We start from the raw sequence: 57,671 nt of genomic DNA on the forward strand, positions 1-57,671 counted from the left end.
GCTTCAGGCATTCGACGTTGCGTTGCAGCAGGTCGTAGCCTACAAGATTGAAATCTGTCAGCTGCTTTTTCTGCAGGTATTCGCCGATGATGTAGGCCTTCGAGTTGAAAGTGATGCCGTTTTTTAGCGTAGGATGTGCGGCAAAGAAGTCGTCCAGCATCTGCGTGTCTTCACTGTCGCGTTTGGCGTGAAGGTTGAGTTCCCAGATGTGGCAGGCCGGGTGGTTCTGCTTCATGTATTCCCGGAAACCTATTTCGCGTCTTTCCTGCTGGTTGGAGCCTACGATGCCTTCGTTTATCTTGCGGAAGATGGCAATTTCCTGTGCGTCTTTTCCGGCCAGAAGCATCAGCATGCGGGCGGCAAAGTGTCCGCTTTGGTGTGAGTTCTGCCCGAAGAAAGAAAGGGCCGGCTGCTCCTTGATGTTTGAGTCTATATATATATAAGGTATATTCAGGTGGTTCAGTGCGTCAGTAAACGGTTGGGTGTACTGGGGAACAGTGGGGGCAAAGAGTACCCCGTCGGGCTGCATGTCTACGATTTGTTGGGACGCCTGCTCGAAGGAGTGGTAGTCGTACGGATCGTAGTGGGACAGGTGTGCCTGGATGTTGAAGTCCGAGTAAGTGGCGGTTGCTTCCCGGATGCCGGCCTCCACAGCTGTCCAGTATTCACTGGCTTCGTGTTGGGGCAGCAGGCAGGCGTAAGTGTAGTTTTTGTTGGTGGCCAGTGCGCTGGCATACATGTTGGGCTGATAGTCCAGTTGTTTCAGTATTTCCTCCACGCGCTTGCGGCTGGACTCGGATACACCGCTGCGGCCATGCAGGACGCGGTCTACCGTGCCCACCGAAACGTCGGCCATCTGTGCTATGTCTTTGATTCTGATTCTGCTCATCTGTTCAGTTACCTTTTACCGTGATATACCTGTCTGACGGACCTTGTTTGTCGTCTTTGTGTACGTACACAATAATAATCTTAATATTTTCGACACAAATATATAATAATTTTTTGTATTCCAAAAATTGTTGTATCTTTGTGCCCGCACACGAAAGATGTGAGATATGGCCGGTTTTAGACCTTACTTGCATATTTTCAAGCAATTATATGTATTTGTAACGCGAAAGTTATAAATTGAAAGAAAACTATTATTCATTACTTATTAAAAGATAGAAAGATTATGGGAAAGAAAGTCGTAACCCTTGGTGAGATCATGTTGAGATTGTCTACTCCGGGCAATACTCGTTTTGTACAGTCTGACTCTTTTGATGTTGTATACGGTGGTGGCGAAGCCAACGTAGCTGTAAGTTGCGCCAACTATGGACACGATGCCTATTTTGTAACTAAATTGCCGAAACACGAAATCGGTCAGTCGGCTGTCAACGCACTGCGCAAGTATGGTGTGAAGACAGACTTCATTGCCCGTGGCGGCGACCGTGTAGGTATCTACTATCTGGAGACCGGTGCATCCATGCGCCCCAGCAAGGTGATTTACGACCGTGCCCATTCTGCTATAGCCGAAGCTGATCCTTCCGATTTCGATTTCGATGCTATCATGGAAGGTGCTGACTGGTTCCACTGGTCGGGCATCACGCCGGCCATTTCTGATAAGGCTGCCGAGCTGACTCGTCTGGCTTGCGAAGCTGCCAAGCGTCACGGTGTGACTGTTTCTGTCGACCTGAACTTCCGCAAGAAACTTTGGACAAAGGAAAAAGCTCAGTCTATCATGAAGCCGCTGATGAAGTATGTAGACGTATGTATCGGTAACGAAGAAGACGCCGAACTCTGTCTGGGCTTCAAACCCGATGCTGACGTTGAGGGTGGAAAGACCGACGCCGAAGGCTACAAGGGCATCTTCAAGGCCATGGCCCAGGAATTCGGTTTCAAGTATGTTATCTCTACGCTGCGCGAATCCTTCTCGGCTACACACAACGGCTGGAAGGCTATGATTTACAACGGTGAGGAATTCTATGAGTCTAAGCGCTATGACATCAACCCGATCATCGACCGTGTTGGTGGTGGCGACTCCTTCTCTGGCGGTATCATCCACGGCTTGCTGACGAAGCCCAATCAGGGTGCTGCCCTCGAATTTGCTGTAGCTGCTTCTGCTTTGAAGCACACTATCAACGGCGACTTCAACCTTGTTTCTGCAGAAGAAGTAGAAGCTTTGGCAGGTGGCGATGCCAGCGGACGTGTACAGAGATAAACATTCATCAATCATTTATCGTAAATTAAATCAAGAAGATCATGGCAAAATTCGATAAGATAGCCGTATTGAACAAGATTGGTTCGACCGGCATGGTACCTGTGTTCTATCACAAGGATGCAGAAGTAGCAAAGAAAGTGGTAAAGGCATGTTATGACGGCGGTGTCCGCGCTTTCGAGTTTACAAACCGTGGCGACTTCGCTCACGAAGTATTCGCCGAGGTTGTGAAGTTCGCAGCCAAGGAATGTCCTGAAATGGCTATGGGTGTAGGCTCCATCGTTGATCCTGCTACGGTAGCTCTTTACCTTCAGCTGGGGGCCAATTTCATCGTAGGTCCGCTGTTCAACCCCGAAATAGCAAAGATCTGTAACCGTCGTCTGGTAGCTTATACTCCGGGTTGCGGTAGCGTATCTGAAGTAGGTTTCGCACAGGAAGTAGGCTGCGACCTCTGCAAAGTATTCCCGGGCGATGTACTTGGTCCGAAACTCGTGAAAGGTCTGCTGGCTCCGATGCCCTGGTCCAAACTGATGGTGACTGGTGGTGTAGAGCCTACTCAGGAAAACCTGACTTCTTGGATCAAGGCCGGCGTATTCTGCGTAGGTATGGGATCCAAGCTCTTCCCGAAGGACAAGGTAGCTGCTGAGGACTGGGCCTATGTCACTGAGAAGTGCAAGGAAGCTTTGGGCTACATTGCCGAAGCAAGAAAGTAATTTTTTGACGTATCAGTCCCGTGTAGGTTAGCAGTGGGTTTCGGAAATCTGTTGCAAAGCCGAAAGGGAAAATGCGATATTCATTTTGTTTAAAGGTGTTTAAGGGGACAACCATCGGAGCACTCTCTCGAGCGCTTCGGTGGTTTGTTTTTTGATGAATATTGTAAACAATCCTGTCGAACTTGAAAAAGATGTTATAGATTGGCGGTTTTTGAGCCTGCCGTATTGCTGATTACAGAAGAATTCATACCTTTGCATCGTGGTTGTGAAACCGCAGTTTTCATAGGTAAATTAGTTAAGTACTAAAGAGAATTTTTTTCATAGGCTATTTAGTTAGAGTTTTCATAGCGTATTAGATTTTTTTTTGATGTAAAATTTTTAAGATTGATTTTTGGATAACAAGATGATGTAAAACAAAAGAAAAGCCTTAGGGCTTTTCTTACGCCGAGGCGAGTAGTTCGTGAGAACTGACTCGTTTTTTTTATGTCTGTTTCTGTAGGCTATAACTACCTACTTTAGCTCCGTAACTACCCACTTTAGCGTCGTAACTATCCACTTTAGCATCGCCATTGCCTACTTTGGAATCCCCATCTTTAATTGGGAGGAATGGCCATATATAGATTATAAAACAGGAATAAGTTGCCTGGAATTTTGGCTAATCCGAAAAAGAAAACTATATTTGAAAACTGAAAAACCGGGCATAAATCCCGTTTGGAACCTTTCTGAAGGGGAGTGTTGCCCATTTATTTCTCTGGTTGCCGACGGTAATTTACAAATCCTAATAAAGGCAAAAAAAATTAAGAAAACATGTTATAGGACATACTTTTTTATTTGGCTTGTCAAACGAAAAGGGCCTATATTTGCACCGTTATCCTGAAAACAATCTTTTTACCTTAAAAAAAAACTAATACCTATTGAAAACTGAAAACGGGACTTTGTGAAAAGCTCCGTTTTTTTTTGCTCTATTTTAGGGAGCAAAAAAAGAAATACCCTCCTTATCAAATGTTCAAGACAGGTTTGATAAGGAGGGTATATTTTAAAGGATGTATTCAATCCGCTTTTTTCGGATTATAATTCAATTTCAGCAATCTGCGGATTGTGATCCGACAGGAACGTAACTCCGGTGCCTCTGGTCGGTTCTTCAGGAATAAGCACGCTGTTCACTTTGATTTGTGGAGTAACGAATATGAAATCGATCATTTCACGTTGGCTTTTTTCTCTTCTTCCAAAGCTATGGTATGTATAGTCTACACCAGATTTCTTGTCTGCTATTTGGAATGCGTCTTTAAGTACAAATGTATTTTTAGTAAGGGTATTGTATGCGTCCGACTTGTTGTTGACATTAAAATCTCCAGTCAGTACTGCAGGTTCATTTCCAGCCAGTTCTTTGATTCGATCGATGATAAGCAGAGCACCTTTGTTCCTCGCTTCTCCTCCTACATGGTCGAAGTGTGTGTTTATCGCCATGAATACTTTTCCCGTTTTCTTGTATTTAAGTTTTACCCATGTGGCGATACGTGGACATGCACCGTCCCATCCGATGAATCCTGCGCTGTCCGGGTATTGGGACAACCAGAAGGTATTGCTGTCGAGTACTTCAAATTTGTCTTTTTTGAAGAATATCGGAGTATATTCACCTTTGGTGGCTCCGTCCTCGCGTCCCACTCCCACCTCTGTGTATTCAGGAAGTCTTTCTTTGAGGTCTGTCAGCTGGTTATGAAGTACCTCCTGCATACCTACAATGTCAAGTCCCTGTTCTTTGATAAATTGGGCCACAGTGTCTTTTCTGTATTTCCAGTTGTCCATGCTGTCGGCTGGATTATCCAGTCTGATGTTCATGGTTGCCCATTTAAGGTTTAATGTTTCCTTCTTGTTTGTGCATGCAGACAGGAAACAACTTACTCCCAGTAATAATAATCCAATCTTTTTGATCATAGCGTTTTTAGTTTTTTGTTCTGTTTTTGATAGTTTGTTGTATATCCAAGCAAAGTTACGAATATAAAGTGATAAATAGAAGAATGTAGCAAAGTTATTGGCAGATAGGTGTTTTAGGAAGATGGCTTGAAAAAATGAAAGACAGAAAAAGCAATGAAAAAGCCAAGTTAGGACATCGCAGCGTTACCAATTCGTGACCATGCCCAAAACAGGTTATGACGAGGTTGAAAGAATATAGAAAGCATTAACTTCCAGTGAGTTATTAACAACTCACGCAAGAAAATACGGCATGAACGAGAATTGCAGTATTCCTCAATGATTTGCGTAGCGACGAAGGATTCTTCACGAACTAAATTTGAAACCAAAAAAAATTAGAACGATGAAGAGTACATTTTCAGTTATCTTCTACCTGAAAAAACAGGCAGTGAAGAAAGACGGTACAGTACCGGTTATGGGACGTATCACAGTGGACGGAACGCAGACGCAATTCAGCAGCAAACTTTCGGTCGATCCCAGATTGTGGGACACGAAAGGCGGACGTGTCACGGGAAGAAGTTCTGCCGCACTTGAAACGAACCGCCTGCTTGACAAGATGCGTGTGAGCATCAACAGGCACTATCAGGAAATCATGGAGCGTGACAATTTTGTGACGGCTGAAAAAGTGAAGAATGCCTTTCTCGGACTGGAACACCGCTGCCATACACTGATGCAGGTGTTCCGCCAGCACAACGAGGATTATGCAAAGCAGGTGGAAGCCGGCATGAAAGCCAAAGCCACGCTTTCAAAATATCTGGTCGTTTACAAGCACCTGCAAGAGTTCCTGAATATCCGCTACCATGTGAAGGATATTGCCCTGAAGGAACTTACTCCGGCATTTATCTCCGATTTTGAAATGTTTCTCCGTACGGACAAGCACTGCTGTACCAATACGGTCTGGCTTTATGTGTGTCCGTTACGGACAATGGTGTTCATTGCCATTAACAATGAATGGCTGACACGCGACCCGTTCCGTGAATATGAAATCAAGAAAGAGGAAACGACAAGAGGGTTTCTCACGAAAGAGGAAATCCGTATGCTGATGGACGGCAAACTGAAAAACGCCAAACAGGAGCTTTACCGTGACCTGTATCTGTTCTGTGCGTTCACGGGGTTGTCATTCTCCGATATGCGCAATCTGCGAGAGGAAAATGTCCGTACATACTTCGACAACCATGAGTGGATAAACATCAACCGCCAGAAGACGGGCGTGGAATCGAATATCCGCCTGCTGGACCTGCCCCGAAAAATCATAGAAAAATACCGCGGACTGTGTGGGGACGGAAGGATATTCCCTGTCCCTCATTACATGACCTGCTTGTATGGAATACGTGCCGTAGCCAAACGGTGCGGTATCACGAAACACCTTACATGGCACCAGAGCCGCCACACGGCGGCGACAACGGTATTCCTGTCAAACGGCGTACCTATTGAAACGGTGAGTTCGATGCTCGGACACAAGAGCATCAAGACAACGCAAATCTATGCGAAGATTACAAAAGAAAAGCTCAATCAGGATATGGAAAATCTTGTCGCACGTCTTGGCAGCATAGAAGAGTTCAAAGGATGCAACATCTAAAAAAGAAGAATCATGAAACGAAATATCATTACCATAGAAGGAAAATCGGTAATCGTAACCGGTAACGATGTATGGATGATGGCATGGGAAATCGGAGAACTGTTCAATGTGGCAACAACAGCGGTAAATGCGGCTATCCGGGCAATCCTGAAAACGGACGTGCTGAATGACTTTGAGGTGTGCCGGTATGTCCGGTTGGAAAACGGTCTGAATGCCGATGTCTATTCCCTTGAAATCATTATACCGATAGCGTTCCGCCTGAATACCTATTATACCCATGTGTTCCGTTCGTGGCTTTTACGGAAAGCGTACGCCAAAGAGTAGAGAGATACCTATATGTTGTTTGTGCCGATAGCCAAAGGAGGCCATTGCTGAGAACGGAACAAACGCAAGCAAGAACGGACAACCGGATAACGGCTGTCCGTTCTTGCTTTTGGTCGGAGGCTATCTGAAAGGTTTCCGATAGTTCGCTTCCAGCACCTCACGCATTTCCGATTCGGGATACAGCGCCTTTCCACCTAAAATGGTATAAGGCAGCAGTTCGTTACGGTATTCCTGATTTCTTGTAGTGCTTCCATTTCAAGACAAGAATAGGGTGAAAGCGCAGGATAAGACTATTTCTTTTTGGCCAGCCAAATAGAGTTTTTAGAATCTGTATCAGAGTTTGACTGGCATTTGTTGTTATTAAACCAGATGTACCCTAGGTAGATGGGGGCGTTTCTACCCGTCAAACGAGATAGCTTATGGCGGCATTTTTGTTCTCATTTTATTTGCTTATTAATATAGTTCGTTATGCGGCACAAACTCTGCTATGGGGATATGCTTACCGCGGGTTCTTCAGGCTTCCCGACTCCGGAGAGGAATCCTACCCCCTGTAAGGGCAAGTGCTTTTCAGGGATGCTCAAATCATTTTGAGCCGCTGAAAAGACATCTTGCTGTTGGCTGGAGCCAACAAAAATCCGTCGGGGACGGATTGGAAAGGAAAACTTCAGACCCACGGCTTCACCCGTTGCGGGAAACCCTGCCGTTCGAGGGCAAAGTTACGATGATAAACGGTTGTGGAATAATATATTAAGTAAGCTAATTGCTGCCTATCAGCGCAACATGCTGCCAATTGTCCGGGAAGTGATACAACTTCCATTGTTTCCATGTTTATTTGTATCGTGATTCAAAAAAAACAGTGATTTAAAGATATGAGAAATGACATAGTCCAATACCCGAAAATTCAAACCGGCAAACATTTGCCGAAACGGTTATCCGGTTCAGCGGATAACTGCATATTCAATGATTCGGTGACTTACATATTCAATGATTTCATGAGGTACTGTCGTCAATCATCAACCATTTGGAACATAGTTTCACCAATGCACCTAATATGTGATGAACTGCTTATGCGCAAATTCACTAAAGCGTGAATGGAAATCTTCAATTCTGTATGAAAGCGGCAAATCAATCTTCATTAACTATTTTATTCGACAATATTCTTAATGTGGAACGCATTTCATCTTTGTGAATGCCGCAACCCATATGAGGTAGTTCGTCTTCTTATTTGCCGTGAAGTGAGAAGAAGCATGATAATGGTATGATATCATTCAAACAATAACAAATTGCTGTTTTGTAGGAAAACATTTTTTTCACAAAAGAATTGCAGTTTTTTGAAGATTTCCTCTTGAGTCTACAGTCCTTTTTATATATTTGTGTTCAAATATTGACAATTCAAAAAGAAGACACTAGATAAGAGAAAAGTTTTATGGATAATAAATCCGTTATACTTCCTAAATGGATTGATGATCTAATATTTAAAGTTCTTTCTGCTAAATATAGTAGAAGGAATAAGGATCTTGTTGTATTGGAATGGGAGAAAGATGAGGTCTTAACTTATTTAGGTACTTATTTCCCGAGAAGTTTCGCGGAATCTTACTGCATTTTCTTAAAATATTTTTCAAAGTTTAAACATCAATATGAAACTAAAACATCGATTTCATTGTTTGATTTTGGCTGTGGAACAGGAGGAGAAATAATTGGATTTATTGTTGCTGTTTCAGAAATGCTCCCTAATATAGGAACAATTGAACTTCGTGCATTAGATGGGAATGTACATGAATTAAGATGTCTTGAAGTCATATTAGATGAAGCTGCTTCGGCAACAGGTTTAAAAATTGAAAGTCGATTGATGCCCATCATTATAGATGATTTTTATGATATGGATGTTGTTACAGATGTAATAACTCAAAAATACGACTTTATTATAACTTTTAAAGCTGTCTGTGAGTTTGTAACAAAGAAACAATTTGAAGAAAGAAATCCATATGAACATGTCATAAATACTTTTTTACCAAAACTTTCGGAAAGAGGTATAGTTTGTATTGCTGACATTACAACATACAATGAAGTGTCTAAAGAATGGTTAACAAAAATGCTTGATAGAGCATCAGAAATTTGTGATGTTACAATTATTGATAGGAATCAAGGATATAACGAGGAGTTTTTTGTTAGTCATTCATTAAAGAGATATGATAAAAGTAAAATTGCGTGGAGAATATATAAACCAAATAATATGCATCATGAAAAAAGACTGGATGATTAAAGAGTCAGAACTTGATGACGATCAGATTAAAGTTCTTATGGGAACCCTTGACAAATCCTGTATCGTATCTGGTTGTGCGGGAAGCGGGAAATCTGTTTTGGCATTAATCAAAGCTCAACGAATTCAAAAAGAATTCGGTAATAACTATAAGATTATTGTCTTTACTAAAGCCCTTTGCAATTACATGAACTCTGGGAAACAGGAATTAGGGCTTACTAACGATTTCTATTATCATAAAGAGTGGAAATATCAACGTGAAAGAAGAGGTAGATTTTTGGTATATAGTAGGGATGAAAATGGGAATATGATTCCATATATGCCATCAGCTGATTATATCATAGTTGATGAAATTCAGGATTTTAGCGATGAAGAGATTAAAGATTTCTTGAATGCAACGCACAAAAATTTCTTCTTTTTCGGTGATACAGCACAATCTATTTTTGAAGGTTTTAAAACAACTTTGCCTGTAGATAGGATAAGTTCCATAGTACCTTTGAATATGAAGGTAAAGAATTGGGAATTGTATCGAAACTATCGGCTTCCTTTACCTGTAGCTCGAGTTGTTCAATCCGTTGGTGTTGATCTGCCCCCATTTATAGAGAGTACTTATAAAAGTAAGGAAACAGCTGTTCCGAGATTCTTGAAATATAGTGACGAAGATAGCCAAATAAAGGCTATTCATGATATTATAGCCAAGAACAATATGACAGATGTAGTAATACTCTTGCCAGATAATGATTATGTAAAGAGTGTTTATGATAAGTTAAGGGCAATGGGAGGAAATTATGAACTTCGATACAACGATAAAGAAGATTTCAGAAATAGCCAAGACAATCTGAACTTCACATCCACCAACCCTAAAGTAATGACTTATCATAGTGCAAAAGGATTACAATTTGAAACTGTATTCCTACCATATATTGAGAACTTCTCGGGGAATGAATCAGATAGAAAGGCTTTATATGTGGCAATGACTCGTACTTATCGAGACCTATATGTAATGTACACCTCTGCGTTACCTTCACCGCTAACTGAGATAAATCCTGATCTTTACAAAACAACAGAAATTGACGAAATTGAAGATTTGTAATTATGAAATATTATATACCAACTACTTCTTTAAACTTTAATAATATTCTCTCTACAGAATCATTGTCTCCAAAGGCCTTTTATGATAAAAGGGGGTTTGGATATTCTCGTTGGTTCACGGTTGAAGAGAATTGTATAGAATATGTGACATTGCTATATGACGCACCTCATATGTTTAAACGTCCTATATCTGATATTGAGGATCATCCAATGTTGTTAGAGATTGATACTGATGAAATATTTAATCAACTAGCAGAGGGGATATTCTATACAGATAGAACCATATATCTCAATCCTTGGCAGACTAAATTTATCTTTTTCAGTGAAAAAGACAGAACGACTGCCATATCATTGTCGGATAGTAGTCTAGAAACTAAGCTTGTACGCTTATATAAGCGAAAGATATATGTATATCAGTTTGAAGGAACATATCCCATTGTTCAAACCTCAAGTTCTATATCGGTGGGTGATATAAACAAATATGTGGAAGACGATTATGTAATTAACAAGATGAAAGGTCTTTTATATGGCTATTATATAGGAGCAAACCTTTCATCTACAAAGGAGTATATTCAGAAACTTGACTCTTTACGTGAGATTCAAAACATTTTTTCTTCCGTATTGTCTAGTTATGATAAAGTTCCTTCTAATGTTCAACTTAATAGATTAAATGAATTATTTGACTATCTTGATAGTTTGAACCCAATTTATGCAGATTTAGAAAAAGAGGTCGGTAATAAACAATTGGTTGATAGAATATTTAGTGTTTTTAAACGTTATGGCTATGTTTTCACATCTATCAATAGATCCAAGTTAATTTATGGGCTTCAAGAAGATGGTGAGAATAACCAATCTGTAGCATGGGTTAATCGGGAGATTACTCATGCAAGAGCTTTAATAGAGTCTTCTATAACTAATTTAAATCCTGATGATGGAGAAATAATTGTTTCATCAAAGGATAAAGTTGTTGCACAAAAAGCAATAACTGACAGTCTTTTATCCAAGTTGTTTACTAGTTGGACAAATGATGTATTCTGTTCTAAATCATTCAACGGAAAGGTTAACTCTATCAAAGAAGGACTTTCGGATGAAATAACAAAGTCTGCTAAAAACATAATTGGAATAGAGTGGGATAATAGTCCTATTAGAACATATCTCAATCAACTTCGTCGCCATGTACGCGGTGAAGAATTTAATCAACCATGGGATAATGGGTTATTATCTTCTATTTCTGCTATTTTGATTAAAGGTGATGAGTGGGAACAGCTTCTGAACTTTATGCAGAGTAAAGGTATGTATGATTATCGTATCGCTTTTGCATTTTATGGTGTTCTTAATGGATTCGCAAATCTTACTCGTGATTTTACAGATTTGCTCCTTAACAAGGAATCAAATTATGTATCCAAAGTTTATCGTGAAATGTATGGGCAACTTTTTGATAAGAGCATTCCTGAAACTTCTAACAGTTCATCTACTATAGAACAAAAGAAGCAAGAGAACCACCCTATCGAAAAGAACGTACAAAACATTTCTCTTGAGAATACAGAGAAACAAAATCTTAGAGAGTGGCAAAATGACATTAGAAAATATGCTGTGTCGATAATCAAAAGAGATAAGCAGAAACTTCTTACATCACTTGAAGAAGCTCTTGCCCAAAATGGTGACAATCAAGACCATTACGTTTTTCTAACCATATTGAATAATTTTAAAGGCTGGAAACCAACTAAAAATGGACCTAGTACGGCATGGAAAAGAATGCAAGAACATTATGTTCCAAACTATGATCAATTTATTGGTGAACCTACAAAAAAACAAGGCCCTGAAAAAAAAGAAAGAGGGTTGTTTGATGGTTTTATGGATGGATTACAACAAACCACTCAAACTGTTATGAATGCTTTATCAGGAAATAATCAGACTGAAAATGTTAAAAAAGAGCAGGAATACGATACATCCATTCCTATAAAGGATAAACAGTCTATCTCACGTTTTGAAAAATCCATCCTCGATAATAAATCATGGATTTATGAATGCGCAGCCTTAATTTCAGATTCTCGTGCTAATAGACAATTTATCGAGGATATGGAATGGTTCGTAGATAATCATAATAAAACATACTACGATAATAAAAAAAAGGAGATTGTTCCGGGTCACTATGCAGATCATGACAGATCTAACAGGCGTGTTCTTGAAAGACTAAGGGCATACATGGATAATAGACTCAAGCCACGCAATAAAAAAATGCAATGGCTTGCAGATATTTATGCAAATATCCCTATCAACAAAATCATAGATCATATTTTAAGACTATATGGTATCTGAAAAAATATCTATCCGTACGGACTTTGGGGAGATTGTTGAGGCAACAGCCCCTGTCATTATTTCAGCAAGCCGTTCTACAGATATTCCAGCCTTTTATGCCAAATGGTTTTTCAACCGTTTGACAAAAGGTTATTGTGTATGGTACAATCCGTTCAATCAACAGCCAATGTACATTTCTTTTAAGAATTGTAAGGTTATTGTTTTTTGGACCAAGAATCCCAAACCGATATTGCCATATTTGCACAAACTTGATGAACGTGGAATTCATTATTATTTTCAATTTACTCTCAACGATTATATAAATGAAGGATTTGAGCCAAATGTCCCGTCTATTGAAGAAAGGATTGATACTTTCAAGAAACTATCCAACATGATTGGAAAGGAGAAAGTCATTTGGCGATTTGATCCCCTAATAGTAACCAAGCTGATAACTCCTCGAGAACTGCTAAAAAGGATTTGGCATATAGGCAATCTTCTAAAAGGTTATACGGACAAACTAGTGTTTAGTTTTGTAGATGTCAAAGCTTATCGTAAAGTACAGAATAACCTTATCAAAGAAACTGCTTGCTTTACAAAAGAGGATGTTGAATCCGCTGAAATGACAGAATCTCAACGTCGTGAAGTTGTTGATGGTCTTGTTAAAATTAAAGAGGCGTGGAAATCAGAAGGTTGGAATATAACTATGGCCACTTGTGGTGAGGAGGTTGAACTCGAAGGATATGGCATAGAACATAATCGTTGCATTGATGGAGAACTAATGAAAAGAATTTTTGCAGATGATGAAGAATTGGTTTATTATCTCCATACGTTGAAATGGCCTGAACGTGATATGTTCGGTCAATTGCCACCTTTACCTAATAAGGAAAAGAAAGTAAAGGATTCTGGCCAACGTAAGGTATGCGGATGTATGGTAAGCAAAGATATAGGCATGTATAATACTTGCCGTCATTTTTGTGTATATTGTTATGCCAATACGAGTAAGGAACTAGTTTTGAAAAACAAAGGGAAACATAACGATAATTCAGAGAGTATAATCGGTTAGAAATATGGCACTTGCAATAAATATAGACGATCTTCTGAATAAGCAGAAAATAGAATCCAACCGAATAGAGTTTAAAAAGGGATGGAATCCGGCAAGCATATACCATAGTGTATGTGCATTTGCCAATGATTTTGACGATCTTAGAGGTGGTTATATAGTGGTTGGTGTTGATACAGACGAAGCAACAGGTGTAGCTATTCGTCCTGTAAATGGAATCCCTACAGAAATGATAGATGGAATATTGGATAGCAACCGGAGCCAAAAGTTTTTCTCATATCCATATCAAGCATTGGAAGAGAGTGTAACAAATTCACTATATCATAGAGATTATCGTGAATGGGAACCAGTGGTTATCACCATAGAACCGCAAGGAATTACCATACAGAATGTTGGCGGTCCTGACAGGAGTATATCTGCAGCTGATATTTCAAGATGTGAAGTTTTAGTATCAAAGCGATATCGTAATCGCAGACTCGGAGAATATCTTAAAGAACTCGATTTGACTGAAGGTCGTAGTACTGGTATTCCTACTATTCAGAATGTTTTGATGAATAATGGTTCACCACGAGCTAATGTGGTTACTGATGAAGAACGAACCTTTTTTTAGAATAACAATTCCATGTCATGAAGCAGCTGGAAATATTATTGCTGACATTGCGCATAAAGATGGCTCATTAAAAGTTTCTAAACGTGGTTCATTAAAAACTGCACTACAAAGTGCACCAGAAACTGCACTACAAAGTGCACCAGAAACTGCACTGCAAATCATTAAAGAGATTAGAAATAATCCTAATATTACTCTTTCTGAGATAGCAGAAAAAATTGGAGTATCTCGTCGTTGGATAGCAACTAATATTAAACACCTTCAAGACACTGGAGTTGTGAAGAGAATTGGACCTAATAAAGGCGGTCATTGGGAAATTATAGTATAAATCAATAGCTAAAAAGATATTTAATATGTTGTTAGGACAAAAGATAAAAGAACTAAGACTTGAGAATGGAGTACTGCAAAGACAACTAGCATCTTTTCTTGAGATTGACACCCCTATGTTTTCAAAAATTGAAAGAGGTGATAGACGTGCCAAACGCACCCAAGTTGTTCAAATAGCAAACTATTTTAATGTTGATGAAAAAGAACTTCTCACCCTTTGGGTTGCAGATAAAGTTCTTGATGCTGTTGAGGATGAAGAAGAATTAAAGTGGGATGCTATTAAAGTGGCTCAGTCAAGCATCTCATTGTAACCACAAATTATAAGTATTTTATGGTGTCATTTTATAAACTTTACATGTTACCTCTGACTTCCTTTCTAGATTAAAGGAAACTGATAAAAAACATCAATAGGTAACAGCCGCAAAAACACTGTTTGTGGCATAAGTAAAAAAGAGAGGAACAAGGTCGTCAAATTCGTTGACGATGATGTTCCCGCATCTAAATTCGCTTTTACGAGAATACTTGTCTGCGGAGCTTAAAAAGCTGGATTTTTATTTCAGTATAGCCATTAATATACTACTTTTGCATACGAAGAGTTCTTTGAAGGTTACATAACGCGTAGAAGAATACAACAGCAGATAACTAACTAATCCGTAACCTATTACTACTATGAGTTGGTAATTATAATTCATTTTCAATCACTTAGATATTTTTCGTAATTTCATGCAGCAAAAATACGATATTTTGTATATAATCCCATAATACTATTGATAAATCTTATCGGTAAGTTCGATTTTGCTTCAGAATAGGGGAACAAAGTTGATTGGTAACCGGTCTGTTCGGGTAGCTAGGACTGTTTTCAGCGTAATCGCTTGATTATTAATAATAAAAATAGGCACTTCCTGACGTGGAAGTGCCTAACAAAAACTAAACTAGACTTAACTAAACTATTCTATTGAAGAGTTTCACAACTCCATTGTTCTATTTGTCCGCAAATATACGATTTATTTTCGGAATATCAAGTATGGATAGCTAAAAAGTTGATAGTGTGGGCACTTCAACTTCTGCGGTCGAGGTATTCCTGAAAAGCGGCCTTGTAGCTTTCACTGACAGGAATACTGGTTTTACCGAAGATGATGCGGCCTCGGTCGATGATACGTATTTTGCTCTTTTGTACGATGTAGGAACGGTGGACGCGCATGAAACGGGAGGCCGGTAACAGCTCTTCCATAGCCTTCATGCTCATGAGGGACAGGATGGGGCGTTGGTTGCCTTCTTCGTATATCTTGACGTAGTCTTTGAGGCCTTCTACGTAAAGGATGTTGTCCAGTTCGATCTGTACCAGTTTATAGTCGCTTTTGACGAAGATGGAAGTGATTTCGTCGTGGGGTTGGTTGAGGAGTTCGAACCAGCGTACGGCCTTGTTGGCAGCCTGGAGAAAGTCGGTATAGGAGATAGGCTTGAGCAGATAGTCCAGTGCGTTTACCTTGTAGCCATCCAGCGCATACTGTTCGAAGGCGGTCGTGAAGATGATACGGGTACGCGAATCTACCATTTTGGAAAACTCGAGTCCATTCAGTTCGGGCATCTGGATGTCAAGAAAGAGAAGGTCGGTTTGTTTCTCAGGAAGTTCTTTCATGGCTTGTACGGCACTGGAATATTTCCCTGTCAGTTCGAGGAAAGGGGTTTTTTCCACATAGCTTTCTAGCAGGCCGAGAGCCAAGGGTTCATCGTCTACAATGGCACATTTCAGTTTCATATCTTTTATTCGTTTTGAAGTTCGTTAGTGGGATAACATTCAATGGTAAGTGTCGAATGGTATTCTTTTCCGGTTTCGTCAATTCCCTGTTTCCAGGTGTAGCGGCCGGGGTAGGAGAGTTCGAGGCGACGACGTACTTGTTCCAGTCCGATGCCACTTCCACTCTTGTCGGTTTGCGACTTGGGGTGATAGCTGTTGATAATTTCGCAGCAAACGCAGTTGTCAGTCTGGCTGAATCGTATGCGGATATAACTGGGTTCGGTGGGCGAGATGCCGTGCTTGAAGGCGTTTTCGATGAGGGAGATAAAGATAAGCGGGGCTATCTCCGTACGGTTCTCAGGCCCGATGTCGAAGTGGGTTTCTACCGTGACATTGGCTGCCAGCCGGATACGCATTAAGGCAATATAGTTGCGGATAAAGTCCATTTCCTTGTTGAGGGGAACGAGATTCTGCTGATTGTCGTAAAGTACGTGACGTAACAGACGGCTCAGTTCCTGTACTGCCTGTTGTGCCTTGTCGGCATCGAAGGCAATGAGGGCATAGATATTGTTGAGCGTGTTGAGCAGGAAGTGAGGGTTGAGCTGACTGCGCAGATTCTTCAGTTCAGCTTCAGTACGTTGTTGCTCGGCTTCCCGACGTGCATTCTCATTGGCAGCCCAACGCCGACTCATGCGGATGGCTGCGCTGAGTCCCACAGTGAGTATCATCGAGAAAATATCACGCAGGAAGAAAATCCATTTTGGGGGTCCGTCAGGCCGTTTTATGGGACGGAGGGTATCAGGATGTACCATGATAAATTCCTGCCAAAAATGCGATCCGGTTGCGATGAGCAAGATGCATAAGACATTGAGTGTAAGATAGGTTTTGACATGATTCCTAAATAAATACCGAGGGATGAGCAGACAGTAATTTAGGTAAAAAATAATGAGAAACGAAAGGGGAACGATACATCCATGGCGCAGATAGCTGGTCCATGTGATATTGAACCCGCTCCGGCTCATCATGAGGAACGGGAAGCCGAAGACGATACCCCAGCCAATGATGTGGGTTAAGGCTTCGACGAGATAGGGGCGTTGTGACAGGTTTTGTTTTATCATAGTGGGACAAAGATAAGATTAAATGAAGAATTAATCATGAAGAATGAAGAATTATTTGAAGGCATGGATGATACGGATATACGTGATAAAGGAGGAGCTTTATTCGTGAGAGTCCGTACAATCCATGCCTGTAAAGCGTCTTATTCGTAGCGGATAGCTTCGATCGGGTCGAGACAAGCAGCCTTCTTGGCAGGATACCATCCGAAGAACACGCCGGTGACGGTGCAGACAGCGAACGAAAGGATGACACTCCAAGGCTGGATGAAGATGGGCCAGTGGGCTACGTTCTTGACGATGAACGACGCGCCGCATCCGATGAGTACACCGATGATACCACCTGTGATACTGATGAGGATGGCTTCGATGAGGAACTGCGACAAGATGTCGATGCCACGGGCGCCGACGGACATGCGCAGACCGATTTCTCGGGTACGCTCTGTGACGGAGACGTACATGATATTCATGATACCGATACCACCTACGACGAGCGAGATGCCTGCGATGCAGGCCAGCAGGGTGGTCATCAGGTCGGTCGTGGTGTTGAGCATGGAGCTCAGCTCCTGTTGGCTGCGGATGGTGAAGTCGTCTTCGTCCGTTTCGCGCAGTTTGTGGTTGCGTCGCAGGATGGTGTTGACTTCTTCCGTGGCATAGTCGGTCATGTCTTCAGAGAGGGCCGAGGCGAAAATGCCTTCCAGATAAGTCTGGGTCAGCAGTCGTTTCATCACGGTGGTATAGGGAGCCAGTACGACGTCGTCCTGGTCCATGCCCATGGAGTTGTAGCCTTTGCTTTTGAGGACACCTACCACGCGCAGGGGGACTTGATTGAAACGGATGATACGTCCGATGGGGTCGGTACCGTCAGGGAAGAGGTTGTCTACGATCGTCTTTCCGATGACACAGACCTTGGCGGATACCTGGATATCGGCTTCGGTGAACATTTCGCCTTCTTCGACCGTCAGCTGACGTATCTCCAGATACTCTGTGCCTACACCACTTACCGAGGAGGGATAGTTGTTGTTACCGGCAATGAGTTGTCCGCTGCTCGATACGTTAGGACTGATAGCCGAGAGAAAAGTCGTTTCGTTGCGTAACGATTCATAGTCTGTCAGCTTCAAAGTCTGCATTTCGCTGGGATCCATGCGGACACCTCCTCTGCGTTCACCTCCCGGATGGATCATGATCATGTTTGAACCCATCTCGGAGATTTGTGCCTGGATGCTCTTCTTCGAGCCTTGGCCAATGGCCAGCATCGTGATGACGGAGGCCACACCGATGATGATGCCCAGCATGGTGAGGAAGGCGCGCAACTTGTTGTTGGAAAGAGCACGCAAGGCTATTTTGAATAAATTTGTTCCGTTCATAATGTTACTTGCTTTTTAGATTCAGTCCTCTTCGGGGACGGGGAGGGCGGCCAGTGCTTCGGCTGCATTCAGGATGTTCGGGTTTACGCGGTCATCCTTTACTTGTCCGTCGCGCAGGGTAATGTTGCGGCTGCTGTACTGGGCTATTTCAGGATTGTGGGTGACGAAGATGATGGTACGTCCTTCGGCATGAAGCTTCTGGAAGAGGACCAGGATTTCGAACGAAGTTCGTGTATCGAGGTTACCTGTCGCTTCGTCGGCCAGGATGACGGCGGGATTGTTGACCAGTGCACGGGCAATGGCCACACGCTGCATCTGTCCGCCGGACATTTGGTTGGATTTGTGCTCCAGTCGGTCGCCCAGACCGACGGCCACCAGGGCGTCGATGGCCCTGCGGCGGCGTTCGGCGGCCGAGACTGAAGGGTTGTACATCAGCGGCAATTCCACGTTTTCTACAGCAGTGGTTTTCGGCAGAAGGTTGTAGTTCTGGAAGACGAAGCCTATCTTGCGGTTGCGCAGGATGGCACGCTGCGGCTTGGACATGGTACGCACGGCAATGCCGTCCAGCAGGTATTCGCCACTGGTAGGAGTATCGAGGCAGCCCAGGGTGTTGAGCAGGGTGGACTTGCCCGATCCCGACGTTCCCATGATGGTAACAAACTCGCCTTCGCGGATGGTGAATGAAACGCCACGCAGAGCATGTACCGTTTCATCGCCCACCTGGAAATTGCGTTTGATGTTCTGAAGTTCGATGACAACTTTGTTCATGGCTGTTTCTTTTTTTATTGTTTGCCGTTACTGCTGCTCTTTTTCTTGTCGTTTCCCGGAGGGCCAGGCATGAAGGGGCTGCGTTCGCCGGCTTCGAGTTCGGCTTCGGGTTGAGCGCCGCGGGTGATGTTGGCCTCGCAGATGACTTCTGTTCCGGCTTCGATGCCGCCTGTTATTTCAGTGTAGCTTCCGTTACTGATACCTGTGCTGACGGGGTGGGCAGTGAAGACATTGCCTTCCTTGGTCCACAGCTTGTGTTCACCTTCGCAGTCGTTGATGACGGCATCAGCTCCTACAATGGGACGGGCGGGGGTGAAGCGCAGGGTAGCGGCAGGTACACTGTTCACACCACGTTTGTCTAGCGTGTAGATAGTGATGTTGGCTGTCAGACGAGGCTTCAGTTTCAGGTCAGGATTGGGAGCCGAAATGACAACTTCATAGGTGACTACCGTCGTGCTACTGGTAGTGCTGGTCGATGAGGAGGCTTCGCCCAGGCGGATCTGCGTAACTTCGCCCTGGAAGGTATCGTTGGGGTAGGCGTCTACGGTAAACTCCACACGTTGGCCCAGTTCTACGCCGCCTATATCGGCTTCGTCAACGTCGGCCACTACCTGCATCTGTGTCAAGTCGGCGGCAATGGTGAAGAGGGTCGGAGTTTCGAAGCCGGAAGCTACGGTCTGTCCTTCTTCCACATCCTTGCTGATGACTACGCCGTCGATGGGCGAGGTGATGGTAGCATACGACAGGTTTCGTTCAGCCTTGGCCAAGGCTGCCTTGCTGCTGTCGAAAGTGCTCTTTGCCTTCAGGTAGTTATATTCGGACTGTTCGTAATCGGTGTCGCTAATGAGGTTCTTGGCTTTCAGTCCTTTGTTGCGTTCATAGTTTTTCTTCTGATACTCGTATTCGGCTTTGGCACCGTCGTAGGTAGCTTGTGAGGAAGCCAGCTCGCTTTCCAATGTTACCTTATCCATCAGGGCGATGAGCTGTCCTTCCTTGACGATGGTGTTGTAGTCTACATAAATTTTGTCGATGATACCACTGACCTGTGTACCTACTTCGACTTCGGTGACGGGTTCGATGGTTCCGGTAGCGGTGACGAAGTTCGAGATGTCCGCCGGTCCTACCTTGACCATCTCATAGGTGACCTGCTGCTTCCGGCTGCTTCCTCCGAACAGCCATATGGCTGCTCCGGCTACGATGATGACGCCTGCCGTGAGGCTGATGATTTTCTTCTTGTTCATATTCTAAATCTAAATTTTGATTGTTTTCTATTTTGTTAGAGTTCAAACTTCTCGCCTTGATAGAACTGGAGCAGGCCGGCGTTGAGTAGTGCCATGTATTTTGCCTGCAACATTTCCTGCTGGGCGCTGAGGAGATTGTTCTTCTCGGTAAGCAGTTCGACGGTATTCTTCATGCCGAGGTTAAACTGTTCGCTGACGAGGTCGTAGCTGGTCTGTGTGCTCTCCAGTTTCTTGCTGGCGGCCACGTATTGTTGCTGGGCACTATTGGCGTCTAGCCACAGGTTCTCGATGGTCTTGTAGAGCGTCTTCTGCTTGTCGAGCAGGTCCAGTTCGCTGGTCTGTTTCTGGAGTTTGGCTTTATTGACCGCCGACTTGGTTTGGCGCTTGTCAAAGATAGGAATACTCAAGGTGAGTCCCAGTGAATTGTTCCAATTCTGCTTGATCTGTTCGGTGAAGCTGAAGTCGTTTCCGTTGGCGTTAGTGCTTCCGATGCCTGCGCTGAGGCTGATGGTAGGCATGTAACCTGCACGGGCAATCTTGATATTGAGGTCGGAAGATTCGACGTCGAGTTTGCCTGACTCAATCTCGGGGCGCATCAGCAGGGCGGTACGGTAGACATCGGCCTTGGTGGGCAGGGGCGAAAGCACCTGTGTGTCGTCGGGCATTGTCATGTCGAGGTTCATTTCCTCGCTGCCGTCCAGCTCAAGCAACTGTTTCAGCTGGAGTTTGTAGTCCTGCAGGGTGGCCTGTGAGGTGACCAGCTGATAGTTGTCGCTGCTCACCTGTGCGTCCAGCTGGGCCAGGTCGCTCTGGGCGATGCTTCCGGCCTCGAAGAGCTGCTTGCCGCGTTCGTATTGGGCCTGGCTTACTTCGAGAGTTGCTTCGTTTATCTTTACAGCTTCGGCAGCATAGAGTATCTGTACATAGACCTGCATGATGCTTTCTTCGATGGAGTTTTCGCTTTCGGCTACGGCCAGATCGGCGATACGTTGACTGAGTTGCTGTTGCTTGATGGTATTCAGACGTTTGCCACCGTTGTAGAGCGTCCAGTTGGCATCGATGCCATAGCTTCCGTTATAGGATGTCTTGCTCTGGCTGGTGGTGATGTTGTCGCCGCTGATGATGGTACCGTTGGTGGTATTGGGGCGGTTTACGACGCGCTGGCTGACGCTGGCGTTGAGCGAGGGGAAGAGGTCGGCTTTGGCCGTCTTTACGTCTTCCTGTGTGCTCTGTGCACTGATACGGTTGCGGCGGATGGTAATGTTGTGCTGCAAGGCATAGTCTATGCACGTCTGTAAGTTCCATTGCTGAGGAATGGAAGTGTCGGCTATGCTGTCGGTCTGCACGGTCGGCACCGTCTCGACGGTCTGTGCTTCTACGCAGGTGATACCTGCCAGGCAGAGAGCCGTCAGGGTGAATGTTCTTAGATCTGTCATATTGCTTGAGAATTTGGATTTTTCTACTCTATGATTTTGTATCTCTCTTCTTTTTCCTGACACAAAAGTAGTAGACTACTGGCAGATGTGAAAAAAAGATGGACATAGGGCGGATGGATAACGGCCAGTCGACAGATTTCACCGACCAATCGGCTTTTCTGTCGGTGAACAGTTTTTTTAGGTGGTGGACTATTGATTTTTCCGGTGAAAGTGGTTGGTGGTTTCAAAGATTGGATTATCTTTGTATTATTATGTTTGACCTTAAACAATGAAACAGTTTATTCTGACAGTTTGGCAATTCTATCGCGACGGCTTTCGCAGTATGAAGCTGGGGCGGACGTTGTGGCTGATTATCCTCATCAAGCTTTTTATCCTGTTTTTCATTCTTCGATTGTTTTTCTTCCCTGATTTCTTGAATCAGGCAACTGAAGGTGGAGAAAAGGATGGATATGTGAGCCATGAATTGATTGAAAGGATGCCGTAAAAAGATTCATTTGTTTACAACCTAACCATTTATTTTCTGATTAAAATCTTTATTATTTATGATTGAACACATTGATTCTTCGCTGATCGACTGGTCGAGGGCACAATTTGCACTGACCGCCATCTACCATTGGATTTTTGTGCCGCTGACCTTGGGGCTGGCCGTGGTCATGGGCCTTATGGAGACCTTTTATTATCGGACGGGCGACCTTTTCTGGAAACGGACCGCCCGATTCTGGATGAAACTTTTTGGTATCAACTTCGCCATAGGCGTGGCTACAGGGCTTATTCTGGAGTTTGAGTTCGGTACCAACTGGAGCAACTACAGCTGGTTTGTGGGCGACATCTTCGGAGCACCGCTGGCCATCGAGGGTATTGTGGCTTTCTTCATGGAGGCGACGTTCATTGCCGTGATGTTCTTCGGCTGGCAGAAAGTGAGTCGCGGCTTCCACTTGGCTTCTACGTGGCTGACGGGTTTGGGTGCCACCATTTCGGCCTGGTGGATACTGGTGGCCAATGCGTGGATGCAATATCCTGTGGGGATGGAGTTCAACCCTGATACTGCTCGCAACGAGATGGTGGACTTTTGGGCCGTAGCCACTTCGCCGATGGCCGTCAACAAGTTCTTCCACACCGTCCTTTCAGGTTGGGTGCTGGGAGCCTTGTTTGTGGTGGGCGTCAGCTGCTGGTATCTGTGGAAGAAGCGCGAGCGCCGCTTTGCCCTGAGTAGCATCAAGGTGGGTGCGTCCGTAGGCCTGTTTGCGGCACTGATGGCTGCCTGGACGGGCGACGGGTCGGGCTACCAGGTGGCCCAGCATCAGCCAATGAAGTTGGCCGCCATGGAGGGTTATTACGAAGGGCAGGAGGGAGCCGGCCTGGTGGCCTTCGGCGTGCTGAACCCTGCCAAGCAGAAGGCCGACGACGGCGTGGAGCCTTTCCTCTTCCGCATGGAGATTCCCAAGATGCTCTCGTTGCTGGCCGAGCGCAAGGCCGATGCCTTTGTACCAAGTATCAACGACCTGCTGGAGGGTGGCTACGAGCTGAAAGACGGCACGACAGCCCTTTCGGCCACAGAGAAGATGGAACGCGGACGCAAGGCCATCGGGGCCTTTGCCGCCTATCGGGAGGCGCGTGCCCAGGGTGACGATGCGGCGGCCGGGGTTGCTTCCGTCGAGTTGAAGGAGAATATGCCATATTTTGGCTACGGATACATCAAAGACGTGCACGAGCTGGTGCCTAACGTGTCGCTCACCTTCTACATGTTCCGCGTAATGGTGATGTTGGGCGGCTATTTCATCGTGTTCTTCCTCGTGGTGCTGTTTGTGGTCTTCAGGAAAGACCTGAGCCGCCTGCGCTGGTTGCAGATGGTGGCCATGCTCAGTGTACCGCTGGGATATCTGGCCGGACAGGCAGGTTGGGTGGTGGCCGAGTGCGGGCGCCAGCCGTGGACCATCCAGGATATGCTGCCCGTAGGCGCGGCCATCTCGAAGCTGGAGGTGGGTTCGGTACAGACAACCTTCTTCCTCTTCCTGTTCCTCTTTACCGTCCTGCTGGTGGCCGAGGTGGGCATCATGCTGAAAGCCATCCGCAAGGGACCTGAGAATTCAAACGTAGACATTCATTCTTCAAATTATTGACGTTATGGCATTACTTCAACAATATTGGTGGTTTGTGGTCTCCCTGCTGGGAGCCATTCTGGTGTTTCTGCTTTTTGTGCAGGGGGGTAATTCGCTCCTGTTCTGTCTGGGCAAGACGGAAGAACAACGGCGCATGCTGGTGCTCTCGACGGGGCGCAAGTGGGAATTTACGTTCACGACGCTCGTTACCTTCGGAGGCGCCTTCTTCGCTTCCTTCCCCCTGTTCTATAGTACCAGCTTCGGCGGGGCCTATTGGTTGTGGATGATTATCCTCTTCAGCTTCGTGTTGCAGGCCGTCAGCTACGAATTCCAGCTGAAGGCGGGCAATCTGCTGGGCAAGAATACGTATCGTGCCTTTCTGGTATTAAACGGCGTGGTTGGGCCTGTCTTGCTGGGCGGAGCGGTAGCCACGTTTTTCACGGGTTCGGCCTTCTATGTGGACAAGGGAAGCATGACGGAGACGATGATGCCCGTCATTAGCCGTTGGGCCAACGGATGGCATGGGCTAGACGCATTGGGTGATCCCTGGAATGTGGTGCTGGGGCTGGCGGTGTTCTTTCTGGCACGGGTGCTGGGTGCTTTGTACTTTGTGAATAGCATTGCCGACGAAGAGTTGGTGGGCCGTTGCCGCCGTTCGTTGTGGGCCAATGCGAGCTTGTTTTTGGCGTTCTTCTTGGGCTTCTTGGTGCGCACGCTGCTGGCCGACGGCTATGCGGTCGATCCTGAGACAGGACTTGTGTGCATGGAGCACTACAAGTATCTGACGAATTTCCTCGAGATGCCGCTAGTGCTGGTGCTGTTCTTGGCTGGTGTGGTCTGTGTGCTTTGGGGCATCGGGCGTACGTTGTGGAAGAAGGGCTTCGACAAGGGCATCTGGTTTGCAGGCATTGGTACGGTACTGACAGTACTGTCTCTTTTATTGGTAGCCGGCTATAACAATACAGCTTATTATCCTTCGACGGTCGACCTGCAAAGCTCGCTCACCTTGCAGAACAGCAGTTCCAGTGAATTTACTTTGCGAACTATGGCTTATGTATCCATTCTCGTCCCCTTTGTGCTGGCCTACATCTTCTATGCCTGGCGGAGCATCGACAATCGCAAGATAGAGCGGCAGGATACGGTTGGTGAATGACAGTAGTGTTTTTCTATTATTGTCTTAAATAAAAAAGGCACGGATGCTGCAGCTCGCGAGCTGTCTGGCATCCGTGCCTGAATAATATAGAGAGTTTTTGAGTTTACTTTATTTGACCAGTGTCGATGAAGGGTGATGCCCTGCTCGGGTAGTAGCATCGGTTGCTGCATCCTTGAACTTCACTTGATAGAACTTTTCGTTCTCATAAATGGTGTTCACGCGGATATTCAGTCCTTCCTTACCTTCCAGCAAGTCTGCTATATTGTCCAGTTTGTAAGAAACAATGGCCGAGCCGGGTACGAGTTGTGAATCTTCATTGGCATTATGGCGGAACTCCAATGTTACATAACCAGCCTGATCATTTTCGCCTGTTGAGGCTTCGTTTACTACCAGGCTCAGCATGTGCTTTTTGTCGGGATTTTCGCTGTGCATGAACTGACATTCAATGTTCAGGTAATCCTTGCGTGTGAGCCACATCTGTGTAATGTTGATTTTGTCATCACCGATGCTGTCTTCTTTTTCAGCAGGCATGAAGTAAATATCCTTAGTCAGGATGTCTTCTATCCAACGAATTTTTGCATTGTATTCATAGCCGGGCATTTCTTCGGGCAGTTCGTCAAAGAAAACGAAAGCTCTCTGACCGTCTACAGCTTTGTAGTTGTGCAGATTGCTCATGTCGCCGGGGAAGAGCTTACTGTCTTCATCCAAGAGGACGTAAAAATCACCTTCACTGTCACTCAGTGTCTTGATGGTTCCCACCGTAAACAGGGGATTGCTGTCGTCGTCGTCCAGACACGACTGGAATATCGACATGACCGATAGCAGAAGTATGCACGCAATGAAAGTCGTGCGGATTTGTTTCATCATGTTCGTATGGTTTTTAATGGTTTTTGTCTGATAAACGCAGTTTTAGATAAAATACTGCATTCCGATTTGTTAAAGAAACAAAAGTGTATTTTTCTTCCCGGACGATGCAGTATTTTTGCGTCCAACGCATTTTATAGACAAACACGTGTAAAAGGAGAATGGAAGAAAAAGAATTGGCCGAACAGTGTCGGCGGGGTGACAACCGTGCCCGCCGGGAATTGTACGAACGCTATGCAGGGCGCATGTTGGCTTTGTGTCTGCGTTATTCGGGCAATCGTGAAGTGGCCGAAGATCTGCTGCACGACGGCTTTTTGAAACTGTTCTCTTCCTTTGATAAGTTTACCTGGCGTGGCGAAGGTTCGTTGCGGGCCTGGATGGAGCGGGTGATGGTGAACACAGCGCTGCAATACCTGCGACAGAACGATGTACTCAACCAAAGTACGGCTTTGGACGATCTTCCTCTTGAGGCTTACGACGAACCAGAACCTGAAGCCTGTGAAACCATTCCCCAACAAGTGTTGATGCAATTTATCAGTGGACTGCCTGCTGGTTATCGTACAGTATTCAACCTGTATGTAATGGAGGGCAAATCACATAAGGAAATTGCTGCCCAACTGGGCATAAATGAACGTTCGTCTGCTTCTCAACTGGCCAGAGCTAAGGCTTCATTGGCAGAACAGGTGAGAGCGTGGATGAAAGCGAATAGATAATACATTATATTATAGTATTAAAGATATGAGCGACGAATTGTGGTTAAAGAAAATCAAGGAACGGTTGGACGACTGTTCGGAACCTCTACCTCCCGGTGGTTGGGAGAGGTTGCAACGAGAGTTGGACAAGGCTGCTCCTGCTGCGGTTCCCCATCGGAGTCGTCTGGTGATGATGCGCCGATGGTCGGTAGCAGCTGCCGCTTCGGCATTGGTAGCGGTTGCTGCGGTCAGCCTGTGGTTGCTTCAGAGTCCTGTAGGGCAGGAGGTACGTCGTGCCGAGGTGCCCGTTGTTACTCAGCCGGACGAGATACCAGGTTCCGTTCCCGAAAACGAACAGTTGGCTTTGGCATCTGAAGTTCCTTCGCGGACAAAGACTTCCAGAACAGTTGTTCCGGTGAATGTAGCAGTTGTGCCCGTGTCGGAAGTGGCAGAAAATATAGAGATCAAAGAAGGTGAAGATGTCATTGAGACAGTGCCTGTCGTAGATGTTCCCGAGGTAGAAGATGTAGCGGTTACCAAAGAAGAGAAAAAGGAGTCTGTACGCCGTTCTACTCCGAAGAAGACCAGTCTGGACGAACCGCGTGTCATCAGTCGGTCACAAAAGAGAGAGGATGGATGGTCGTTCGGCCTGTCTGTGGGAAACCGCAGTGGTTCTTCCGATGGTGGTGATAAGGATCTTATTTATGATTCGGGACCTGGCGGTCTGGTACAGGGCAGTAACATCAACCTGAGTGCAACCACCAATGGTGTGATAGCCATTCCCGGTGAGCAGGAGTTGACGTTCAAGGACGGTATGCCTTACGTGCTGAAACGGAGCGATGAACCGGTCGATGCCAAGCATCGTCAGCCTGTCAGTGTAGGTTTTTCAGTCAGGAAGAATCTGGGGCATGGCCTGTCTGTGGAGTCCGGCTTGATGTATACCTATTTGTATTCCGACCTGTATTTTGGCAAAGGCAACAACAGTGTGGAGCAGAAGCTGCACTATTTGGGTATCCCGTTGCGTGTCAACTGGAATTTTGTCGATACGCGCAAGTTCTCGGTATATCTCTCTGCCGGTGGTGCTATAGAGAAATGTGTATATGGGAAGCTTGGTGACGAAAAACAGACAGTGGATCCTGTACAACTTTCGGTTTTGGGTGCACTGGGTGCTCAATATAATCTATCCCGGCGATGGGGCCTGTATGTAGAACCGGGTATATCTTATTATTTTGACGACGGCTCTAAAGTACAGACCATCCGCAAGGAACGTCCTTGTAGCTTTACGCTACAGGCAGGTTTGAGACTCACTTATTGAGTAGAAATTTGAAGATAACTGGTTTGGTCAGTTGACTATCACGATGGGGAAATACTCCTTGAACAGTGCTTCGGCTCGTGCCAGCTGTTCGGGAGTATTTTCTTTTATCTCTTTCAGCTGGTAGTCCAGTCCCATGGCTTCGTATTTGTGTACTCCCAGTCGATGGTAAGGTAGTATTTCCACCCGTTGTATGTTTTTGTAGGTTCCGAGTATTTCGCCCAGGTGGCGGATATCTTCTTCCGCATCGCTATAGCCGGGAACAAGAACGTAGCGCAGCCAGAAAGGACGGTTGTGTTCTTCCAGCCAGGCGGCTGTACGCAGTGTTTGTTCGTTGCTTCGTCCTGTGAGCAGTCGGTGGCGTTCGGGGTTGATTTGCTTGACGTCGAGCAGCACGAGGTCGGTCAGTCCAAGCAGCGTCTCCACATGTTTGTTCCAGACACCTCCGTTGCTGTCTAGGCAGATGTGGATACCCTGCGCCTTCAACGCTTGGAACAGTGGTATCAGTGCTTCAGCCTGTACGGTAGGTTCTCCACCACTGAAGGTAATTCCTCCTTTTTTCCCGTAAAATGGTTTTTGGCTGACGGCCATCTCCAGTATTTCCTCAGGACGTGTTTCTTTGCTTTCCCCCTTCGGGTCGATGGTGTCGGGGTTGGCACAGTAGAGGCAACGGAACGGGCAGCCTTGCAGAAAGACGACGAGCCGGAGTCCCGGCCCGTCGAATGTTCCCATACTTTCGTAAGAATGAACTCTAATCATAGTTTGTTACATGCGTTCGTGGAATGAGCGGCTGATTACTTCCAGCTGGTGTTCACGGCTTAGCTTGATGAAGTTCACGGCGTAACCGGATACACGGATGGTGAGTTGCGGATACTTTTCGGGATGCTCCATGGCGTCCTCCAGCATCTCGCGGTTCAGTACGTTCACGTTCAGGTGGTGGGCACCCTTGGTGAAGTAGCCGTCCATCATTGTTACCAGGTTTTCCACACGTTCTTCGGCCGTTGGTCCCAGCGACTTGGGTACGATGGAGAACGTGTTGCTGATTCCATCCTGCGAGTCGCGGTAGCGCAATTTGGCTACAGAACTCAGGGAGGCGATAGCTCCGTTCTTGTCACGTCCGTGCATGGGGTTGGCACCCGGAGCGAAAGCTACACCTTTGGCGCGTCCGTCGGGAGTAGCACCTGTCTTCTTGCCATACATGACGTTGGATGTAATGGTCAGCAACGAAAGGGTGGGGCGTGCGTTCTTGTAAACAGGCAATTTCTTCAATTCTTCGCTGAAGTAGTAAACCAAGTCTACGCCGAGGTGGTCCACACGGTCGTCGTTGTTGCCGAAGCAGGGGAATTCGCCTTCGATGTCGAAACCTTCAGTCAGGCCGATTTCGTTGCGACGTGCCGTCACTTTGGCATACTTGATAGCCGACAGAGAATCGAGTGCGATAGACAGTCCGGCTACACCGTAGGCCAGGTTGATGCGCGGATCTGTATCTACGAAAGCCATTTGTGCTTTCTCGTAATAATACTTATCGTGCATGTAGTGAATGATGTTCATCGCTTCGTTGTAGACACGTGCTATTTCGGTAAGTACCTTTTTATAGTTGGTCATTACCTCTTCGAAGTTCAGTGTGTCGCTGGTCAGTACGGGGATGCCTTTCACCATGATGGTACCCGTGTTTTCGCAACGTCCGCCGTTGATAGCCAGCAGCAGGGCTTTGGCCAGGTTGGCACGTGCTCCAAAGAACTGTATCTGCTTGCCGATAGCCTGATAGGATACACAGCAGGCAATGCCGTAGTCGTCGCAACCGCGAACCTCGCGCATCAGGTCGTCATTCTCATATTGGATGGAGCTGGTATCTACCGAAACTTTGGCACAGAAATCCTTGAAGCCTTCGGGCAGGTCGGGGCTCCACAGTACGGTGAGGTTGGGTTCGGGCGATGGACCGAGATTATAAAGTGTCTGCAAGAAGCGGAACGAAGTCTTCGTTACCTTTGTACGTCCGTCGTTGAAACGTCCTCCGATGGCTTCGGTCACCCAAGTCGGGTCGCCTGCAAAGATATCATTGTAAGACTGCATGCGCAGGTGGCGAACCATACGCAGTTTGATGACAAACTGGTCGATAAGCTCCTGGGCGAAAGTCTCGTCGATATGTCCGTGAGCCAAGTCATATTCAATGAAGATATCCAGGAAAGACGATACGTTACCCAGCGACATGGCAGCTCCATCCTGTTCTTTTACGGCAGCCAGGTAAGCCATATACACCCACTGTACAGCCTCTTGTGCCGAAGTGGCAGGGCGACTCAGGTCAAGTCCGTAGTATTCGCCCATTACTTTGATTTCTTTCAGCGCCTTGATTTGTTCGGTTACCTCTTCGCGCAAGCGGATGCGTGCGTCAGTCATGGGGCCGGTCAGGTTGCGCTTATCCTCTTCCTTGGCTTCAATCAGGCGGTCGATGCCATAGAGGGCCAGTCGGCGATAATCACCGATGATACGTCCGCGTGCATAATTGTCAGGCAGTCCGGTGAGGAAGCCCAGCGAGCGGAAAGAACGTATTTCGTCAGTATAGGCGTCGAACACGCCGTCATTATGTGTCTTGCGATAGTGTGTGAAGATATCCTTCACTTTGTCATCTACTTCCAAGCCGTTTTCGCGGCAAGCTTTGGCCACGACGTTGATACCGCCGAAAGGTTTGATGGCGCGTTTCAGCAGTTCGTCAGTCTGTAAGCCGACAATCAGTTCATTTTCCTTGTCGATGTAGCCTGCTTGATGTGAAGTGATGGTGGATACTGTGGTATTGTCCAAGGAGCGGACACCGTTGTTGTTTCTCTCTTCCTCGAGTGCTTTCAGGCAAATTTCCCAGATGCGTTTGGTACGTTCGGTAGGTCCTTGCAGGAAAGATGCGTCTCCGGTGTAGGGGGTGATGTTTCTGCTGACAAAGTCAGTCACGTTGATTTCTTTGCTCCAGAGCCCGTCAATGAAAGTCTTGTTCAATTCCATAATATTCATTTTGTTTTGATGGGTTATTAAGAAATAATTCTTTTGAGCGTGCAAAAATACATTAAATATTTCATATATATGGCATCTTTATGCGTATTTCTATGCTGAATAACATAAAAATGGCAATATGTAGGTATTTTTTTTCTGAGACTATTGTATTTCAGAAAAATATTTGTACCTTTGCCCCGCCTTTGAAAAATGGAGGTACTCCCCGATGGAGTTTTGGAGAGGTGGCAGAGTGGTCGATTGCGGCGGTCTTGAAAACCGTTGTGCTGCGAGGCACCCGGGGTTCGAATCCCTGTCTCTCCGCTGGATGCTGATAATCAGTGATTTATAAAGGTTATACCCGGCTTTGCACCCTACGATGTAAAGTCGGGTGTTTTTTTTATTCTTTCGGTTGTGTTTTTCTTTATTCTGTCGGTGTAGAAATCTCGTTATTTATATGTAAATTTGCCGCTCTATAATTGAAAACACAGAATCCCTATGAAGAAAATTCTTGTAAACTTGGCGATGTTCGCCGCGTTGTGGCTGTCAAGTGCTGTCTGTATGGCTCAGCGATGCGAAAAGGTGGAAAACTCCGTGGTCTTGTCGGAAGATGAAGTGCCTGTCTTCATTACCATCGGGCAGTCGAATGCGGACGGGTCGGCTTTTGCCGATGCTGATGAAGACCGTCGTTTGAGTGCCTGGTATGACGAGCCGGCCTCCAATCCCGGCTTGATGAAGATATGGTATCGCAGTTGCTATATCGTGAACCAATCCGATGGCGCGCGGTGGGTTTTTGACGGCACTACTGAAGACGTGGCTCCCGGATGGCTTGACTTGTATTACAAGAATGACAACCTGAACGGGAAGAGTATGATGAATATGATTCACGGCTATGGTACTTGGAGCGAAGGCGCGGCGGGCCGCCGGGGGATGGAAGGGGAGTTCGGCATGCGCTTTCAGCAGGCTTTTCCCGACAAGGAGCTTTATGTGGTCAAGTTGGGATGTTCGGGTTCTAAAATCGAGACTTGGGCTTCCGCTTCCGACAGTCACAACTGGGACTACTTTTATGAAAATATCTATCGGCCTGCCATCAACGATTTGCTGGGCAAAGGCAAGAAGCCCCGTCTGGCGGGAATTTGGTGGATGCAGGGAGAGGGAAACGGCGCCGATTCCAAGGAGCACTATTTGCCTCTGCTGAAGACGCTGATAGAGAAGTGCCGCGAGCGGCTTGGTTTCCCGGATGCGCATATCTACATTGGGCACATCGTGAAGCCGGGAGAGAGTGTGACCAATCCCACGGCTTCGGTTCAGTTTGGGCAAGGTGTGCGTGACGCGCAGGACGCCATTGTCAATCCGGCCGATGAAAACTTTATTCCGAATGTCTCCATTATAGATGCCAAAGATAGTCCGTTCGACAAGGACAATCTGCACTGGGGGCACGTCGGCATCAATCAAATCGGCAGAAAAATTGCCGGCGAGGTGATTTCAGCCGGCAATCGGGGTGAATGGGCGGTTTTCCATCCGTCAGCATTCAAAAGTTTTGCTGCGTGCCAACATGCAGGCGCCGATGACTCCGGCGGTGCTCTTTAGTTTGGAGAGGGTGATGGTGGAGTCCTGGTTTACCAGGTTGAGCGAATATTTGCGGATGGCGCTCTTGATGGGCTGCAAGATGTAGTCGCCGGTCTGTGAGAGGGTGCCTCCGATGATGACCAGTTCCGGATTGAAGAGGTTTATCAGCCCTGCAATCTGCTTGCCTAACTTTTGGCCTATTTCCTCTAAGAGTTCGATGCACAGAAGGTCTTCCTTATTGATGGCGTCTATGATTTCGTCCAAAGTGAGAGGATTCTCCATGTCTTTGGCCCTGTTCGAGAGGATGGACTCCTCCCCGTTGGCGATGCGTTCCAGCAGGATGCGGTGCAGTGCCGAACCGGATGCCTCCGTCTCCAGGCATCCCTTCTTTCCGCAATGGCATATTATTTCGTTGTTGAATGCGGGCAGGTGTCCCAGTTCGCCGGAGAATCCTGATTTGCCGGTATATATTTCCCGGTTGATGATGATGCCCAGTCCCAATCCCCAGCTCAGGTTGATGAACAGGATATTCTTTTCGCCGTGGATGTTTCCTTTCAGAAATTCGCCGTAGGTCATGGCGCGCGTGTCGTTGTCGATGGTGACCGTATGCCCTATTTTGCCGGATATGATTTCGGCAAGGGGGCGTTCCTCAAAGTTGAACCAACTGTGGCTGTAGCCCGATTCGGGATTCACCCGTCCGGATATGTTGATGTTGACGTTCAGAATCTTCTCGCTGCTGATGTTGACTTTCTTGATGAACCGGGATATCAGCTTGCACAAGTCGTCCAGTCCCTCTTGGGTGTTTCTGCACTGATAGGGGATGTTCATTTTCTGGTCCACCATATCGCCTTTGAAGTTCATCAGTCCTATGTTGATGGCGAACCGCTTGATGTCCACGCCGATGAAGTAACCGGATTCGGCGTCCAGTCCGTACAGGTTGGGGCGGCGTCCGCTGTTGGTGCCTTGTTTGCCATATTCCTGAATGTACCCTTCCTCGCACATCTCGTTGATGAACTTGGTGACGGTGGGGACACTCAAATCCAACTCTTTGGCGAGGCTGGTAATGGTTGAGTGCCCGTTATAGATATAATAGGTAATGATTTTCTTTTTTAAAAGTGCGTTTTTTGTGCCAGCTTTTATTTCCTCTAATAAATTCGGTTTCATATAGGTTTTGATAGGCTTCATATAGATTCTGATAGATGGTTAGTAGTTAATTGCTTACAAAAGTAGCGAATGTCTTTGATAAATTTCTGATTTCTCCTGTGAATTTATGTTATAGTTGTCTGATGGCGGCTTTATCATATACTATTTCGTTTTTATTTATAAAATATTTTAGTAAACCTATTGTTTTTAATAAAAATGTCTATCTTTGTGGCAGAATACTAATCTTAAATAAAATATTAGCATGGAAAAGATTATTGGATTAATTAATGCACCGTTTACTCCGTTCTATGAAAACGGTGAAGTGAATTACGAGCCTATCGAGGCGTATGCGCAAATGTTGGTGAAGAATGGCCTGAAAGGCGTGTTTATTAATGGCTCTTCCGGTGAAGGCTATATGCTGACGGATGAAGAACGCATGAAACTGGCCGAGCGCTGGATGGAAGTGGCGCCCGAAGGGTTCAAGGTGATTGTACACGTGGGCGGTTGTTGCGTGAAATCCAGCCGCAAACTTGCCGAGCATGCGCAGAAGATTGGCGCGTGGGGCATCGGTGCCATGGCACCTCCTTTCCCGAAGGTAGGTCGTGTAGAAGAATTGGTGAAGTATTGTGAAGAAATCGCTTGCGGCGCTCCTGACCTTCCTTTCTATTATTACCACATCCCTGCATTCAACGGCGCTTTCCTCTCGATGGTAGCCTTCTTGGAAGCGGTAGATGGCCGCATTCCCAACTTCGCGGGCATCAAATATACTTTCGAAAGCATGTATGAGTACAACCAATGCCGTCTGTACAAGAACGGCAAGTATGATATGCTGCACGGACAGGATGAGACGATTCTTCCTTGTCTCGCCATGGGTGGCGCGCAAGGCGGTATCGGCGGAACGACCAATTACAATGGCGTAAACCTGGTGGGCATCATCGACGCTTGGAAGGCCGGTGACCTGGAAAAGGCGCGCGAGTTGCAGAATTTCTCCCAAGAGGTGATTAACGTGATTTGCCATTTCCGCGGCAACATCGTGGGCGGCAAGCGCATCATGAAACTGATAGGGCTGGATTTAGGCAAGAACCGCACTCCGTTCCAAAATATGACCGATGAAGAAGAAGTACGCATGAAGGCTGAGTTGGAAGCCATCCATTTTTTTGACCGTTGCAACAAATTCTGATAGCCATGGATTCAAACTATTTGCAAGCGTGGGCTGATTCCTATCGGAAAGACCTGGTAGAGAATATCATGCCTTTTTGGCTGAAGCATGGACTGGACAAAGTACATGGGGGAGTATATACCTGTGTGGATAGAGACGGCTCGTTGATGGATACTACGAAATCGGTTTGGTTTCAGGGACGTTTCGGCTTCATCTCGGCCTTTGCCTATAACAATGTGGAGAAGAATCCCGAATGGCTGGCTGCTTCCAAAAGCTGTATTGACTTCATCGAAAAGTATTGTTTCGACCAGGATGGCCGTATGTATTTCGAGGTGAAGGAGGACGGTACTCCGCTTCGCAAGCGCCGTTATGTCTTCTCTGAAAGTTTTGCCGCCATTGCCATGTCGGAATATGCGCTGGCGTCGGGCGACCGCGGCTATGCGGAGAAGGCGCTCGCTCTCTTCAAGCAGATACAGCGTTTCATCGCTACTCCGGGTGTTCTGGAGCCGAAGTACCTGCCTGCGTTGGAAGCGCAGGGACACTCCATCACGATGATTCTCATCAATACCGCTTCACGCATCCGTGCCGTTATTGAAGACCCTGCCTTGGAGCGGCAGATAGATGACTCTTTGGCGGCGTTGGAGAAATACTTCATTCATCCCGAATTCAAGGCGTTGCTCGAAATGGTAGGACCGAACGGCGAATTTATCGATACTTGCAACGGACGTGTCATCAACCCGGGGCACTGCATCGAAACCGCCTGGTTCATCCTCGAAGAGGCGAAATACCGTCAGTGGGACAAGAAACTGGTGGATTTGGCGCTTACCATCCTCGACTGGTCGTGGGAGTGGGGCTGGGACAAGGAGTTCGGTGGAATCATCAATTTCCGTGACTGCCGCAACCTGCCTTGCCAGGACTATTCGCAAGACATGAAGTTCTGGTGGCCGCAGACCGAAGCCATCATCGCCACATTGTATGCTTATCAGGCTACCGGAGATGAAAAGTATCTGGAAATGCACAAGAGGATTAGCGACTGGACGTATGCCCACTTCCCCGATAAGGAATGTGGTGAATGGTATGGCTATCTCCATCGTGACGGAACTGTGGCGCAACCTGCCAAAGGCAATATCTTCAAAGGGCCTTTCCACATTCCCCGGATGATGATAAAGAGCTATATGCTGTGCAATGAGTTGCTCTCAAAAAAATAAGACCTTCAATCAGAATTATAGTATCATGAAAAATTCAAAATTCTATCCTTGGATAGTAGTGGCGCTCTTGTGGGTGGTGGCTTTGCTCAACTATATGGACAGGCAGATGCTTTCCACCATGCAGGAGGCGATGAAAATGGACATCGTGGAACTGGGCAAAGCGGAAGCCTTTGGCGCGTTGATGGCTGTGTTCCTGTGGATTTACGGATTTATGAGCCCGCTTGCCGGAATGGTGGCGGACCGCGTGAGCCGTAAATGGCTGGTGGTCGGAAGTTTGTTCGTCTGGTCGGCGGTTACCTATCTGATGGGTTACGCCGATACCTTCCAGGAACTCTATTGGCTTCGTGCGTTTATGGGTGTCAGTGAGGCTCTTTATATACCTTCGGCTCTGTCGTTGATTGCCGATTGGCATCAGGACAAATCCCGCTCGTTGGCGATTGGCATTCACATGACAGGTCTCTATGTAGGGCAGGCTATCGGTGGCTTCGGCGCTACGGTGGCGGCGGCTTTCTCCTGGCATACGGCTTTCCATTGGTTCGGTATTGTCGGCATCGTTTATTCCATCGTGCTGTTACTGTTCTTGCATGAGAATCCTGAACGTGTTCAGACTGCCAAATTGAATCCTGCTGTAGGCGAAAAGAAACCTTCCATGCTCAGCGGTCTGTCTATTGTGCTTTCCAATTGGGCTTTTTGGGTCATTCTGTTCTATTTTGCCGCGCCCAGTCTTCCGGGATGGGCTACGAAGAACTGGTTGCCTACCCTGTTTGCCGAAAGCCTGAATATCCCGATGTCGGAAGCCGGACCTATTTCTACGATTACTATTGCCGTTTCTTCCTTTGTCGGAGTATTGGTGGGCGGCGTGATGTCCGACCGTTGGGTGCAGAAGAACATCCGCGGGCGTGTCTATACCGGTGCCATCGGCTTGGGTATGACCATTCCTTCCTTGCTGTTGTTGGGTATGGGACATAGTTTTGCTTGCGTGGTAGGCGCAGGATTGCTGTTCGGTGTCGGTTTTGGTATCTTTGATGCCAACAATATGCCTATCCTCTGCCAGTTCGTTTCGGCGAAACATCGCGGTACGGCATACGGCATCATGAACATGACCGGAGTGTTTGCAGGTGCTGCCGTTACCCACTTGCTGGGGCGCTGGACCGATGGCGGTAACTTGGGCATGGGATTTGCTATGCTGAGTGGCGTTGTGCTGGTAGCATTGGCGCTTCAGCTCTATTTCTTGCGTCCGAAAACGGATAATCTGGAATAAGAATAATAGAAAAAGCAGTTATGATTGTATCTAATTTGCAAAATAGTCAACGGGTGGAGTCCCTCCACCCGTTGTTTAAGCCCCTTTTCGATTATGTGAAGTCTCACGACTTGCTGCATACTGAATTGGGTCGTATCGAGATAAAGGGGGATGAGTTGTTTATCAACAATGTGAATCCCGAATGCGTGGCAGCCGAAAAGCAAGTGCTGGAGGTGCATCGTGCCTATATCGATGTGCATATCCTGTTGGAAGGCGCCGAACGGATTGGCTGGAAAGCCATCGAAGATTTGACGAGTGAGACGAAGCCGTATGAAGAAGAAGGCGATTGCGCCCTTTATTCGGATGCGCCCACCACGTTCGTAGATTTGCTTCCCGGTCAATTTATGATAGTCTATCCCGAAGACCCTCATGCGCCGGTCATCGGGCGGGGTAAGATACGCAAGCTGATTGCGAAAGTGAAGCTCTGATAGTCGCGCTATGTGTTATAAGCAGGTTGTCCTCTTTGGGAGTAGGGCAACCTGCTTTTTGGGTGTATATGGTACTAAAGGAAATATATCAAAGACATTCTCCGCTCAAGAAGGCTTCGGCTATTTTCTCATACCCTTTCTCATTGGGATGAAGCCCGTCGCTGAACATCGATTCGTCAATTTTTCCGTCTGCTTTGACAAGGTGAGGGGTGAGGTCCACAAATGCGGCGTCGGTCTTTTTCAGCTCTTTTTGTAATTCGACGTTTAAGTCTTTGATTCGCTGCTCCTGCCCTTTTCTCGGCAAGATTCCTATTACGTGCAGTTTGGCGGAAGGTTGCCTTTCACGCACGGCTTTCGCGACAAACAAGATTCCCTCCACGATTTCACTATCTGTATTGAACTGCAAATTATTGGTTCCAATCAGCATGAAAATATCTGTTGCCTTGTAGCCATCCAGCTCTCCATGATAGATACGCCAAAGTACGTTTTCTATCTTGTCCCAGCCGAATCCCATATTGCGGACTTCTGTCCCTGCGAACAGACGGTCCCATGCCTGCCTGCCCCGTTGCTTGTCGGCGAGCGGTTCGCCCGCCCAATAATGGATAATCGAGTTTCCGATAAGCACTGTCTCGGGCGACACGGTACGGTTCAGTTTCAAGACCTCTTCGTGCCTTGCCAGCCAGTCGTAAGGGTCTCTTTTTTGTTTACGGGGAACGCAAGTCGTCGCTTCTCCTTTTTCCTCTTTCAATATCTCACGGATTTTCCTTGCGTAGCTGTCGGCGCATTGTTGCATACCCAGGTCGCTGGGATGCACTCCTTCTACCATAGCGTCCATGGACAGCCCTATCTCTTCCTTGGTCAGGTAGTGGATGTCGTGTACTTGCTGTTGCATCAAGGTGTTATACGCCTCTCGCAACCTGCGGTTGGCTGCCTTGTAGGAAGAAGCCGCACGGGCGGAAGTGTATTCATTGGTATATCCGCTGTGCTCTACCAGCAAGATGGGGGCGGCATTGCGGGCGCGGAGTATCTTCACTCCGGCCAGTATGCGTTCCGCGATGACGGCGGTATCAGCAGGGGCAATCATGTTGGGCATGCAGTCAATGATGTAGAGTCGCGCGTCTGTCTCGGCCAGCAGTTCAAAGAGCTCTTTCTCCAGCTTGCCGCTTCCTGAGAAGCCTAAGTTGATGACCGGATGCTGCAAGTCTCTGCCTATGATATTTGCCCAAGCCATGCCGGGGCGTGAGGCGCAGGCGCCTTGGGCGATGGAAGTGCCATAGACCACCAGCGGCTTTTCCGCGGAGACGGGAATGAAGTCGATGGACGCGTCCTCCTTGATTCCGATTTCAAGGAAAGAGACCGAATTATAAAGAGGCAGGAACAGGGTATATTCATACCCCTTGTCCGTTCCGTCTTCATAAGTAATCCCTCCGTAGGTATAAACAAGGGTATCGCCCAAAGAATATTTGGCGGCGCACCAACGGCTCCGGCCATTTCGGTCTGTGGCGTACAGGTCAACGCCCGAAACGCCGGTAGCGGGCATGTGCGCCATGCTGCGGTTTCCGTTGACCACATACCTCACTTTGATTTCCGGTGAGTCGGAGTAAAAAGCGATGGAAAGTCCCGCGCTTTGCCGGGACAGCTCCCAGACGGCTTTAGTCACTTTCTCCTTCGCCTTCTGCGGAAGGCGTACATAGGTTCCTTGCAGTTCCTGGTTCCATGCCCTGCCGCGGACTACCTGAAAGGGCTGTTCCAGCGGATTTACCCACTTCATCTGCGCCTCCATGCACAGAGTGCCTAAAAGGAGGAGCAGGAATGATAAGATTGTTTTCTTTTTCATCGACTTGTCTTTTTATTTCAGAAGTTTCTTTTGAGGCGAATATATCAGTCCTTCTACCGCATTCTCCCCGTCGGGAGTGACGAATACCGCCGTAAACATCCATTTCACCAACCGCACCTCGGGAGTGGAAAACTTGCCGACAGGCAGTTTCAGCAACACCTTGTTCCAGCCTTTGTTCAGATGGACCTTCAGGGGCGGACGTGCCACGCAATTCTCATTGCCCAAGGCGGTTTCGTTGGATTTCACCCGATGCGTTGCGCTCCATACCGGGGGCATCACTTCCGTACCGTTCAGCCAGATGCGGCTGCCTTTGTAGTCCCATGTCCCTTGTAGAGGGGGCAAATCCATTTCGGAACGCCCGTAGTTCTGGAATTCAGCCCATAGCCCTACTTCCTGCTCTTTAGGAGAGTAAACCCACGTATAGGCGTATGCGGTATGGTTTTCCTGCGGTTCCTTGTAGAAGGTAGGTACCATCTTCCCCCATACATGGCGCAGATAGATGCCGGCGCCGATGGCCTCACGGGTCTGGTACGTTTTGCCTTCGTACTGATAGCTCTCTTTCAGTTCCTTTTCCGGCGGAAATGCTTTCGCCAGGTCGCCTTCGTTGGGGAACGCGTCTGTGATGTTCCACTTCACGTTGGTCTGCTTCACGTAGGCGAACGGGTATCCCTTGAAGGTATGCGCCTTGTGCCAGAGCATGCGTTTTTCAAAGTCGGCGAAAGCCTTGAACTCTTCCGTGTCCTCGCCCGGAAGGATGGTGCCGTTCTTGTCGAAATACTCCGTTCCTCCGCCTATCCACGCGCGTTCCGCCATGGCAAGCATATTGGGATAGAAGTTGTTCTCCAATATGATGTTGCGCTCCGGTTCCACCAGGCGGTCGTTCCAGATGGCGAGGATGGCTCCTGCCATGTCGTCGCTGCCTTGCTCCACATTATAAATCTTGCTGTTGTACAGGGCTATGATGTCGCCGAACGTATCGAAGTGGTTCAGGTAATGGAAGCGGGAGTCGATGGCGGGAATGCCCGGCTGCGCCTTTCCCCGGTAACTCCACAGATGGGTCATGTCTATCTCGCCCGGCTTGTAGTGCCATCCCGGGTTCCAGGAGATTACCTTCTTGCCTTTGGAGCGGACAAATGCCACCATCTCGGGCACGAAGTCCTTGTTGGTAAACTTCACCTCATCGGTGCCTATGTGCAGGTAGGGCACATCGAACGTTTCGCAAACCTCTTCGACCAGCAGCTTCAATATCTTCATGCCTTCGGGGCTTTGCATATCGTGCCGGAAAGTGCGTATGAAGGCGGCGCTATGTCCCGGCATGTCAATTTCCGGAATCAGCGTCATCCCGTGTTTTTTGCAGAAATCCACCAGTTCGCGGGCTTCTTCCAGGGTGTAGTATTTGCCCGGCATGCGTGTGGTGTTTACGCTGTCGTTCAGCATCGGAAAGATTTTGCTTTCCAGCCGCCACGACTGGTTTTCCGTCAGATGGAAGTGGAAGACATTGATTTTGAATCGGGAAAGCACCTCAATCTCCCGCTTCAGCTCCTCCACCGAGATGTAGCTGCGTCCCACGTCCTGCAGGAAACCGCGCACGCGGAAGGCGGGCCAGTCGGTGATGGAGCAACCTTCGAAATGAAGTTTCCTTGCTCCGCCGCGTTGCAATTGCGCCAGTGTCTGCATGGCCCAATACACCCCTTGTTCGGTGGTCGCTTCCACGGTGATTTTCTTCGGCGCTACGGTCAACCGGTAAGCCTCCGCTTGATTCTGTGCGGCCTCTTCAATGGAAGGGACCAGCTTTACTTCTATAAGCGCGTTCGCACGCTCATTGATTTTGCCACCCCGCTCCGTCACGAAGTCCTCCCATTCGCCTTGCAGTACGGGAGTCGAAATCTTTACCGTTTCCGAATGGAAACCTTTCGCGGAGCGCGTAAACTTTTGCGGCCGGGGCAACAGGTGGCAGTCCTCTGCCTGTACGGCCGGCGAAACAGCCAGACAACATAGCAGGCTGAACAAGAAATGCAGTACATGTTTCATAATCTGAGATAAAGGATAATATATGATTTTGATTTCAAAAATAATCAAAATGTATGGATTGCACAAAGAAATGGAGCACTTTTTCGTATTGTTGTCAGAATACATTTCGTTCATTTTTTTGTGTATTTTGCGGTATGTTTCATTCATTGAATGTGAGCAAGCGGTTGAATGATGGATAGACTTGCTATAAATGAATTGGTTAAGTGGAAATTTGATGATTATCCCCGACACGATTCTTTGTCTTTTTCATTATTATGTGTATTTTTGCCGGTGATAAAATTTTCGATTATGTGTAAAAAAAGCATTGCGGAATTCTCGATTATGTGTAAATGTATGTAGTTATGAAACGGAAGATATATCAGGATTTGCTTGAATGGAAGCGAAATAGGAGGGGGGAAGTCGCCTTGCTCATTGAAGGGGCGCGCCGTATTGGCAAGAGTTATATTGTGGAGGAATTTGCCCGCCGGGAATATGATTCCTATTTGCTGGTAGATTTCAGCAAGGTGAACCCTCGGGTCATGGAATTCTTCGACCTCTATCTGGACGATTTCGATATGCTTTTCATGAGTCTGGAGGTGTATTTCAAATGCAAACTGACGCCTCGCAAGGAAGCGGACGGGGAAGCTCAGTCGCTCATTATTTTCGATGAAGTGCAGTTCTGTCCTCGGGCACGTGCCGCCATCAAGCACTTGGTGGCTGACCGACGTTACGACTATATCGAAACGGGGTCGCTTATCTCCATTAAGAAGAATGTAAAGGACATCATGATACCCTCCGAAGAGCACGCCATCGAAATGCACCCGATGGATTTTGAAGAATTTCTTTGGGCGATGGGCGATGAAGTGCTGATGCCTTTCATCCGGCACCATTGGGAAAAGCGTATGCCGATGGGGGCTTTCCATCGCAAGGCGTTGGATTGTTTCCGGCAGTACCTTATCGTAGGAGGGATGCCTCAGGCGGTAGAAAAGTATGTAGAAACGCATGACTTTAAGAAGGTGGACGAGATAAAGCGCGACATTTTGGCTTTGTATCGGAATGACATCAAGAAATATGCCGAAGGGCAGGAGATGAAAGTGACTGCCATCTTCGATGAAATTCCCGGACAGTTGCAGAAGCACGAGAAAAAGTTCCGCTTGTCGGCTTTACAGAACCAGGCGCGTATGCGCGATTATGCCGATGCTTTCTTTTGGCTGAGTGATGCCAAGATTATCAATTGCTGCTATAACGCCACAGAACCCAATATCGGATTGAGGCTGAACGAGGAGCGCACTACCTTGAAGTGCTACATGGGCGATACGGGACTGCTTATTAGTCTTGCTTTTGACGAACGCGGTATTGTGGGCGAAGAACTCTATAAGAAACTCATGTTCGGCAAGTTGGAGGTAAACGAGGGGATGCTGGTGGAAAACATTGTGGCTCAGATGTTGCGTGCATCAGGGCATAAGTTGTATTTCTATAGCAAGAATTCAAACGTTTCGTCCGAAGACCGTATGGAGATAGATTTCCTGATCGCTAAGGCGAAAACTACCAGTCGGCATAACATTTCACCCATTGAGGTGAAGTCGGGCAAGGTCTATACGTTCACTTCGCTGAAGAAATACAGGGCTAAATATGCCGGTCTGCTTTCCACCGCATACGTGCTTCACGATAAGGATGTAAAAGAGGAGGACGGCATCTTGTATCTTCCGTTGTACATGACGCCATTGTTGTGACGGTTCTCTCCCGGCTTTCAGTTATTGGTGATAAATCCATTTTTTTAAGCAATGACTTAATAATAAAAAAAGAGGGTGTGTCATTTGCAATACACCCTCTTTCTATATCCGGTTACAACCGATAATTACCAATCAACGCATTTGTCCGGGTCGGCATATCCTTTGTTTTGCTTCAGGGACGGGTCGTTGTCCAACATGGTTTTGTCCAGAGGCCACAATACCTTGTAAGCATTGTCATCATTCAGCACGGGATAAACCAATCCGTCATTGGTCGGCAAGGCAGCCCTTTGGCAGAAGACGAAGTGCTTGCCGCCTTTGGTCTCTTGCATACGGCGCAAATCCCACCAGCGCTGTCCTTCTTGAATGAACTCTTTATCCTTTTCGGCAAGGATGGCATATTCGTTTTCGGTAAAGTTGCTTGCGGTATAGCCGTAAGTAGCTTTGTCCCAATCTTCGCCGTAGGCACGTTCGCGTACCAGGTTGATGTATTTCTCCACATCGTCATTGTTGCCTTCAAAGTTGGCAACTTCCGCCAGTGAAAGGTAAACCCACGGCAAGCGGTAGAGCACATAGTCGCCGCAATACACGCGATTGCCCACGGAGTTGATGTAACCGATGTTCTTTTGGGTATGAATACCATAGAGATGCCAGCCTTCCTTGTTTTCGGGGTCTTCGTAGCGATATTGAGCCAAGAACGTGGCGCGTTTGCGCATGTCGTTATCATCAAATTGATTCCACAATGCCAAGCAGTGTGCCATCGACATGTTTCCTCCGGTCTTCAATCCTAACGGGTCATCCCATTTAGTTCCGTCTTCCAGATAGCCGCTTTGACGTGCGGAACCTGTACCGGTATTATACAACCACTGTATGTTATTATTGCCTGCCTCACCTTCGGCATAGCGGATTGCCATGATGATTTCATCGTTTGCCTTATGGTTCTTAGCCTCAAATACATCGGCAAAGTTCGGCAACATTTGCAGGTTGTAGCTGCTTTCCACCTTTTTCAGATATGCTTTGGCTTTTTCCATGTCGGCGGGAGTGGCTTGCTGGTCACCTACGGTCACTTTGGCGTTCCACATATACACTTCGGCTGCCAGACATTCGGAAGCCGCCTTGTTCCAATACACCTTATTGCCTCTTCCCAATACATTGAAACCGGATTGGTCGCCGAATAACTCAATGGACTTTTCCACATCAGCCTTGATTTGAGCCATCACCGCGCTTGGCTTGGCACGTTCCATATAGAGCTTGGTCGGATCCAATTCTCCGTCGATTACCTCAACGCCCAAACGCAAGGGAACACCGCCCCAAGCACGGTAAAGGTCGAAGTAATAGAAGGCGCGCAAACCATAGGCGATAGCCATGCAGTAATCCTTCTTGGCTTGCGGCATGTCGATGTTGGGTGTACGTGCCAGCAAGAGGTTACAGTTGGTGATACGTCCAAAGATGTTGGCAAAGTTGGTGAATCCCGGAACGTTTTCGGCAAGGTTCTGCAAGCGGAACTCTCCGTAACTGGTGGTCATGCCGTCATAGGCCACACCGTCCACATACATGCCGCTGCGGATTTCGCCCATCAGAATGGTGTGGTTGTAGGCATGGTCGCGCAAATGCTTGTGCAAGCCGTCCACATAGCTCAACACATGGGATTCGTTTTTCCAATAAGACGTACTTCCGTAATAATCCTGCGGTTCCAAATCCAGCGAGCAGGAGGCTGTGAAGGCACCTGCAACGAACAGGGTTGCACCCAGTGCCATGATTGTTTTTATATTTTTCATAATGATTGAAGTCGTTTAGAATGTTACGTTAATACCAAAAAGCACTGTACGTGGCATCGGGTAGCCGGTACCGGAAGCCAAACCGTTTCCGTTCGGGTTGGGAACACGGGACACCTCAGGCTGTGCCACGGGGGCAGCTGTCAAATAGCCCAAGTTTTGGGCAGTGATAGAAAGCTCTACCTTTTGCAAATAGGCTTTGCTTATCCACGTTTTCGGCAAGCTGTAAGACAATGCCAATTCGCGGAAAGCGAGGTATGCGCCATTATATACGTTCAAGTCGGATACACGTCCCCAGTTTGCCGGGCCAAGGAAGTCGGCATATTGGTAGCGCGGATATTTGGCATTGCGATTTTCTTCTGTCCAGCTATCGAATACCTGAGTCGGCATACTGTAAGTACCCTGTCCGGCAGACATGTACCAGGCCGTTGCCCAGTCGTAGTTCTTGAATCCGAACGCAAAGTCCATGGCGGCATAGAAAGTCAAGCCTTTCCAACGCATGGTGCTGGTCAGACCGCCGGTCCAACGCGGAGTAGTGTTTCCAAACACTTCTTTGTCGTATTGGTCTATCATGCCATCCCCGTTAATGTCTTTCCACTTTAAGTCACCCGGACGAATCAACACACCCTTGGAACGTTCTTCTTCGGTCAAGGTCGCCCACTTGGCAGGCGTATATTGAATCTTATTCTGGAGGTTTCCGGCTATTACCATTCCCGAAGGATAAGCGGCGTTGATTTCCTCATCGCTCTGGAAGATACCTTGGTTGACGAATCCTATCATCACGCCCGGTTCCATGCCTTCTTGATAACCGCCTACCCATTTCTTCTCGTATGAGCCGTCCGGATTCTGCTTTCCGGTATAGATTTCATAACCGCCTTGACGGTTCCGGTCAAGGCCATTGTGGGGAAGCTTCACAATCTTGTTCTTGTTGAACGTGATGTTGCCTCTCAAATCCCAAGTGAAGTCTTTCAGCTTGAGGGCTGTGCCCGAAAGCTCGATTTCGATACCTTGGTTTCTGAACTCACCGTTGTTGTTTGTAATGGAGGAGAAACCGGTAGAGGGCGGCAACTTGAAGTCGGCATATTTGTCAGAGGTCAAGCGGTTGTAGTAGGTCAGGTTGGCGTTGAGCCGGTTCTCAAAGAAACTGAGGTCGGCACCTACTTCAAACGTTCTGGTCTTTTCCCAACGCAGCGTGGGGTTGGGCAGTGTTCCAATCAAGAAACCTGTATTTCCGTTGTAAACCACTTTGTCGTTATTCTTGAAAGCGGGGACATAGCTTCCCTGCAACGTATATGGGCCGATGCCGCTGGCGTTACCATTGATACCATAAGACGCACGCAGCTTACCGAACGACATGAACGGCAGAGCGTTCTGGATGAACTCCTCTTTTCCGAATACCCAACCGGCGGATATACCGGGGAAGAATCCCCAACGGTTGTCCAGCAAGGAAGAGTAACCGTCGTAGCGGAATACGGCACTTACCAGGTATTTGCTTTGGTAGTCGTAGTTCACGCGGCCCAAATAAGAGAGGATGCGCGATTCTTCGTGCCAACTGTCGATGCTGCGTTTGCCTTCACCCGGGTCGGTCAGTTCCAAGTCGCCGAAGTCATCGGTAGGAGCGCCGCTACCACTGGCTTTCACACCCTTCTTTTGCAGGCAGTAGTACTCCATACCCAACATGGCCGCCAGCGAGTGGTCTCTCTTGATGGTTGTGTTATAGTTCAAGATGGCGTTGTAGGTTTGCGAGAAGCTGCGCTCAAACTGGAACGAGGTGCCACGTCCGCGGTTGAACTGCGTGCCTGCCTGGTTAATCTGGTAGTCTTTCGTGAACGCTTCCTGTACCATTTCGGAATAGTACCAGTTGGCGGAGGCGCTCAACGTCAAATTCTTCATGAAGTCGATATCCAGCTTCTGCACCATGGTGAACTTGTCGCTCTGGTTGTCTTCCGTCCATTTTTCGTTCTGGAAAGTCTGGTTACCGTCACCCACGTTGGGACCCAGCAACGGATTGCCGTCCTCGTCCATGTAGCGGGCGGTTGCCGGAACAGACATGATGCGGCCGAAGTAGTTGGCTTCATTTCCCTGAGAACCGGGCATGCTGTCCCAGTTGGCACGGTTGAATGAGAAGTTGGAGGTGGACTTCAGCCATTTGGTCAGTTTGTATGAGCCGTTGAACACGAAACTGTATCTTTCGTAGAACGAAGTTGCGGGGAGACCTTCCGACTTGTTGTAGCCCAAGCCGGCATAATAAGTGCCTTTGTCATTACCGCCGGTGAAATTGACGTTGTAATCCTGGGTAAAGGCAGGGCTGTTCAGGTTGAAGTCTTCCACGTTGGTGTTCTTGTAAATCAAGTATTCGCCCGGATTGACAGGGTCTTCCATCTTGGCCCATCCTTTTTGCAGCAGGTAGTCGTATTCCGGTTTGTAGCCCATGACATTCCACTGCATACCCGGGTCGTTGATGTCGTTTCCTGTACCCAACGGAGTCTTTCCGGTCAGGTTTCCTTTCGGCGCCCACGGGGTGTCTCTATAGGCGGTACGCATCCAATAGAGGTAATCGTGCGCATCGACAAATTCGTGCGGCAGATTTACGTAGTTGAGACCGAAACGAGCCTTCAGATTGACCTCCATGCGTCCTTCCTTACCGCTTTTGGTCGTTACCAACACTACACCGTTGCTGGCACGCGCACCGTAGATGGCGGTTGCGCCGGCATCCTTCAACACTTCCATGGATTCGATGTCTTCGGGGTTGATGTCGCTCAATCCGGTGGTTCGGATTTGTCCGTCCACCATTACAAGCGGCTCGTTGTTTTCCCCATTGAAGTTTGTACCACCACGCAACACCATCGAAGGCTTTGCGCCCGGGTTACCGGATGACTGGATGACGCGCAAACCGGAAACGGCACCGGACAAAGCTTGTGCCGGGTTGGAGTGTACACCCACCGACAGGGCTTCGTTGCTCACTTTGGAGATAGAGTTCGTCACCTTGGTACGCAACTGCTTGCCTCCATAACCCGTTACCACGACTTCCTGCAACATTTCCGAGTCTTCCTTCATCGTGATGTTGAGCGGTTGTCCTTTCCAGGCCATTTCTACCGTCTTGTAACCCACAAATGAAATTTGGATGATGGCGCCCTCTTTCACGCCGGACAGAGAGAAGTTACCGTCGATGTCGGTAATCACGCCATTCGTAGTTCCTTTCACTACTACAGACGCACCGATGACAGGTCCAAACTCATCGTTCACCACACCCTTACAAACGCCACTCTGTTGTGTGGCATGTACCCCGTTCGCGTCGGGGATTGCAGCGAATGTCATTCCTGCCGGAGCTCCTAACAAGAACAACATCATGCTGACAGTTCTGAATCGTTTAAACATAATAATAATGAAATTTAAGGTTTATAATAAAATACCTATTTTCTCCATTTCCATCTCAGATATTAATTTTATTCATCTAATAAAGTCCCTTTATACTTAAATGTTAAGTTTAACCAAGGCCTTACGTTGGGGTGAACTTTAATATCCGCGGCAAAAATAGTAATATTTTTATTAATGTCGAAATGTTAATAAAAAAATTTTTAAAATATCTTGTTTCTTTTGTTGTCTGAGGTGAAAAGCATGATGATATATGTTAAAAAACATACTATTAGACGTTTTTTTGAAAGAACAAAATTCATGCAGGCTTTTAAAGGTGAGTAGTCGGTTATTCGCTTATCGTTTCGTTTCTCATCTGGCTCCGTTTGCCAAATCGCTAAATCGCCAATAGGCGAAGGTGTGGTGGCGGAGTTCCTTCCGCATTTTCCCCTTTCTCAAATATGTAAGAACTTTTCTATGCTTGCTCCGCAATCGGCATTTCCCGGTGGAGGAAATGCGTTTCTTCTGTTTGGGGCTTTTTATCCCTTTTTCTACCCGTTTCCTCCCAGTCTGACTCTTGTCAGAACCGTGTCTTCTTCGTATGTTCTTCGTATGTTCTTCGTATCTATAGGATAGGGAGAATATACGAAGAACATACGAAGAAAGGACGATGCGGACACGGTTCGGGCAAGAAGAGATTCTGATTGCTGATTTCAGATTGTAAATTGGTGGCTTTAGATTTGAATGTAATTAATTTTGATTACAAAAGGCTTGAACTTGGTGAAAAACTATTCTCCCGTCCGGAAGGTGGAAGCCGGAAGTCCCGCTCCGTTCACCAGGTTGGCGCGTGTAAACGGTTGCCATCCGTAGCGCACGTAGCGCGGGTTCCGGATGTTCTTGCTATAGACCTTCAGGCGGTTCCCTTCCACTTCCGCCGCGGCAGGCTCGAACAGGCCGTCGATTTCCGCGATTTCAAATGTGCGGATGGGCTGTCCGTCGGAGCTGCGCAAGCCTTCTCCATAATCGAAAGTCAGATAGGCGGCGCCGTCGCGGAACTCAACGTCGCGGAACAGGGGTCCCGAAGGCGTCACCTGCTTGTGGGCGTAGGTGCCGTTCAGCGCCCAGCGTCCCAGGCGTTCGCCGATGGGTTTCTTGTTGCGGGGATGTACGTCCAGCGAATCGCCGTGGTCGCTGGAAACCGCCATTCCGGTGTGCGGGATGTCGTAGAGCATCTTTCGCTGGCTGTCGCGGAACCAAGGCCATGAAGGGCGGTCTATGCTGGAAAGCTGCACGTAGTAGAAAGGCATTTGCTCGTCGCTCCAGTTTTTGCGCCAGCTCTCCACGAGCAGGTGGAACAGCTTTTCGTGCGCCGTGAAGTTGTGCGCGTTCGATTCGCCCTGATACCAGATGACTCCTTTGATGGGGAAACTCTCCAAGGGACGGATGCCCGCCTCGTAGAGGTAGCAGGGCTCGTAGGGATGGCGTTGCTCTTTATAGTTGGACTTCTTGATGTTGAGCGCGGCGCGGCCGCGTACCCAGTCTTGGATGAAGTCGTTGCGGGTCCATTGCCGCAGGATGGCGGGGAATTGGTATTCCAGGGTGGCGCGGTCTATCCAGGCTTCGGCGGGCGAACCTCCCACGGCGTTGCAAATCAGTCCGACGGGCACTTGCAGGCTGTCGCGCAGCATCTTCCCGAAGTAGTAGGCGATGGCGGAGAAGTTGCGGGCGGTTTCGGGAACGGTGGTCTCCCAGCGGGCTTCTTTGTAGTATTGGAGGTGGTTCAACGAGTCGAGCACGGATTCCGGCCACTCTACGGCGTAGGTCAGCCATCTGCCTTTCATGTCGAACAGGCGCAGTTGGTCGTCGTTTGCTGCCGGAACCTCTTGTTCGGCGGTAGTGGCGGCTTTCAGCATGAACTCCATGTTGGACTGGCCGGAGCAGAGCCATACTTCGCCTGCCAATACCTCTTTATAAGATAAGGTCGTCTTTCCGTCGGTGACGGTCAGGGTATAGGGGCCTCCGGCGGGCAGAGGGTCCAGTGTCACTTGCCAGATGCCGTCGTCGCCCGCTCGCGCGCTCTTTTTCTGTCCGGCTATCTTCACCTTGATTCGGGCGTTGGCGTCGGCTGTGCCTTTGATTGGCAAGGGGCGGTCGCGCTGAAGCACCATCCGGTCTGTATAGGTCATGGGCATCCGCAGGCCTCCGTAGTCGCCGGTAATGGCGGAATAGACGGTCTTCGCCAGCAGGGCGGCGCCTTCCGGGTCGGGATGGATGGCGTCGTGCAGCAGGTACGGGTAGGGATATAGCGGTTTCTCGAAATCCGTCAGTTGCACGTTGGCCACGCGCGCCACGGTTTCGATGGCTTGCTGGATTTCTCCCCGCCAGTCGCGTGTGCCCGATTCGAAGCGCGGGTGACGGTCGGCGAGGGGGGTCAGTTTGGCGATGATAATCCGGCAATCCGGCTTTGCCGTGCGGAAACTGTCAATCAGCGCCAGGTAGTCGCGGATGAATTCGTCCCGGTAGTTGGGCCAGTCGCGCGGGTCGGTGTCATTGATTCCCAAATGAATCACCACGATGTCGCCGGCGAAGTCGATGGCTTGGCGGTACTCCTCTTGTTGCATATAAGGACGGTGTCCTCTGTTCAGCAAGGTCGCCCCGGATTTGCCGAAGTTGCCTACTTGATAGGTTTCACCCAACAGTTGTTGCAGTTGTGAAGGGTAGGCTTGTGTCTCGCGCTCGGGCAATAGATAGCCGTAAGTGATGCTGTTGCCCACGCATGCCACTTTCGTGCGCTTTTGAGCGGAGGCGCACAAGGCGAGCAGCATGATGAATGAGTAAAGGATAATTTTTTTCATGGTATCTTTGATTAAAATTTTGATTTGATAGCGCAAAATTAGTAAAAACGAACAGATGCAGCGAATGCATTTTAATTATTCTGCGATAAAAACTAAAAAAATATAGTAATAGGTTGTGTGCTTTTCCACAGATAAGTAGTATATTTGCGCAAAATCCTTTATCTAAAAAGATGAAAAATAAATTTTTATATGTCTTAGTCGCTTGCTTTAGCCTGCTGTATGCCCGGGCTGAGGATACTTCTGAAATTTTAACGCTGAATCAGGGGTGGAAATTCGCGCGGTCGGGTACGGACGAATGGATGCCTGCCACTGTCCCCGGAACCGTACATCAAGACCTGCTGGACAGGCACTTGCTGCCCAATCCTTTTTGGGGAATGAATGAGGAGAAAATCCAATGGGTAGAGAATGAGGACTGGGAATATAAAACCACTTTCACCCTGACCGAAGGACAACTTTCCCGGGAGGCGGCCCTGATGACTTTTGAGGGGCTTGACACCTACGCGGACGTCTATCTCAACGGAGCGTTGCTGCTGAAGGCGGACAATATGTTTGTAGGCTATTCCGTTCCGGTGAAGGAGGTGCTCCGTCCGGGCGAGAACAGGTTGCACATCTTTTTCCGTTCGCCCATCAAGGAGGCGTTGCCGCAGTGGGCTTCCAACGGTTTCGACTATCCGGCGGACAACGACCATGCGGACAAACGGTTGAGCGTGTTTACCCGCAAGGCGCCTTACAGCTATGGCTGGGACTGGGGCATCCGTATGGTGACCAGCGGCATTTGGCGCCCCGTCACGCTGCGCTTTTACGATGTGGCGACCATTGACGATTACCATGTGAAGCAACTCTCCCTGACCGACCGGCTGGCTGAACTCTCCAACGAATTGGAGATAAACAGCGTGTCGCCCGAAAAGGAGGAAGCCGAAATCATCGTTTCCTGCTCGTTGAAGGGGGGAGAACCTCTCACCGTCAGGCGGCAGGTGACGCTGAATCCCGGCGTCAACCGTGTGAGGGTGCCTGTAGAAATCAAGGACCCGGTGCGCTGGATGCCGAACGGCTGGGGAGAGGCTGTGCTGTATGACTTTACGGCGCAAGTGGTCTGCCGCGGAAAGGCGGTCGCTTCCGAAAGCCACCGCATCGGTCTGCGCACCGTCCGGTTGGTGAATGAAAAGGACGAGCACGGTGAATCTTACTTTTTCGAGGTGAACGGCATTCCGATGTTCGCCAAAGGAGCGAACTTCATCCCCAATGACGCCCTGCTTCCGGCGATGACCGATGAGCGTTACGCTACTCTGTTCCGCGACATCAAGGAGGCCAATATGAACGTCATTCGCGTATGGGGGGCGGCACGTATGAGGACGACCGCTTCTATGACCTTGCCGATGAGAACGGCATCCTGATATGGCAGGATTTTATGTTCGGATGTACCATCTATCCGGCCGACCCGACGTTCCTGAAACGTGTCTCCGAGGAGGCGGACTATAACATCAGGCGTTTGCGCAACCATGCTTGCCTGGCCATGTGGTGCGGCAACAACGAGGTGCTGGAGGGGCTGAAGTATTGGGGTTGGCAGTCGCGCTATACTCCTGAGGTGTATGAAGAGTTTTACCGTAACTACGACAAACTTTTCCGTGAATTGCTTCCCGCCAAGGTGAAGCAGTGGGACGAGGGGCGTTTTTATGTCCATTCCTCCCCCTATTTCGCCAACTGGGGACGTCCCGACTCCTGGAAAATCGGTGACAGCCATAACTGGGGCATTTGGTACGGAAAGAAAACGTTCGAGTCGTCCGACACGGAAATCGGACGTTTCCAAAGCGAATTCGGTTTTGAATCTTTCCCTGAAATGAAGACCATCGCCGCTTTCGCCTCTCCCGAAGACTATGAGATAGAATCCGAAGTGATGAAGGCGCACCAGAAGAGCTCGCAGGGCAACGACTTAATCCGTACTTATATGGAACGCGACTTCATCGTTCCCGAGAAATTCGAGGATTTCGTCTATGTAGGCCTTGTGCTGCAAGGACAGGGAATCCGCCATTGCCTGGAGGCGCACCGCCGCCATCGTCCCTACTGCATGGGAACGCTCTATTGGCAACTGAACGACAGTTGGCCGGTAGTGTCGTGGTCGAGCATCGACTATTACGGGAACTGGAAAGCGTTGCACTATCAGGCGAGACGCGCGTTCGCGCCGCTGCTCATCAATCCGATTCAAGAAAACGGGAATCTGAATGTCTATCTGCTTTCCGATAAGCTGGAGGATTCTTCCGGACTGACGCTGGATATGCGCCTGATGGATTTCGAGGGCAGGAAGTTGCTCCGGAAGTCTGTGAAGGTGGAGGTTGCCGCCAATACTTCGGCCAAGGTCTTCAGCGTCGCCCTGGATGAATGGGTGAGTGAAGAGCGGCGTAAGGAGTGCTATGTGGCGTTCTCTCTGAAAGACCGTCAGGGTAAAGAAATAACAAAGGAGGTTCACTATTTCCTGCCGACCAAGGACCTGGATTTGCCTGAAACGAAGGTGAACCGCAAGGTGAAAGTGCGGGATGGCCGTTGCGAGGTGACGCTTTCCTCCTCCAAGCTGGCTAAAGACGTATTCGTGCAGATTCCTTACCAGGGCGCGCGCTTCACGGATAACTTCTTTGACCTCTTGCCGGGAGAAACACGCGAAATCGTGATTACTTCTCCTGAAATAAAGAAAGGGACAACTCCTGAAATAACAATCAAACATATACGGGAAACTTATTAATTTCATTAATTATACGAATATGAGAAAATTACTGAAGACAGTAGCGGTGGTTCTCACAACCGGATGGTTGTGTTCCTGCTCCGGTGAAAAAACGGAAGCGAATTACCAAGTGATTCCTGCTCCCCAGGAAATCGTAATGGCGGCCAATGGCGAATTTACGTTGGGCGGCGGTGTGAAAATTGTTTATCCGGAAGGTAATGACGCGATGCGGCGCAATGCGGAGTATTTGGCGGAGTATTTGCAGAAGGCTACTGGAAAAACGTATCAGGCTGTGGCCGGAACAGAAGGCAAAGGGAATATCCTTCTTCAGTTGGCTCCGGGCGCCGAAAAGCCGGAAGCCTATCAACTGAAAGTGAGCGGTGATGGCGTGGTCATTTCCGGCGCGAGCGAGGCGGGCGTGTTCTATGGAATCCAAACGCTGCGCAAGTCTATCCCCGTAGTGGAAAACAGCACGCCGGTATTGGCGGGTGTAGAGATAAAGGATGCTCCCCGTTTCGACTACCGTGGCGCGCATTTCGATGTAAGCCGTCACTTCTTTACGGTAGAAGAGGTGAAGAGCTTTATTGATATGATGGCTCTGCACAATATGAACCGCCTGCACTGGCACATCACCGATGACCAAGGCTGGCGTATCGAAATCAAGAAGTATCCGAAACTTACCGAAATCGGTTCTCAACGTAAGGAGACGGTGATTGGCCATAATACGGGAAAATATGACGGAAAGCCTTACGGCGGTTTCTATACGCAGGAACAGGCGAAGGAAATCGTGGCATACGCCGCCGAACGCTACATCACGGTTATTCCTGAAATCGACCTTCCCGGACACATGCAGGCTGCATTGGCGGCTTATCCGAATCTGGGATGTACGGGTGGCCCGTATGACGTATGGACTATCTGGGGCGTTTCCGACGATGTGCTTTGTGCCGGTAACGACGATGTGCTGACGTTTATCGATGACGTATTGGCTGAAATCATTGACATCTTCCCCTCCGAATATATCCACATTGGCGGCGATGAATGTCCGAAGGTGAAGTGGCAGACTTGTCCCAAATGCCAGGCGCGCGTCAAGGCGTTGGGCATTAAGTCCGATGAGAAGCATAGCAAGGAGGAGTATCTGCAAAGTTTCATCATCAACCACGGCGAGAAGTTCCTGAACGCGCACGGCCGTCAGATGATAGGTTGGGATGAAACGCTGGAAGGCGGTCTTGCCCCGAATGCCACGGTGATGTCTTGGCGCGGTGAAGGCGGTGGTATTGAGGCCGCCAAGCAGCACCACGATGTGATTATGACTCCGAACACTTATCTCTATTTTGATTACTATCAGACGAAGGATATAGAAAATGAACCGGAAGCCATCGGCGGTTATCTGCCGATAGAACGTGTTTACAGCTACGAGCCGATGCCTGCTTCACTCACTCCGGAGGAACAGAAATATATCATTGGCGTGCAGGCTAATCACTGGACGGAGTATATTCCTACGCTCGCGCAGTTGCAGTATATGTGCTTGCCGCGTTGGGCCGCCCTCTGTGAGGTTCAATGGAGCCAACCGGAAAAGAAGAATTATCAGGACTTCCTGACTCGTCTGCCGCGACTCATCAAGAACTACCAGACGGAAGGCTATAACTACGCCAAGCACGTGTTTGACGTGACGGTTGATTTCCAATCGAATGCGGAGACCGGTGCCGTGGATGTACGTATGAAGACGATTGACGACGCTCCTATCCACTACACATTGGATGGCACGGAACCTACCGCCGCCTCTCCCGTAGCGGAAGCTGTACTTTCCATTAAGGAGAACTGTACGCTGAAGGCGATGGCTATACGTCCGGAAGGTAACAGCCGCGTGTTTACGGAACAAATCAATTTCAGCAAATCCACGGGCAAACCTATTGTGGCCAATCAGCCGGTGAACAAACAATATGAGTTCAATGGCGTATCTACCTTGACTGATGGTTTGAGAGGTAACGGCAATTACAAGACCGGCCGTTGGATTGCGTTCTATCGGAACGACATGGATGTGACTATCGACTTGCAGCAGCCTACTGAGATTTCAAGCGTCTCTTTCTCTACTTGCGTGGAGAAGGGCGATTGGGTATTTGACGCGCGTGGCGTCACTATCGAAGTGTCTGAAGATGGAGAGAATTTTACCAAGGTTTTCTCGGAGGAGTATCCGGCGATGGCGGAAACCGACCGCAACGGACTGTATGAGCATAAGCAGACTTTCGACCCGGTTACCGCCCGCTATGTACGTGTGCTGGCTCTGTCCGAACATTCCATTCCTGCCTGGCACGGTGGTAAAGGCAATTTCGGTTTCTTGTTTGTCGATGAAATCGTAATCGAATAAAAACAACAGTCGCGAAAAAAATGAAATCAGCAAATAAATACTTGTGGGGAGTGGCCTTAGGGGCGCTCCTTGCAAGTTGCGGCACAGAAGCCGTAGAGAAAGATTATGCGGATTATGTCAATCCGTTTATTGGCACCGGAGGACATGGACACACGTTCCCCGGTGCTGTCGTTCCCAACGGAATGATACAACCGGGACCCGATACCCGCATTTACGGATGGGACGCTTGCTCCGGTTATTATGATACGGACACCGTTATCAACGGTTTCTCGCATCTTCATCTGAGCGGTACAGGTTGTGGAGATTATGGTGAAATCCTGCTGATGCCTACCGTAGGTGAACAGCGTACCAAGTCATCTGCCGAAGTGTCGGCTTCCGACGCTTCCTTCGCGGCGACAGGCGGCTCGCCAGCCCAGACTCTGCCATACGCTTCACGCTTTCAGCATCGGAACGAGGTGGCATCGCCCGGTTATTATTCCGTATTTCTTGACAGCTATGGGGTGAAAGCGGAACTGACCGCGACTTCACGTGTAGCGTTGCACCGCTATACCTTCCCGGAAAGCAGCGAGGCGGGGTTCATCCTTGATTTGGACTATGCTTTGCAAGGGCAGCACAACCGGGCGCTCAGTCTGGAAATGGTGAACGATTCGACCCTTCGCGGTTATAAAAATACCAACAGTTGGGCGTGGAGACACGACGTCTATTTCGAAGCGGTGTTCTCCAAACCTTTCACTTGTGATATCCTGACAGATTCTATCCGGCAGATTGAGGGAAAACGCCCGTTGCCGGTGAAGAAGGCGTTGCTGCATTTCGCGACAGCCAAGGATGAACAGGTGTTGGTCAAAGTGGCGCTCTCTTCCGTTGACGCGGAAGGGGCGAGGAAGAACCTGGCTGAAATCCCGGGATGGGACTTTGAACAAGTGAAGTCCGATGCGCGTCGTGACTGGAACGACTATCTGGGCAAGATAAACATTGAGGGGGGAGACGCTGAGCAGAACACTGTATTCTACACGGCGCTCTATCATACGGGCATCTCTCC

41 protein-coding genes, 1 tRNA gene and 2 pseudogenes (2 of these 44 cut by a window edge) are annotated in these 57,671 nt (G+C 47.9%); 26 read left to right on the plus strand and 18 right to left on the minus strand.

Translation table 11 applies throughout. The annotated features are described in order from the left end of the window. Nucleotides 1–889, minus strand: the 5' portion of a protein-coding gene (locus BQ8005_RS00590; protein ID WP_075316728.1) for a LacI family DNA-binding transcriptional regulator. Its footprint begins 167 nt before the window's first position; the window shows 889 of its 1,056 coding nt (coding positions 1–889); the start codon lies at nucleotides 887–889; the stop codon falls past the left edge of the window. 282 nt (nucleotides 890–1,171) lie between these two features. Here BQ8005_RS00590 and BQ8005_RS00595 point away from each other — a divergent pair, with 282 nt between their 5' ends. Continuing rightward, entirely contained in the window at nucleotides 1,172–2,197 is a 1,026-nt protein-coding gene (locus BQ8005_RS00595; RefSeq protein ID WP_075316729.1) for a sugar kinase, read from the plus strand. A gap of 41 nt (nucleotides 2,198–2,238) precedes the next feature. Continuing rightward, nucleotides 2,239–2,907 (plus strand): bifunctional 4-hydroxy-2-oxoglutarate aldolase/2-dehydro-3-deoxy-phosphogluconate aldolase, encoded by a 669-nt coding sequence (locus tag BQ8005_RS00600; RefSeq protein WP_075316730.1) that lies wholly within the window; start codon nucleotides 2,239–2,241, stop codon nucleotides 2,905–2,907. Between the two features lie 1,068 nt (nucleotides 2,908–3,975). Here the strand turns inward: BQ8005_RS00600 and BQ8005_RS00605 are convergent. Then, entirely contained in the window at nucleotides 3,976–4,842 is an 867-nt protein-coding gene (locus BQ8005_RS00605) for an endonuclease/exonuclease/phosphatase family protein (protein WP_075316731.1), read from the minus strand. 379 nt (nucleotides 4,843–5,221) lie between these two features. Between BQ8005_RS00605 and BQ8005_RS00610 the strand changes: the two genes are divergently transcribed. After that, on the plus strand, nucleotides 5,222–6,457 hold the full coding sequence (locus BQ8005_RS00610; protein ID WP_008654421.1) for a site-specific integrase: 1,236 nt from the start codon (nucleotides 5,222–5,224) through the stop codon (nucleotides 6,455–6,457). A 12-nt stretch (nucleotides 6,458–6,469) separates the two neighbouring features. After that, nucleotides 6,470–6,781 (plus strand): virulence RhuM family protein, encoded by a 312-nt coding sequence (locus tag BQ8005_RS00615; protein WP_008654419.1) that lies wholly within the window; start codon nucleotides 6,470–6,472, stop codon nucleotides 6,779–6,781. 120 nt (nucleotides 6,782–6,901) lie between these two features. Here the strand turns inward: BQ8005_RS00615 and BQ8005_RS17555 are convergent. Continuing rightward, a pseudogene (locus BQ8005_RS17555) lies at nucleotides 6,902–7,015 on the minus strand (helix-turn-helix domain-containing protein); the annotation flags it as partial. A 1,192-nt stretch (nucleotides 7,016–8,207) separates the two neighbouring features. Here BQ8005_RS17555 and BQ8005_RS00625 point away from each other — a divergent pair. From BQ8005_RS00625 to BQ8005_RS00650, 7 genes are read left to right on the plus strand one after another with little or no spacing between them, the layout of a single operon-like run. Continuing rightward, nucleotides 8,208–9,044, plus strand: coding sequence for a hypothetical protein (locus BQ8005_RS00625; RefSeq protein ID WP_008654417.1), 837 nt, complete (start codon nucleotides 8,208–8,210; stop codon nucleotides 9,042–9,044). Beyond that, nucleotides 9,022–10,134: an ATP-binding domain-containing protein gene (locus tag BQ8005_RS00630; RefSeq protein WP_075316732.1), complete on the plus strand. Its 1,113-nt coding sequence runs from the start codon at nucleotides 9,022–9,024 to the stop codon at nucleotides 10,132–10,134. Before BQ8005_RS00625 ends, BQ8005_RS00630 begins: the two co-directional genes overlap by 23 nt. A gap of 2 nt (nucleotides 10,135–10,136) precedes the next feature. Continuing rightward, complete coding sequence (locus BQ8005_RS00635; RefSeq protein ID WP_008654411.1) at nucleotides 10,137–12,452, plus strand: hypothetical protein; 2,316 nt, start codon at nucleotides 10,137–10,139, stop codon at nucleotides 12,450–12,452. Continuing rightward, nucleotides 12,442–13,494 carry a DUF1848 domain-containing protein gene (locus BQ8005_RS00640; protein WP_008654410.1) on the plus strand — a complete coding sequence of 351 codons (1,053 nt, stop codon included), beginning with the start codon at nucleotides 12,442–12,444 and terminating at the stop codon, nucleotides 13,492–13,494. Before BQ8005_RS00635 ends, BQ8005_RS00640 begins: the two co-directional genes overlap by 11 nt. Before the next feature lie 4 nt (nucleotides 13,495–13,498). Continuing rightward, on the plus strand, nucleotides 13,499–14,101 hold the full coding sequence (locus BQ8005_RS17865; RefSeq protein WP_394334087.1) for an RNA-binding domain-containing protein: 603 nt from the start codon (nucleotides 13,499–13,501) through the stop codon (nucleotides 14,099–14,101). Then, a complete protein-coding gene (locus BQ8005_RS17870) occupies nucleotides 14,079–14,426 on the plus strand; it encodes a winged helix-turn-helix transcriptional regulator (protein ID WP_394334088.1) in 348 nt (115 codons plus the stop codon). The genes BQ8005_RS17865 and BQ8005_RS17870 overlap by 23 nt, the downstream gene beginning before the upstream one ends. 25 nt (nucleotides 14,427–14,451) lie before the next feature. Further along, the gene (locus tag BQ8005_RS00650) at nucleotides 14,452–14,736 is read left to right on the plus strand and encodes a helix-turn-helix domain-containing protein (protein ID WP_008654408.1); all 285 of its coding nucleotides are present in this window, start codon (nucleotides 14,452–14,454) and stop codon (nucleotides 14,734–14,736) included. A 746-nt stretch (nucleotides 14,737–15,482) separates the two neighbouring features. On the opposite strand, the gene BQ8005_RS00655 is transcribed toward BQ8005_RS00650, so the two are convergent. The 6 genes from BQ8005_RS00655 to BQ8005_RS00680 all read right to left on the minus strand — a co-directional run bounded on the left by BQ8005_RS00655 (nucleotide 15,483) and on the right by BQ8005_RS00680 (nucleotide 22,087). Continuing rightward, complete coding sequence (locus BQ8005_RS00655) at nucleotides 15,483–16,184, minus strand: LytR/AlgR family response regulator transcription factor (protein ID WP_021847309.1); 702 nt, start codon at nucleotides 16,182–16,184, stop codon at nucleotides 15,483–15,485. A 5-nt stretch (nucleotides 16,185–16,189) separates the two neighbouring features. Further along, complete coding sequence (locus BQ8005_RS00660; protein WP_394334107.1) at nucleotides 16,190–17,278, minus strand: sensor histidine kinase; 1,089 nt, start codon at nucleotides 17,276–17,278, stop codon at nucleotides 16,190–16,192. 143 nt (nucleotides 17,279–17,421) lie between these two features. After that, complete coding sequence (locus BQ8005_RS00665; protein WP_075316733.1) at nucleotides 17,422–18,642, minus strand: ABC transporter permease; 1,221 nt, start codon at nucleotides 18,640–18,642, stop codon at nucleotides 17,422–17,424. Between the two features lie 21 nt (nucleotides 18,643–18,663). Next, entirely contained in the window at nucleotides 18,664–19,410 is a 747-nt protein-coding gene (locus tag BQ8005_RS00670; RefSeq protein WP_075316734.1) for an ABC transporter ATP-binding protein, read from the minus strand. Nucleotides 19,411–19,424: 14 nt separating this feature from the next. Next, nucleotides 19,425–20,651 (minus strand): efflux RND transporter periplasmic adaptor subunit, encoded by a 1,227-nt coding sequence (locus BQ8005_RS00675; protein ID WP_075316735.1) that lies wholly within the window; start codon nucleotides 20,649–20,651, stop codon nucleotides 19,425–19,427. A gap of 35 nt (nucleotides 20,652–20,686) precedes the next feature. Next, on the minus strand, nucleotides 20,687–22,087 hold the full coding sequence (locus BQ8005_RS00680) for a TolC family protein (protein ID WP_075316736.1): 1,401 nt from the start codon (nucleotides 22,085–22,087) through the stop codon (nucleotides 20,687–20,689). A gap of 268 nt (nucleotides 22,088–22,355) precedes the next feature. Here BQ8005_RS00680 and BQ8005_RS00685 point away from each other — a divergent pair, with 268 nt between their 5' ends. The 3 genes from BQ8005_RS00685 to BQ8005_RS00695 are packed head-to-tail and all read left to right on the plus strand — an operon-like array spanning nucleotide 22,356 to nucleotide 25,339. Next, a complete protein-coding gene (locus tag BQ8005_RS00685; protein WP_021847302.1) occupies nucleotides 22,356–22,571 on the plus strand; it encodes a DUF4492 domain-containing protein in 216 nt (71 codons plus the stop codon). A gap of 58 nt (nucleotides 22,572–22,629) precedes the next feature. Further along, complete coding sequence (locus BQ8005_RS00690; protein ID WP_075316737.1) at nucleotides 22,630–24,207, plus strand: cytochrome ubiquinol oxidase subunit I; 1,578 nt, start codon at nucleotides 22,630–22,632, stop codon at nucleotides 24,205–24,207. 4 nt (nucleotides 24,208–24,211) lie between these two features. Then, a complete protein-coding gene (locus BQ8005_RS00695) occupies nucleotides 24,212–25,339 on the plus strand; it encodes a cytochrome d ubiquinol oxidase subunit II (protein WP_075316738.1) in 1,128 nt (375 codons plus the stop codon). 108 nt (nucleotides 25,340–25,447) lie between these two features. Here the strand turns inward: BQ8005_RS00695 and BQ8005_RS00700 are convergent, their stop codons facing one another. Next, nucleotides 25,448–26,203 carry a NigD1/NigD2 family lipoprotein gene (locus BQ8005_RS00700; RefSeq protein WP_075318813.1) on the minus strand — a complete coding sequence of 252 codons (756 nt, stop codon included), beginning with the start codon at nucleotides 26,201–26,203 and terminating at the stop codon, nucleotides 25,448–25,450. Nucleotides 26,204–26,364: 161 nt separating this feature from the next. Between BQ8005_RS00700 and BQ8005_RS00705 the strand changes: the two genes are divergently transcribed. Then, nucleotides 26,365–26,916 (plus strand): RNA polymerase sigma factor, encoded by a 552-nt coding sequence (locus tag BQ8005_RS00705; RefSeq protein WP_021847298.1) that lies wholly within the window; start codon nucleotides 26,365–26,367, stop codon nucleotides 26,914–26,916. A 25-nt stretch (nucleotides 26,917–26,941) separates the two neighbouring features. Beyond that, nucleotides 26,942–28,210, plus strand: a complete 1,269-nt coding sequence (locus BQ8005_RS00710; RefSeq protein ID WP_075316739.1) for an outer membrane beta-barrel protein — start codon at nucleotides 26,942–26,944, stop codon at nucleotides 28,208–28,210. A 27-nt stretch (nucleotides 28,211–28,237) separates the two neighbouring features. On the opposite strand, the gene pflA is transcribed toward BQ8005_RS00710, so the two are convergent. Both pflA and pflB read right to left on the minus strand, forming a co-directional pair. After that, complete coding sequence (gene pflA, locus BQ8005_RS00715; protein WP_075316740.1) at nucleotides 28,238–28,966, minus strand: pyruvate formate-lyase-activating protein; 729 nt, start codon at nucleotides 28,964–28,966, stop codon at nucleotides 28,238–28,240. Nucleotides 28,967–28,972: 6 nt separating this feature from the next. Continuing rightward, nucleotides 28,973–31,201 carry a formate C-acetyltransferase gene (pflB, locus tag BQ8005_RS00720; RefSeq protein ID WP_075318814.1) on the minus strand — a complete coding sequence of 743 codons (2,229 nt, stop codon included), beginning with the start codon at nucleotides 31,199–31,201 and terminating at the stop codon, nucleotides 28,973–28,975. 224 nt (nucleotides 31,202–31,425) lie between these two features. Here pflB and BQ8005_RS00725 point away from each other — a divergent pair. Together BQ8005_RS00725 and BQ8005_RS00730 are read left to right on the plus strand one after the other, a co-directional pair. After that, a tRNA-Ser gene (locus BQ8005_RS00725) sits at nucleotides 31,426–31,510 on the plus strand. Between the two features lie 174 nt (nucleotides 31,511–31,684). Beyond that, nucleotides 31,685–32,776, plus strand: a complete 1,092-nt coding sequence (locus BQ8005_RS00730) for a sialate O-acetylesterase (RefSeq protein ID WP_075316741.1) — start codon at nucleotides 31,685–31,687, stop codon at nucleotides 32,774–32,776. Here the strand turns inward: BQ8005_RS00730 and BQ8005_RS00735 are convergent. Further along, complete coding sequence (locus tag BQ8005_RS00735; protein ID WP_075318815.1) at nucleotides 32,711–33,919, minus strand: ROK family transcriptional regulator; 1,209 nt, start codon at nucleotides 33,917–33,919, stop codon at nucleotides 32,711–32,713. The genes BQ8005_RS00730 and BQ8005_RS00735 overlap by 66 nt on opposite strands. Nucleotides 33,920–34,160: 241 nt before the next feature. Between BQ8005_RS00735 and BQ8005_RS00740 the strand changes: the two genes are divergently transcribed. The 4 genes from BQ8005_RS00740 to BQ8005_RS00755 are packed head-to-tail and all read left to right on the plus strand — an operon-like array spanning nucleotide 34,161 to nucleotide 37,993. Then, nucleotides 34,161–35,078 carry a dihydrodipicolinate synthase family protein gene (locus BQ8005_RS00740; RefSeq protein WP_075316742.1) on the plus strand — a complete coding sequence of 306 codons (918 nt, stop codon included), beginning with the start codon at nucleotides 34,161–34,163 and terminating at the stop codon, nucleotides 35,076–35,078. A 5-nt stretch (nucleotides 35,079–35,083) separates the two neighbouring features. Next, on the plus strand, nucleotides 35,084–36,265 hold the full coding sequence (locus tag BQ8005_RS00745; RefSeq protein ID WP_075316743.1) for an AGE family epimerase/isomerase: 1,182 nt from the start codon (nucleotides 35,084–35,086) through the stop codon (nucleotides 36,263–36,265). 25 nt (nucleotides 36,266–36,290) lie between these two features. After that, nucleotides 36,291–37,526 carry an MFS transporter gene (locus BQ8005_RS00750; RefSeq protein ID WP_075318816.1) on the plus strand — a complete coding sequence of 412 codons (1,236 nt, stop codon included), beginning with the start codon at nucleotides 36,291–36,293 and terminating at the stop codon, nucleotides 37,524–37,526. Between the two features lie 20 nt (nucleotides 37,527–37,546). Next, the gene (locus tag BQ8005_RS00755; RefSeq protein ID WP_075316744.1) at nucleotides 37,547–37,993 is read left to right on the plus strand and encodes a NanQ anomerase/TabA/YiaL family protein; all 447 of its coding nucleotides are present in this window, start codon (nucleotides 37,547–37,549) and stop codon (nucleotides 37,991–37,993) included. Nucleotides 37,994–38,081: 88 nt separating this feature from the next. On the opposite strand, the gene BQ8005_RS00760 is transcribed toward BQ8005_RS00755, so the two are convergent. Both BQ8005_RS00760 and BQ8005_RS00765 read right to left on the minus strand, forming a co-directional pair. Then, nucleotides 38,082–39,830 (minus strand): SGNH/GDSL hydrolase family protein, encoded by a 1,749-nt coding sequence (locus tag BQ8005_RS00760; protein WP_075316745.1) that lies wholly within the window; start codon nucleotides 39,828–39,830, stop codon nucleotides 38,082–38,084. 12 nt (nucleotides 39,831–39,842) lie between these two features. Continuing rightward, nucleotides 39,843–41,861: a family 20 glycosylhydrolase gene (locus BQ8005_RS00765; protein WP_075318817.1), complete on the minus strand. Its 2,019-nt coding sequence runs from the start codon at nucleotides 41,859–41,861 to the stop codon at nucleotides 39,843–39,845. A 341-nt stretch (nucleotides 41,862–42,202) separates the two neighbouring features. Here BQ8005_RS00765 and BQ8005_RS00770 point away from each other — a divergent pair, with 341 nt between their 5' ends. Then, a complete protein-coding gene (locus tag BQ8005_RS00770) occupies nucleotides 42,203–43,573 on the plus strand; it encodes an ATP-binding protein (protein ID WP_083610591.1) in 1,371 nt (456 codons plus the stop codon). A gap of 125 nt (nucleotides 43,574–43,698) precedes the next feature. Here the strand turns inward: BQ8005_RS00770 and BQ8005_RS00775 are convergent, their stop codons facing one another. From BQ8005_RS00775 to BQ8005_RS00785, 3 genes are all read right to left on the minus strand, one after another. Continuing rightward, entirely contained in the window at nucleotides 43,699–45,348 is a 1,650-nt protein-coding gene (locus BQ8005_RS00775) for a RagB/SusD family nutrient uptake outer membrane protein (protein WP_075316747.1), read from the minus strand. A 15-nt stretch (nucleotides 45,349–45,363) separates the two neighbouring features. Further along, nucleotides 45,364–48,663: a SusC/RagA family TonB-linked outer membrane protein gene (locus BQ8005_RS00780; RefSeq protein ID WP_394334108.1), complete on the minus strand. Its 3,300-nt coding sequence runs from the start codon at nucleotides 48,661–48,663 to the stop codon at nucleotides 45,364–45,366. An 824-nt stretch (nucleotides 48,664–49,487) separates the two neighbouring features. Then, nucleotides 49,488–51,554, minus strand: coding sequence for a GDSL-type esterase/lipase family protein (locus tag BQ8005_RS00785; protein WP_075316749.1), 2,067 nt, complete (start codon nucleotides 51,552–51,554; stop codon nucleotides 49,488–49,490). Between the two features lie 170 nt (nucleotides 51,555–51,724). Here BQ8005_RS00785 and BQ8005_RS00790 point away from each other — a divergent pair. From BQ8005_RS00790 to BQ8005_RS00800, 3 genes and pseudogenes are all read left to right on the plus strand, one after another. Beyond that, nucleotides 51,725–54,288, plus strand: a pseudogene (locus tag BQ8005_RS00790) (beta-mannosidase). A 19-nt stretch (nucleotides 54,289–54,307) separates the two neighbouring features. Continuing rightward, nucleotides 54,308–56,632: a glycoside hydrolase family 20 protein gene (locus tag BQ8005_RS00795; RefSeq protein WP_075316750.1), complete on the plus strand. Its 2,325-nt coding sequence runs from the start codon at nucleotides 54,308–54,310 to the stop codon at nucleotides 56,630–56,632. Between the two features lie 20 nt (nucleotides 56,633–56,652). Then, nucleotides 56,653–57,671 carry the 5' end (the start) of a GH92 family glycosyl hydrolase gene (locus BQ8005_RS00800; protein ID WP_075316751.1) on the plus strand. 1,303 nt of this gene lie beyond the right edge of the window, so the window shows 1,019 of its 2,322 coding nt (coding positions 1–1,019); it begins with the start codon at nucleotides 56,653–56,655; its stop codon lies beyond the right edge, outside the window.

Source organism: Bacteroides togonis (assembly GCF_900130135.1).
In the GTDB taxonomy this organism is placed as follows: Bacteria; Bacteroidota; Bacteroidia; order Bacteroidales; family Bacteroidaceae; genus Bacteroides; species Bacteroides pullorum.

Coding starts and splice junctions, on each gene's coding strand:
- BQ8005_RS00595 (WP_075316729.1), top strand. CDS start 1,172: ATGGGAAAGAAAGTCGTAACCCTTGGTGAGATCATGTTGAGATTGTCT.
- BQ8005_RS00600 (WP_075316730.1), top strand. CDS start 2,239: ATGGCAAAATTCGATAAGATAGCCGTATTGAACAAGATTGGTTCGACC.
- BQ8005_RS00605 (WP_075316731.1), bottom strand. CDS start 4,842: ATGATCAAAAAGATTGGATTATTATTACTGGGAGTAAGTTGTTTCCTG.
- BQ8005_RS00610 (WP_008654421.1), top strand. CDS start 5,222: ATGAAGAGTACATTTTCAGTTATCTTCTACCTGAAAAAACAGGCAGTG.
- BQ8005_RS00615 (WP_008654419.1), top strand. CDS start 6,470: ATGAAACGAAATATCATTACCATAGAAGGAAAATCGGTAATCGTAACC.
- BQ8005_RS00625 (WP_008654417.1), top strand. CDS start 8,208: ATGGATAATAAATCCGTTATACTTCCTAAATGGATTGATGATCTAATA.
- BQ8005_RS00630 (WP_075316732.1), top strand. CDS start 9,022: ATGAAAAAAGACTGGATGATTAAAGAGTCAGAACTTGATGACGATCAG.
- BQ8005_RS00635 (WP_008654411.1), top strand. CDS start 10,137: ATGAAATATTATATACCAACTACTTCTTTAAACTTTAATAATATTCTC.
- BQ8005_RS00640 (WP_008654410.1), top strand. CDS start 12,442: ATGGTATCTGAAAAAATATCTATCCGTACGGACTTTGGGGAGATTGTT.
- BQ8005_RS17865 (WP_394334087.1), top strand. CDS start 13,499: ATGGCACTTGCAATAAATATAGACGATCTTCTGAATAAGCAGAAAATA.
- BQ8005_RS17870 (WP_394334088.1), top strand. CDS start 14,079: ATGAAGAACGAACCTTTTTTTAGAATAACAATTCCATGTCATGAAGCA.
- BQ8005_RS00650 (WP_008654408.1), top strand. CDS start 14,452: ATGTTGTTAGGACAAAAGATAAAAGAACTAAGACTTGAGAATGGAGTA.
- BQ8005_RS00655 (WP_021847309.1), bottom strand. CDS start 16,184: ATGAAACTGAAATGTGCCATTGTAGACGATGAACCCTTGGCTCTCGGC.
- BQ8005_RS00665 (WP_075316733.1), bottom strand. CDS start 18,642: ATGAACGGAACAAATTTATTCAAAATAGCCTTGCGTGCTCTTTCCAAC.
- BQ8005_RS00670 (WP_075316734.1), bottom strand. CDS start 19,410: ATGAACAAAGTTGTCATCGAACTTCAGAACATCAAACGCAATTTCCAG.
- BQ8005_RS00675 (WP_075316735.1), bottom strand. CDS start 20,651: ATGAACAAGAAGAAAATCATCAGCCTCACGGCAGGCGTCATCATCGTA.
- BQ8005_RS00680 (WP_075316736.1), bottom strand. CDS start 22,087: ATGACAGATCTAAGAACATTCACCCTGACGGCTCTCTGCCTGGCAGGT.
- BQ8005_RS00685 (WP_021847302.1), top strand. CDS start 22,356: ATGAAACAGTTTATTCTGACAGTTTGGCAATTCTATCGCGACGGCTTT.
- BQ8005_RS00690 (WP_075316737.1), top strand. CDS start 22,630: ATGATTGAACACATTGATTCTTCGCTGATCGACTGGTCGAGGGCACAA.
- BQ8005_RS00695 (WP_075316738.1), top strand. CDS start 24,212: ATGGCATTACTTCAACAATATTGGTGGTTTGTGGTCTCCCTGCTGGGA.
- BQ8005_RS00700 (WP_075318813.1), bottom strand. CDS start 26,203: ATGAAACAAATCCGCACGACTTTCATTGCGTGCATACTTCTGCTATCG.
- BQ8005_RS00705 (WP_021847298.1), top strand. CDS start 26,365: ATGGAAGAAAAAGAATTGGCCGAACAGTGTCGGCGGGGTGACAACCGT.
- BQ8005_RS00710 (WP_075316739.1), top strand. CDS start 26,942: ATGAGCGACGAATTGTGGTTAAAGAAAATCAAGGAACGGTTGGACGAC.
- pflA (WP_075316740.1), bottom strand. CDS start 28,966: ATGATTAGAGTTCATTCTTACGAAAGTATGGGAACATTCGACGGGCCG.
- pflB (WP_075318814.1), bottom strand. CDS start 31,201: ATGGAATTGAACAAGACTTTCATTGACGGGCTCTGGAGCAAAGAAATC.
- BQ8005_RS00730 (WP_075316741.1), top strand. CDS start 31,685: ATGAAGAAAATTCTTGTAAACTTGGCGATGTTCGCCGCGTTGTGGCTG.
- BQ8005_RS00735 (WP_075318815.1), bottom strand. CDS start 33,919: ATGAAACCGAATTTATTAGAGGAAATAAAAGCTGGCACAAAAAACGCA.
- BQ8005_RS00740 (WP_075316742.1), top strand. CDS start 34,161: ATGGAAAAGATTATTGGATTAATTAATGCACCGTTTACTCCGTTCTAT.
- BQ8005_RS00745 (WP_075316743.1), top strand. CDS start 35,084: ATGGATTCAAACTATTTGCAAGCGTGGGCTGATTCCTATCGGAAAGAC.
- BQ8005_RS00750 (WP_075318816.1), top strand. CDS start 36,291: ATGAAAAATTCAAAATTCTATCCTTGGATAGTAGTGGCGCTCTTGTGG.
- BQ8005_RS00755 (WP_075316744.1), top strand. CDS start 37,547: ATGATTGTATCTAATTTGCAAAATAGTCAACGGGTGGAGTCCCTCCAC.
- BQ8005_RS00760 (WP_075316745.1), bottom strand. CDS start 39,830: ATGAAAAAGAAAACAATCTTATCATTCCTGCTCCTCCTTTTAGGCACT.
- BQ8005_RS00765 (WP_075318817.1), bottom strand. CDS start 41,861: ATGAAACATGTACTGCATTTCTTGTTCAGCCTGCTATGTTGTCTGGCT.
- BQ8005_RS00770 (WP_083610591.1), top strand. CDS start 42,203: ATGAAACGGAAGATATATCAGGATTTGCTTGAATGGAAGCGAAATAGG.
- BQ8005_RS00775 (WP_075316747.1), bottom strand. CDS start 45,348: ATGAAAAATATAAAAACAATCATGGCACTGGGTGCAACCCTGTTCGTT.
- BQ8005_RS00780 (WP_394334108.1), bottom strand. CDS start 48,663: ATGACATTCGCTGCAATCCCCGACGCGAACGGGGTACATGCCACACAA.
- BQ8005_RS00785 (WP_075316749.1), bottom strand. CDS start 51,554: ATGAAAAAAATTATCCTTTACTCATTCATCATGCTGCTCGCCTTGTGC.
- BQ8005_RS00795 (WP_075316750.1), top strand. CDS start 54,308: ATGAGAAAATTACTGAAGACAGTAGCGGTGGTTCTCACAACCGGATGG.